The 55,718-nt window shown below is 70.6% G+C and carries 56 protein-coding genes, 1 pseudogene and 1 riboswitch (2 of these 58 cut by a window edge); of the genes and pseudogenes, 45 read left to right on the plus strand and 12 right to left on the minus strand.

Annotated elements, in window-relative coordinates:
* Window positions 1-93: the final stretch of a signal recognition particle-docking protein FtsY gene (gene ftsY, locus ACIRD8_RS20470; RefSeq protein ID WP_403993207.1), read on the plus strand. The gene continues 1,113 nt to the left of window position 1, outside the view; only the last 93 of its 1,206 coding nucleotides appear in the window; its start codon lies beyond the left edge, outside the window; the stop codon is at window positions 91-93.
* Window positions 94-170: 77 nt separating this feature from the next.
* On the opposite strand, the gene ACIRD8_RS20475 is transcribed toward ftsY, so the two are convergent.
* Complete coding sequence (locus ACIRD8_RS20475; RefSeq protein ID WP_403993210.1) at window positions 171-818, minus strand: bifunctional DNA primase/polymerase; 648 nt, start codon at window positions 816-818, stop codon at window positions 171-173.
* Between the two features lie 420 nt (window positions 819-1,238).
* Between ACIRD8_RS20475 and ACIRD8_RS20480 the strand changes: the two genes are divergently transcribed.
* The 5 genes from ACIRD8_RS20480 (at window position 1,239) to ffh (ending at window position 8,987) form a co-directional block, all read left to right on the plus strand.
* Window positions 1,239-2,714, plus strand: coding sequence for a hypothetical protein (locus ACIRD8_RS20480; RefSeq protein ID WP_403993212.1), 1,476 nt, complete (start codon window positions 1,239-1,241; stop codon window positions 2,712-2,714).
* 338 nt (window positions 2,715-3,052) lie between these two features.
* Window positions 3,053-4,405, plus strand: a complete 1,353-nt coding sequence (locus ACIRD8_RS20485; protein ID WP_403993215.1) for an ammonium transporter — start codon at window positions 3,053-3,055, stop codon at window positions 4,403-4,405.
* The gene (locus ACIRD8_RS20490) at window positions 4,402-4,740 is read left to right on the plus strand and encodes a P-II family nitrogen regulator (RefSeq protein ID WP_147971177.1); all 339 of its coding nucleotides are present in this window, start codon (window positions 4,402-4,404) and stop codon (window positions 4,738-4,740) included. The genes ACIRD8_RS20485 and ACIRD8_RS20490 overlap by 4 nt, the downstream gene beginning before the upstream one ends.
* Before the next feature lie 32 nt (window positions 4,741-4,772).
* Complete coding sequence (locus tag ACIRD8_RS20495) at window positions 4,773-7,223, plus strand: [protein-PII] uridylyltransferase (protein ID WP_403993217.1); 2,451 nt, start codon at window positions 4,773-4,775, stop codon at window positions 7,221-7,223.
* A gap of 216 nt (window positions 7,224-7,439) precedes the next feature.
* Complete coding sequence (gene ffh, locus ACIRD8_RS20500) at window positions 7,440-8,987, plus strand: signal recognition particle protein (protein WP_403993220.1); 1,548 nt, start codon at window positions 7,440-7,442, stop codon at window positions 8,985-8,987.
* A 70-nt stretch (window positions 8,988-9,057) separates the two neighbouring features.
* Here the strand turns inward: ffh and ACIRD8_RS20505 are convergent, their stop codons facing one another.
* Window positions 9,058-9,924, minus strand: a complete 867-nt coding sequence (locus ACIRD8_RS20505; RefSeq protein ID WP_403993223.1) for a methyltransferase domain-containing protein — start codon at window positions 9,922-9,924, stop codon at window positions 9,058-9,060.
* 521 nt (window positions 9,925-10,445) lie between these two features.
* Here ACIRD8_RS20505 and ACIRD8_RS20510 point away from each other — a divergent pair.
* The 17 genes from ACIRD8_RS20510 (at window position 10,446) to ACIRD8_RS20590 (ending at window position 23,250) form a co-directional block, all read left to right on the plus strand.
* Window positions 10,446-11,039 carry a hypothetical protein gene (locus ACIRD8_RS20510; RefSeq protein WP_003965961.1) on the plus strand — a complete coding sequence of 198 codons (594 nt, stop codon included), beginning with the start codon at window positions 10,446-10,448 and terminating at the stop codon, window positions 11,037-11,039.
* A gap of 155 nt (window positions 11,040-11,194) precedes the next feature.
* The gene (gene rpsP / locus ACIRD8_RS20515) at window positions 11,195-11,635 is read left to right on the plus strand and encodes a 30S ribosomal protein S16 (protein WP_099177594.1); all 441 of its coding nucleotides are present in this window, start codon (window positions 11,195-11,197) and stop codon (window positions 11,633-11,635) included.
* A gap of 2 nt (window positions 11,636-11,637) precedes the next feature.
* Window positions 11,638-11,877 (plus strand): RNA-binding protein, encoded by a 240-nt coding sequence (locus ACIRD8_RS20520; protein WP_031100565.1) that lies wholly within the window; start codon window positions 11,638-11,640, stop codon window positions 11,875-11,877.
* Between the two features lie 91 nt (window positions 11,878-11,968).
* On the plus strand, window positions 11,969-12,574 hold the full coding sequence (rimM, locus tag ACIRD8_RS20525) for a ribosome maturation factor RimM (RefSeq protein WP_403993226.1): 606 nt from the start codon (window positions 11,969-11,971) through the stop codon (window positions 12,572-12,574).
* Window positions 12,574-13,395 carry a tRNA (guanosine(37)-N1)-methyltransferase TrmD gene (trmD, locus tag ACIRD8_RS20530; protein WP_403993507.1) on the plus strand — a complete coding sequence of 274 codons (822 nt, stop codon included), beginning with the start codon at window positions 12,574-12,576 and terminating at the stop codon, window positions 13,393-13,395. Before rimM ends, trmD begins: the two co-directional genes overlap by 1 nt.
* A 124-nt stretch (window positions 13,396-13,519) precedes the next feature.
* Window positions 13,520-13,870: a 50S ribosomal protein L19 gene (gene rplS, locus ACIRD8_RS20535; RefSeq protein WP_033304056.1), complete on the plus strand. Its 351-nt coding sequence runs from the start codon at window positions 13,520-13,522 to the stop codon at window positions 13,868-13,870.
* A 45-nt stretch (window positions 13,871-13,915) separates the two neighbouring features.
* Window positions 13,916-14,689, plus strand: coding sequence for a signal peptidase I (gene lepB / locus ACIRD8_RS20540; protein WP_403993229.1), 774 nt, complete (start codon window positions 13,916-13,918; stop codon window positions 14,687-14,689).
* The gene (gene lepB, locus ACIRD8_RS20545) at window positions 14,682-15,740 is read left to right on the plus strand and encodes a signal peptidase I (protein WP_403993232.1); all 1,059 of its coding nucleotides are present in this window, start codon (window positions 14,682-14,684) and stop codon (window positions 15,738-15,740) included. The genes lepB (ACIRD8_RS20540) and lepB (ACIRD8_RS20545) overlap by 8 nt, the downstream gene beginning before the upstream one ends.
* Entirely contained in the window at window positions 15,658-16,539 is an 882-nt protein-coding gene (lepB, locus tag ACIRD8_RS20550; protein WP_403993509.1) for a signal peptidase I, read from the plus strand. Before lepB (ACIRD8_RS20545) ends, lepB (ACIRD8_RS20550) begins: the two co-directional genes overlap by 83 nt.
* A 50-nt stretch (window positions 16,540-16,589) precedes the next feature.
* Window positions 16,590-17,363, plus strand: a complete 774-nt coding sequence (lepB, locus tag ACIRD8_RS20555; RefSeq protein WP_403993235.1) for a signal peptidase I — start codon at window positions 16,590-16,592, stop codon at window positions 17,361-17,363.
* A complete protein-coding gene (locus tag ACIRD8_RS20560; RefSeq protein WP_403993238.1) occupies window positions 17,353-17,841 on the plus strand; it encodes an NUDIX hydrolase in 489 nt (162 codons plus the stop codon). The genes lepB (ACIRD8_RS20555) and ACIRD8_RS20560 overlap by 11 nt, the downstream gene beginning before the upstream one ends.
* Before the next feature lie 63 nt (window positions 17,842-17,904).
* Window positions 17,905-18,213 carry a DUF2469 domain-containing protein gene (locus tag ACIRD8_RS20565; RefSeq protein WP_003965949.1) on the plus strand — a complete coding sequence of 103 codons (309 nt, stop codon included), beginning with the start codon at window positions 17,905-17,907 and terminating at the stop codon, window positions 18,211-18,213.
* 132 nt (window positions 18,214-18,345) lie between these two features.
* Window positions 18,346-18,705 (plus strand): YraN family protein, encoded by a 360-nt coding sequence (locus ACIRD8_RS20570; RefSeq protein ID WP_403993241.1) that lies wholly within the window; start codon window positions 18,346-18,348, stop codon window positions 18,703-18,705.
* Window positions 18,705-20,327 (plus strand): YifB family Mg chelatase-like AAA ATPase, encoded by a 1,623-nt coding sequence (locus tag ACIRD8_RS20575; protein ID WP_403993244.1) that lies wholly within the window; start codon window positions 18,705-18,707, stop codon window positions 20,325-20,327. Before ACIRD8_RS20570 ends, ACIRD8_RS20575 begins: the two co-directional genes overlap by 1 nt.
* Entirely contained in the window at window positions 20,324-21,496 is a 1,173-nt protein-coding gene (dprA, locus tag ACIRD8_RS20580) for a DNA-processing protein DprA (RefSeq protein ID WP_403993247.1), read from the plus strand. Before ACIRD8_RS20575 ends, dprA begins: the two co-directional genes overlap by 4 nt.
* Before the next feature lie 262 nt (window positions 21,497-21,758).
* Complete coding sequence (whiG, locus tag ACIRD8_RS20585; RefSeq protein WP_033304072.1) at window positions 21,759-22,595, plus strand: RNA polymerase sigma factor WhiG; 837 nt, start codon at window positions 21,759-21,761, stop codon at window positions 22,593-22,595.
* A 97-nt stretch (window positions 22,596-22,692) separates the two neighbouring features.
* A complete protein-coding gene (locus ACIRD8_RS20590) occupies window positions 22,693-23,250 on the plus strand; it encodes a TetR/AcrR family transcriptional regulator (protein WP_403993512.1) in 558 nt (185 codons plus the stop codon).
* A gap of 155 nt (window positions 23,251-23,405) precedes the next feature.
* Here ACIRD8_RS20590 and ACIRD8_RS20595 read toward each other — a convergent pair.
* A pseudogene (locus ACIRD8_RS20595) lies at window positions 23,406-23,924 on the minus strand (murein hydrolase activator EnvC family protein); the annotation flags it as partial.
* Window positions 23,925-24,201: 277 nt separating this feature from the next.
* Between ACIRD8_RS20595 and rpsB the strand changes: the two are divergent.
* The 11 genes from rpsB (at window position 24,202) to ACIRD8_RS20650 (ending at window position 35,375) form a co-directional block, all read left to right on the plus strand.
* The gene (gene rpsB, locus ACIRD8_RS20600) at window positions 24,202-25,143 is read left to right on the plus strand and encodes a 30S ribosomal protein S2 (RefSeq protein ID WP_403993250.1); all 942 of its coding nucleotides are present in this window, start codon (window positions 24,202-24,204) and stop codon (window positions 25,141-25,143) included.
* Between the two features lie 101 nt (window positions 25,144-25,244).
* Complete coding sequence (tsf, locus tag ACIRD8_RS20605) at window positions 25,245-26,081, plus strand: translation elongation factor Ts (protein WP_403993253.1); 837 nt, start codon at window positions 25,245-25,247, stop codon at window positions 26,079-26,081.
* A 158-nt stretch (window positions 26,082-26,239) separates the two neighbouring features.
* A complete protein-coding gene (gene pyrH, locus ACIRD8_RS20610; protein WP_403993256.1) occupies window positions 26,240-27,016 on the plus strand; it encodes a UMP kinase in 777 nt (258 codons plus the stop codon).
* Window positions 27,017-27,131: 115 nt separating this feature from the next.
* Window positions 27,132-27,689, plus strand: coding sequence for a ribosome recycling factor (gene frr / locus ACIRD8_RS20615; RefSeq protein WP_031100531.1), 558 nt, complete (start codon window positions 27,132-27,134; stop codon window positions 27,687-27,689).
* Window positions 27,689-28,777: a phosphatidate cytidylyltransferase gene (locus ACIRD8_RS20620; RefSeq protein WP_403993259.1), complete on the plus strand. Its 1,089-nt coding sequence runs from the start codon at window positions 27,689-27,691 to the stop codon at window positions 28,775-28,777. Before frr ends, ACIRD8_RS20620 begins: the two co-directional genes overlap by 1 nt.
* A gap of 358 nt (window positions 28,778-29,135) precedes the next feature.
* The gene (locus ACIRD8_RS20625) at window positions 29,136-29,504 is read left to right on the plus strand and encodes a hypothetical protein (protein ID WP_403993262.1); all 369 of its coding nucleotides are present in this window, start codon (window positions 29,136-29,138) and stop codon (window positions 29,502-29,504) included.
* A 172-nt stretch (window positions 29,505-29,676) separates the two neighbouring features.
* Window positions 29,677-30,783, plus strand: a complete 1,107-nt coding sequence (gene rlmN / locus ACIRD8_RS20630) for a 23S rRNA (adenine(2503)-C(2))-methyltransferase RlmN (RefSeq protein ID WP_099177577.1) — start codon at window positions 29,677-29,679, stop codon at window positions 30,781-30,783.
* Between the two features lie 78 nt (window positions 30,784-30,861).
* A riboswitch (TPP riboswitch) is annotated at window positions 30,862-30,978 on the plus strand.
* A gap of 73 nt (window positions 30,979-31,051) precedes the next feature.
* Window positions 31,052-32,146 carry a thiamine ABC transporter substrate binding subunit gene (locus ACIRD8_RS20635; RefSeq protein ID WP_403993265.1) on the plus strand — a complete coding sequence of 365 codons (1,095 nt, stop codon included), beginning with the start codon at window positions 31,052-31,054 and terminating at the stop codon, window positions 32,144-32,146.
* A gap of 47 nt (window positions 32,147-32,193) precedes the next feature.
* Window positions 32,194-33,807, plus strand: a complete 1,614-nt coding sequence (locus ACIRD8_RS20640; RefSeq protein WP_403993268.1) for an ABC transporter permease — start codon at window positions 32,194-32,196, stop codon at window positions 33,805-33,807.
* 2 nt (window positions 33,808-33,809) lie between these two features.
* Window positions 33,810-34,832, plus strand: coding sequence for an ABC transporter ATP-binding protein (locus tag ACIRD8_RS20645; protein WP_403993271.1), 1,023 nt, complete (start codon window positions 33,810-33,812; stop codon window positions 34,830-34,832).
* 90 nt (window positions 34,833-34,922) lie between these two features.
* Entirely contained in the window at window positions 34,923-35,375 is a 453-nt protein-coding gene (locus ACIRD8_RS20650; protein WP_403993274.1) for an SRPBCC domain-containing protein, read from the plus strand.
* Between the two features lie 13 nt (window positions 35,376-35,388).
* Here ACIRD8_RS20650 and ACIRD8_RS20655 read toward each other — a convergent pair whose 3' ends face one another.
* From ACIRD8_RS20655 to ACIRD8_RS20675, 5 genes are all read right to left on the minus strand, one after another.
* Window positions 35,389-36,507: an LOG family protein gene (locus ACIRD8_RS20655; RefSeq protein ID WP_403993277.1), complete on the minus strand. Its 1,119-nt coding sequence runs from the start codon at window positions 36,505-36,507 to the stop codon at window positions 35,389-35,391.
* Between the two features lie 34 nt (window positions 36,508-36,541).
* Window positions 36,542-37,705 (minus strand): hypothetical protein, encoded by a 1,164-nt coding sequence (locus ACIRD8_RS20660; RefSeq protein ID WP_403993280.1) that lies wholly within the window; start codon window positions 37,703-37,705, stop codon window positions 36,542-36,544.
* Window positions 37,687-38,424, minus strand: coding sequence for an ABC transporter ATP-binding protein (locus ACIRD8_RS20665; RefSeq protein ID WP_403993283.1), 738 nt, complete (start codon window positions 38,422-38,424; stop codon window positions 37,687-37,689). Before ACIRD8_RS20665 ends, ACIRD8_RS20660 begins: the two co-directional genes overlap by 19 nt.
* A gap of 202 nt (window positions 38,425-38,626) precedes the next feature.
* Window positions 38,627-40,006, minus strand: coding sequence for an aspartate aminotransferase family protein (locus ACIRD8_RS20670; protein ID WP_393763949.1), 1,380 nt, complete (start codon window positions 40,004-40,006; stop codon window positions 38,627-38,629).
* Window positions 39,991-40,482 carry an Lrp/AsnC family transcriptional regulator gene (locus tag ACIRD8_RS20675; RefSeq protein WP_187281839.1) on the minus strand — a complete coding sequence of 164 codons (492 nt, stop codon included), beginning with the start codon at window positions 40,480-40,482 and terminating at the stop codon, window positions 39,991-39,993. Before ACIRD8_RS20675 ends, ACIRD8_RS20670 begins: the two co-directional genes overlap by 16 nt.
* Before the next feature lie 177 nt (window positions 40,483-40,659).
* On the opposite strand from ACIRD8_RS20675, the gene ACIRD8_RS20680 reads away from it, so the two are divergent.
* From ACIRD8_RS20680 to ACIRD8_RS20690, 3 genes are all read left to right on the plus strand, one after another.
* On the plus strand, window positions 40,660-42,099 hold the full coding sequence (locus ACIRD8_RS20680) for a gamma-aminobutyraldehyde dehydrogenase (RefSeq protein WP_403993286.1): 1,440 nt from the start codon (window positions 40,660-40,662) through the stop codon (window positions 42,097-42,099).
* 189 nt (window positions 42,100-42,288) lie between these two features.
* The gene (locus ACIRD8_RS20685; RefSeq protein ID WP_403993289.1) at window positions 42,289-43,452 is read left to right on the plus strand and encodes a spermidine/putrescine ABC transporter substrate-binding protein; all 1,164 of its coding nucleotides are present in this window, start codon (window positions 42,289-42,291) and stop codon (window positions 43,450-43,452) included.
* Between the two features lie 63 nt (window positions 43,453-43,515).
* Entirely contained in the window at window positions 43,516-44,022 is a 507-nt protein-coding gene (locus tag ACIRD8_RS20690) for a hypothetical protein (RefSeq protein ID WP_403993292.1), read from the plus strand.
* Between the two features lie 49 nt (window positions 44,023-44,071).
* Here the strand turns inward: ACIRD8_RS20690 and ACIRD8_RS20695 are convergent, their stop codons facing one another.
* From ACIRD8_RS20695 to ACIRD8_RS20705, 3 genes are read right to left on the minus strand one after another with little or no spacing between them, the layout of a single operon-like run.
* Complete coding sequence (locus ACIRD8_RS20695) at window positions 44,072-44,878, minus strand: SAM-dependent methyltransferase (protein WP_403993295.1); 807 nt, start codon at window positions 44,876-44,878, stop codon at window positions 44,072-44,074.
* 51 nt (window positions 44,879-44,929) lie between these two features.
* Window positions 44,930-45,634 carry a glycerophosphodiester phosphodiesterase gene (locus ACIRD8_RS20700; protein WP_403993298.1) on the minus strand — a complete coding sequence of 235 codons (705 nt, stop codon included), beginning with the start codon at window positions 45,632-45,634 and terminating at the stop codon, window positions 44,930-44,932.
* A gap of 23 nt (window positions 45,635-45,657) precedes the next feature.
* Window positions 45,658-46,692 (minus strand): adenosine deaminase, encoded by a 1,035-nt coding sequence (locus tag ACIRD8_RS20705; RefSeq protein WP_403993301.1) that lies wholly within the window; start codon window positions 46,690-46,692, stop codon window positions 45,658-45,660.
* A gap of 119 nt (window positions 46,693-46,811) precedes the next feature.
* Here ACIRD8_RS20705 and ACIRD8_RS20710 point away from each other — a divergent pair, with 119 nt between their 5' ends.
* Window positions 46,812-47,522 carry a DUF4190 domain-containing protein gene (locus ACIRD8_RS20710; protein ID WP_403993303.1) on the plus strand — a complete coding sequence of 237 codons (711 nt, stop codon included), beginning with the start codon at window positions 46,812-46,814 and terminating at the stop codon, window positions 47,520-47,522.
* A 67-nt stretch (window positions 47,523-47,589) separates the two neighbouring features.
* Here ACIRD8_RS20710 and ACIRD8_RS20715 read toward each other — a convergent pair whose 3' ends face one another.
* On the minus strand, window positions 47,590-48,129 hold the full coding sequence (locus ACIRD8_RS20715; RefSeq protein ID WP_403993515.1) for an NADAR family protein: 540 nt from the start codon (window positions 48,127-48,129) through the stop codon (window positions 47,590-47,592).
* Window positions 48,130-48,347: 218 nt separating this feature from the next.
* Between ACIRD8_RS20715 and ACIRD8_RS20720 the strand changes: the two genes are divergently transcribed.
* The 7 genes from ACIRD8_RS20720 to ACIRD8_RS20750 form a co-directional block, all read left to right on the plus strand.
* Entirely contained in the window at window positions 48,348-49,862 is a 1,515-nt protein-coding gene (locus ACIRD8_RS20720) for a gamma-aminobutyraldehyde dehydrogenase (RefSeq protein WP_403993306.1), read from the plus strand.
* 48 nt (window positions 49,863-49,910) lie between these two features.
* The gene (locus ACIRD8_RS20725) at window positions 49,911-51,158 is read left to right on the plus strand and encodes a spermidine/putrescine ABC transporter substrate-binding protein (RefSeq protein ID WP_403993309.1); all 1,248 of its coding nucleotides are present in this window, start codon (window positions 49,911-49,913) and stop codon (window positions 51,156-51,158) included.
* 51 nt (window positions 51,159-51,209) lie between these two features.
* Complete coding sequence (locus tag ACIRD8_RS20730) at window positions 51,210-52,364, plus strand: ABC transporter ATP-binding protein (protein ID WP_403993312.1); 1,155 nt, start codon at window positions 51,210-51,212, stop codon at window positions 52,362-52,364.
* A gap of 26 nt (window positions 52,365-52,390) precedes the next feature.
* Complete coding sequence (locus tag ACIRD8_RS20735) at window positions 52,391-53,305, plus strand: ABC transporter permease (protein WP_403993518.1); 915 nt, start codon at window positions 52,391-52,393, stop codon at window positions 53,303-53,305.
* A complete protein-coding gene (locus ACIRD8_RS20740; protein ID WP_403993315.1) occupies window positions 53,305-54,108 on the plus strand; it encodes an ABC transporter permease in 804 nt (267 codons plus the stop codon). Before ACIRD8_RS20735 ends, ACIRD8_RS20740 begins: the two co-directional genes overlap by 1 nt.
* A 22-nt stretch (window positions 54,109-54,130) precedes the next feature.
* Window positions 54,131-55,546: an NAD(P)/FAD-dependent oxidoreductase gene (locus ACIRD8_RS20745; protein WP_403993318.1), complete on the plus strand. Its 1,416-nt coding sequence runs from the start codon at window positions 54,131-54,133 to the stop codon at window positions 55,544-55,546.
* 131 nt (window positions 55,547-55,677) lie between these two features.
* Window positions 55,678-55,718: the 5' portion of a hypothetical protein gene (locus ACIRD8_RS20750; RefSeq protein ID WP_403993321.1), read on the plus strand. 421 nt of this gene lie beyond the right edge of the window; 41 of the gene's 462 nt are visible here — the first part of the coding sequence; the start codon lies at window positions 55,678-55,680; its stop codon lies off the right edge, out of view.

A 55,718-nucleotide genomic window follows, 5' to 3' on the forward strand; every position in this document is an offset into this window, starting at 1 on the left:
GTCCCCGTGAAGCTCATCGGCCTCGGTGAGGGGCCGGACGACCTGGCCCCGTTCGAGCCGGGCGCCTTCGTCGACGCACTGATCGGCGACTGACCGGACGTACCCCCCGTGAACGTGTGAAGGGCGGTGGACCCCGGAGGGGTTCACCGCCCTTCGGCGTTCACCAGCGTTCACCACCGGTGGCATATGTAGGCGAGGGTGCCCAGCAGCAGCCGGGCCTGCGGGGGAGCGGCGGCCGTGTCCGGCACCGGCGGGCGCAGCCAGCGGACCGGGCCGAGGCCCCCGAGGTCCGACGGGGGCGCGGTGACGTACGCACCGCGGCCCAGCGCCCGCAGGTCCAGGTCCGCGTCGTCCCAGCCCATCCTGTAGAGCAGCCCGGGCAGCCCCGCCGCGGCCCCCGGGGCGACGAAGAACTGCGTACGGCCCGTCGGCGTCACCGACACCGGCCCGAGCGGCAGCCCCATCCGCTCCATCCGCACCAGCGCGCGCCTCCCCGCGGCCTCGGCGACATCGAGGACGTCGAACGACCGGCCCACGGGGAGCAGCATCGAGGCGCCGGGCACCTCGGCCCAGGCGTCCGCCGCCATGCCGAGGGTGGCTCCCGACGGCACCTCGCGGGCGAAGTCCAGCGGGTGCGCTCCGGGGGCGGCGCACGCCGTGTCACCGCACGAGCAGGCGCCCGCCGAGGCGCGTGCGCCCGGAGCCACGGCCCAGCCCCAGAGTCCTGTGTATTCGGCCACCGCGGTCGCCCCGGCCGCACGGCCGCGGCGCCGTGTGCCGGACCGCATCTCCCGGATGCCGCCGATCGTGAAGCCCATGCCCCCTCCAACGGGTCCGACTCACCGGTGGTTACGACCGGAGTACGGGACGTCCTCCGCCGCCGCGGATCCGCCGGCGCACGGCGTGGTGTCGCAGGGGTGTACGAAGTGGACCGCGCGCCCCTGAATGCTTCACTCCGCTCGCTGCTGATCGCGGCCTGTCAAGTGAATCGCGGACTGCGCCGAACGGGTTCATCCGAAGGGGTGGCGAATGGTGGCGTTTCTGCAACGGCCCTCGCCGCAGCGGTGATCGTAGGATTACCGTGGGTACTCGAAGCTGCAATTGCATGTGCAGTTGAGTATGCCTCGGGCAAATCGCCGATCTGTTCGATGGTGCGCAAGGCCCGTACGGGCGCCACCGGGGCACGGCATTCTGATAGAGGTTCGCGCGACAGGTTTCGGCGGGATGGGGGCGTTCCAGTGAGTGGCAGCGGCGCAGGCGAGACGAATGCCGGGAAGCGCCCCAACGGGCAATTGGGATCGTGGTTCGTCCGGAGCGGCTGGTCGAAGGGCGAGCTCGCCCGCCAGGTGAACCGGCGGGCCCGCCAGCTGGGTGCCCACCACATCAGCACCGACACCTCCCGCGTGCGCCGCTGGCTCGACGGCGAACAGCCCCGCGAGCCGATCCCGCGCATCCTCTCCGAGCTCCTCTCCGAGCGATTCGGCACCGTCGTCTCCGTGGAGGACCTCGGACTGCGCGCCGCCCACCAGGCACCCTCGGTGGCGGGGGTCGACCTGCCCTGGGCGGGACCGCAGACCGTCGCCCTGCTCAGCGAGTTCTCGCGCAGCGACCTCATGCTCGCCCGGCGCGGCTTCCTCGGCAGCTCCCTCGCCCTGGCCGCCGGCCCCACCCTCATCGAGCCCATGCAGCGCTGGCTGGTGCCCGTCGCCCGCCCGGGGGAGCCGGAGCGCGAGCTGCCGACCGCGGACAGCCGCCCCTCGCGGCTCTCCGGCCCCGAGCTGGACCTGTTGGAGTCCACCACGGCGATGTTCCGTCAGTGGGACGCCCAGTGCGGCGGCGGGCTGCGCCGCAAGGCCGTCGTCGGCCAGCTCCACGAGGTCACCGACCTGCTGCAGGAGCCGCAGCCCCAGGCCACCGCCAGGCGCCTGTTCCGCTGCGCGGCCGAACTGGCCGAGCTCGCGGGCTGGATGAGCTACGACGTGGGTCTCCAGCCCACCGCCCAGAAGTACTTCGTGCTCGCCCTGCACGCCTCCAAGGAGGCCGGCGACAAGCCGCTGGGTTCGTACATCCTCTCCAGCATGAGCCGCCAGATGATCCACCTCGGCCGGCCCGACGACGCACTCGAACTCATCCATCTCGCCCAGTACGGCAGCCGCGACTGCGCCACCGCCAGGACCCAGGCCATGCTGTATGCGATGGAGGCCCGCGCCTACGCCAACATGGGCCAGCCGAGCAAGTGCAAGCGGGCGGTCCGGATGGCCGAGGACACCTTCGCCGACGCCGCCTTCGACGACGAGCCCGAGCCCGACTGGATCCGCTTCTTCTCCGAGGCCGAACTGCACGGCGAGAACTCACATTCCTACCGTGACCTCGCCTATGTCGCCGGCCGCAGCCCCACGTACGCCTCGCTCGCCGAGCCCGTGATGGCCCGCGCCGTCGAGCTCTTCGGCGAGGACGACGAGCACCAGAGGTCCTACGCGCTCAATCTGATCGGCATGGCCACCGTGCATCTGCTCAAGCGCGAGCCGGAGGAGTCGACCGTTCCGGCCATCCAGGCCCTGAGGATCGCCAAGAAGGTCAGGTCGGAGCGCGTCAACACCAGGCTCCGCAAGACCGTCGACACCGCTGCCAGGGACTTCGGTGACATTCCCGAGGTCGCCCGGCTCACCGACCTGCTCACCGAGCAGCTCCCGGAGACCGCCGAAGCGGTCTGACCGGCGCACGGACCACCGGCCACGACGGCCGCCCCGCACCACCCGACTCGGCTCCCCCATCGCCAGGTCAGCGGGCCGCCGTCGTGGCCGGTTCACGTTTCCGGGCGCGCCCGCCGCACCGTATGCGGCGCAGGCAGCATGGTAGGCAGCACACCGGGCCCGACGCTCCCGGTTCATCGGTACGTAACACGCGGAGTTCCTTCGTCACTGCGGTGAAACATCGTGCGGCATTCGTGGAAACCGCGCTGCGCGAATCTCATGGCGCATAACCGGCCCGCACCTTTTCACCGTGGTCCCGCACCCCCGCACGTGGCCGCACCGACGACGAGGAGACGCCGATGCCCCCAGGCATCACGACGCTTGCCGCAGACGCCCCCGAGCTGTCTGCCGCCAACACAGGGTTCATGCTCATCTGCTCCGCGCTGGTGATGCTCATGACCCCGGGTCTGGCCTTCTTCTACGGAGGCATGGTCCGCGTCAAGAGCACCCTGAACATGCTGATGATGAGCTTCATCAGCCTCGGGATCGTCACGATCCTGTGGGTGCTCTACGGATTCAGTCTCGCCTTCGGCACCGACGTCGGCTCCGTCATCGGCTGGAGCTCGGACTTCGTCGGCCTCAGCGGGATCGGAGTCACCGAACTCTGGGACGGCTACACCATCCCGACGTACGTCTTCGCGGTCTTCCAACTGATGTTCGCCGTGCTCACCCCGGCCCTCATCAGCGGCGCCCTCGCCGACCGCGTCAAGTTCACCTCCTGGGCCCTGTTCATCACGCTCTGGGTCACCGTCGTCTACTTCCCGGTCGCGCACTGGGTCTGGGGCGCCGGCGGCTGGCTCTACGAGCTGGGTGTCATCGACTTCGCCGGCGGTACGGCCGTCCACATCAACGCCGGTGCCGCGGCCCTCGGCGTGATCCTCGTCATCGGTAAGCGGGTCGGCTTCAAGAAGGACCCGATGCGGCCGCACAGCCTGCCGCTCGTCATGCTCGGCGCCGCGCTCCTGTGGTTCGGCTGGTTCGGCTTCAACGCCGGTTCGTGGCTCGGCAACGACGACGGCGTCGGCGCCGTCATGTTCGTCAACACGCAGGTCGCCACCGGTGCGGCGGTCCTCGGCTGGCTCGCCTACGAGAAGATCCGCCACGGCTCCTTCACCACCCTGGGTGCCGCGTCCGGCGCCGTCGCCGGCCTCGTCGCGATCACCCCCGCGGGCGGTGCGGTCAGCCCGCTCGGCGCCATCGCCGTCGGCGTGATCGCCGGTGTGCTGTGCGCGATGGCCGTCGGCCTCAAGTACAGGTTCGGCTACGACGACTCCCTGGACGTCGTCGGCGTCCACCTCGTCGGCGGTGTCATCGGCTCGCTCCTGGTCGGCTTCTTCGCCACCGGCGGCGTGCAGTCCGACGCCAAGGGCCTCTTCTACGGCGGCGGGCTCGACCAGCTCGGCAAGCAGGCCGTCGGTGTCTTCGCGGTCCTCGCGTACTCCCTGGTCGTCTCCGCCCTCCTCGCCTTCGTCCTGGACAGGACGATCGGGATGCGTGTGTCGGAGGACGACGAGATCTCCGGCATCGACCAGGTCGAGCACGCCGAGACGGCGTACGACTTCAGCGGCGCAGGCGGCGGCTCCGCGCCCCGCACCTCGGGCCCGGCCGCAGGCACCACTGCGGCACCGACGAACAAGAAGGTGGACGCATGAAGCTCATCACCGCAGTCGTGAAGCCGCACAGGCTGGACGAGATCAAGGAGGCCCTCCAGGCCTTCGGCGTCCAGGGCCTCACGGTCACGGAGGCCAGCGGTTACGGGCGTCAGCGCGGACACACCGAGGTCTACCGTGGTGCCGAGTACACCGTCGACCTCGTCCCGAAGATCCGTATCGAGGTCCTCGTCGAGGACGAGGACGCCGAGCAGCTCCTCGACGTGGTCGTCAAGGCCGCCCGGACGGGCAAGATCGGCGACGGCAAGGTCTGGAGCGTCCCGGTCGAGACCGCGATCCGCGTACGGACCGGCGAACGCGGCCCGGACGCACTCTGACCGACGGTTCCCGTGAACGGAAAGGCAGCTGGGTGACGAGCACCGAAGTGACCACCGAATCAGAGGACTCGGGACCCAGCGGCTACGCGGCGGCCCGGCTGCGTCTCCTCCAGGAGGAGACGTGGTCCGGGCCGCCGCGCCGTGCCGCCCTGGCCAGGCTCACCGACGACTGGCTCACCGGGCTGTTCGCCGCGGCCGCCGAGCGGGCCGGGGTCCGGGGCGCCGCCCTCGTCGCCGTCGGCGGATACGGCCGCGGCGAGCTCTCCCCGCGCAGCGACCTCGACCTGCTGCTCCTGCACGACGGCACCGCCGACGCCGGAGCCGTCGCCGCTCTCGCGGACGGGATCTGGTACCCCGTCTGGGACCTCGGCCTCGCCCTCGACCACTCCGTACGCACCCCCGGCGAGGCACGCAAGACCGCGGGCGAGGACCTCAAGGTCCAGCTCGGACTGCTCGACGCGCGCCCCGTGGCCGGAGACCTCGGCCTCGTCGCCGGGCTGCGGACCGCGGTCCTGGCCGACTGGCGCAACCAGGCCCCCAAACGCCTCCCCGCCCTCGACGAACTCTGCCGCGAGCGGGCCGAACGCATGGGCGAGCTCCAGTTCCTCCTGGAACCCGACCTGAAGGAGGCCCGCGGCGGTCTCCGCGACGCCACCGCCCTGCGTGCCGTCGCCGCGTCCTGGGTCGCGGACGCGCCCCGCGAAGGCCTCGCGGAGGCCCGCCGTACGCTCCTCGACGCGCGCGACGCCCTCCACCTGACCACCGGCCGGGCCACCGACCGCCTCGCCCTGCAGGAGCAGGACCAGGTCGCCGGGGCCCTCGGCCTCCTCGACGCCGACGCCCTGCTGCGCCAGGTGTACGAGGCCGCACGGACCGTCTCGTACGCCACCGACGTCACCTGGCGCGAGGTCAACCGCGTCCTGCGCGCCCGCTCCGCCCGGCCACGGCTGCGGACGATCCTCGGCGGCGCCAAGACCGCCCCGGAACGCACCCCGCTCGCCGAGGGCGTCGTCGAGGCCGACGGCGAAGTGGTCCTCGCGCGCACCGCCCGCCCCGAACGCGACCCCGTGCTCACTCTCAGGGCCGCCGCGGCGGCGGCCGAGGCCGGGCTGCCGCTCTCCCGGCACCTCGTCCGCCACCTGGGCACCGCGGCCCAGCCGCTGCCCGTGCCGTGGCCCGCCCAGGCCCGCGAGGAACTCGTCACCCTGCTCGGCGCCGGCGAATCCACCGTCGGTGTGTGGGAGGCCCTCGAATCGGAGGGCATCGTCACCCGCCTGCTGCCGGACTGGGAGCGGGTCCACTGCCGGCCGCAGCGCAACCCCGTCCACACCTGGACCGTCGACCGGCACCTCGTGGAGACGGCCGTGCGCGCCTCCCACCTGACCCGCCGCGTAGGCCGCCCCGACCTCCTCCTGATCGCCGCCCTGCTCCACGACATCGGCAAGGGCTGGCCCGGGGACCACTCCGTCGCCGGCGAGGTCATCGCCCGGGACATGGCCGCCCGCATCGGCTTCGACCAGCAGGACGTGGGCGTGGTCGCCACGCTCGTACGCCACCACCTGCTGCTCATCGAGACCGCCACCCGGCGCGACCTGGACGACCCCGCGACGGTCCGCTCCGTCGCCACGGCCGTGGGCAGCGCCTCCACCCTGGAACTCCTGCACGCCCTCACCGAGGCCGACGCGCTGGCCACCGGCCCCGCCGCCTGGAGCTCCTGGCGGGCCTCCCTCGTCGCCGACCTGGTCAAACGGGTCGCCGCGCTCCTGGCCGGTGAGGAACCCCCGGCGCCGGAGCCGCTCGCGCCCAGCGCCGAGCAGGAACGCCTCGCCGTCGAGGCACTGCGCACCGGCGAACCCGTACTGTCCCTGCACACCCGGCCCGAACCGGCCGCCGAGGACGGGGCGCCCGAACCGGTGGGCGTCGAACTCCTCATCGCGCTGCCCGACCGCCCGGGCGTCCTGCCCGCCGCGGCCGGGGTGCTCGCCCTGCACCGCCTCACCGTGCGCGCCGCCGACCTGCGTGCCGTCGAGCTCCCCACGGAGCTGGGCGAAGCGGCCGGGCTGCTGGTGCTCAGCTGGCGGGTCGCGGCCGAGTACGGCTCGCTCCCGCAGGCCGCCCGGCTGCGCGCCGATCTCGTACGCGCCCTGGACGGTTCCCTGGACATCCGGGCCAGGCTCGCCGAACGCGAGGCGGCCTATCCACGGCGGCGCGGAGTGAAGGCCCCGCCCCCCAGGGTGACCGTCGCGGCGGCGGGGTCCCGCCTGGCCACCGTGATCGAGGTCCGCGCCCAGGACGCCCCCGGACTGCTGCACCGGATCGGCCGGGCGCTGGAGCAGAGCGCGGTACGCGTGCGCAGCGCCCATGTCTCCACGCTCGGGGCGAACGCGGTGGACGCCTTCTACGTGACGGACCTCGACGGTGAACCGCTGGCTCCCGAGCGGGCCGCCGAGGTGGCCGGGCAGGTCGAGAAGGAGCTGGGCTGAGTCCTGGCCCCGGGGCCTGAGCCGAGCCCTGGCCCCGGGCCGCCCGCAGGGCCGTCCCGGGGCCGTTCGCCGGCCCGCCGGAAGGGCCTTTCGCCGGGCGGTCCGCCGGGCTGTTCGTCACGAGAAACGGGCGAGGGCTTTGCGTTCTCCGGGGTCCGGATACCCTGGAGAGCGACTGACCTGCCACGCCCCCGACCCTGAGGACCGACGAGCGCCGTGTTCGATACTCTCTCCGACCGCCTTAGCGCGACTTTCAAAAACCTCAGGGGCAAGGGCCGCTTGTCCGAGGCGGACATCGACGCCACGGCTCGCGAGATCCGTATCGCCCTGCTCGAGGCCGATGTCGCCCTCCCCGTCGTCCGCGCGTTCATCGCCAACATCAAGGAGCGGGCGCGGGGCGCCGAGGTCTCCCAGGCGCTGAACCCGGCCCAGCAGGTCGTCAAGATCGTCAACGAGGAGCTCGTCGGCATCCTCGGCGGCGAGACCCGGCGGCTCAGGTTCGCCAAGAACCCGCCCACCGTGATCATGCTCGCGGGTCTGCAGGGTGCCGGTAAGACCACCCTCGCCGGAAAGCTCGGCCTCTGGCTCAAGGGCCAGGGCCACTCCCCGCTGCTCGTCGCCTGTGACCTCCAGCGCCCCAACGCCGTCAACCAGCTGAGCGTCGTCGCCGAGCGCGCGGGTGTCGCGGTGTACGCACCGGAGCCGGGCAACGGCGTCGGCGACCCGGTCAAGGTCGCCCAGGACTCCATCGAGTTCGCCAAGGCCAAGGTCCACGACATCGTGATCGTCGACACCGCCGGCCGCCTCGGCATCGACGAGGAGCTGATGCGGCAGGCCGCGGACATCCGCGACGCCGTCAGCCCCGACGAGATCCTGTTCGTCGTCGACGCCATGATCGGCCAGGACGCGGTCAACACCGCCGAGGCCTTCCGCGACGGCGTCGGCTTCGACGGCGTGGTGCTCTCCAAGCTCGACGGTGACGCCCGCGGTGGTGCCGCCCTGTCGATCGCCCACGTCACGGGCAAGCAGATCATGTTCGCGTCGAACGGTGAGAAGCTCGACGAGTTCGACGCCTTCCACCCCGACCGCATGGCGTCCCGCATCCTCGACATGGGTGACCTGCTCACCCTGATCGAGCAGGCGGAGAAGACCTTCAGCCAGGAAGAGGCCGCCAAAATGGCCTCCAAGCTGGCGTCGAGCAAGGGCAAGGACTTCACGCTCGACGACTTCCTGGCGCAGATGGAGCAGGTCAGGAAGATGGGCTCCATCTCCAAGCTGCTCGGAATGCTGCCCGGCATGGGGCAGATCAAGGAACAGATCAACAACATCGACGAGCGCGACGTCGACCGCATGGCCGCGATCATCAAGTCGATGACCCCGAAGGAACGCGCCGAGCCGACGATCATCAACGGCTCGCGGCGGGCCCGTATCGCCAAGGGCTCCGGCTCCGAGGTCTCCGCCGTCAAGGGCCTCGTCGAGCGGTTCTTCGAGGCCCGCAAGATGATGTCGAAGATGGCCCAGGGCGGCGGCATGCCCGGGATGCCGGGCATGCCCGGCATGGGCGGCGGCCCCGGCCGTCAGAAGAAGCAGGTCAAGCAGGCCAAGGGCAAGCGCAAGAGCGGCAACCCGATGAAGCGCAAGGCCGAGGAGGAGGCCGCGGCTGCCCGTCGCGAGCAGGCGGCGCAGGGCGGCGCGTTCAACCTGCCGGCCCAGGAGGACAAGAACTTCGAGCTGCCGGACGAGTTCAAGAAGTTCATGGGCTGACCGGCCAGGGACTACGGACGAAGGGGCGCCCCGCCCGGCGGGGCGCCCCTTCGCTGTCGCGTGGAGGCCGTTACGACACGCACACCAGGTAGCGGAAGACGTTCGGCATCCACACCGTGCCGTCGGGCCGCAGATGCGGATGCAGTGCCTCCGCGACCTCCTTCTCCACCTGGGTACGGTCCGTCGCCCGTATCGCCGCATCGAACAGCCCGGTCGACAGCAGGCCGCGCACCGCGCTGTCCACATCCGCGTAACCGAACGGGCAGGACACCCGGCCCGAGCCGTCCGGCTTGAGCCCGGCCCGCGCCGCGACCTCCTCCAGGTCGTCCCGCAGCGCCGGCCGCCAGCCGCTCCCGGCGCGCGAGGTGCGCGCCGACTCCGTGAGCCGGGCCGCCACCCGCAGGACCGGGGCCGTGGCACACCGCTCGGGCGGCCCCCAGCCGGCCAGCACCACCGTGGCCCCCCGCACCGCCAGCGGCACGGCGGACGCCAGCGCGGGCGCGAGCCCCTCGGAGTCCCCGGCCGCGCATCCGATCGGCTGGAACGCGGTCAGCAGGTTGTACGGAGCCTCACCGTCCGGGGCGGCCGCCGGAATGCTGTCGACGAGCCTCGCGCGCGGATCCGTACGGCCGTGGCCCGCGTCCTGGCCCGCATCGGCGGCGAGGCGCTCACGGGCCAGGGCGAGCCGTTCGCGGTCGGTGTCGACGCCGGTGACGCGTGCCCCGCGCGAGGCCGCGATCAGCAGCGCGAGCCCGGAACCGCAGCCGAGGGAGAGCATCCGCGTACGGCCTCCGACTTCGAGGCGCTCGTACACCGCCTCGTAGAGCGGTACCAGCATGCGCTCCTGGATCTCGGCCCAGTCACGGGCGCGGGTACCGGCGTCCACCGGGGCGGACGAATCCGCGTACCTGTGGTGCCGGACGAGCGTAGGTGTCATGGAATGCGCCCCAATCCGCCGTGAGGTCGGTCGTGCCCGAGTGAGGTCCCCCATGTCTATGTGCTGTGTATGTGCGCCCACAGCCCCCGTATGTCAGAGAACTCCGCATCGGCGGTCCCGTCCAGAGGTCGGACGGGGTGGGATGGCATTGCTTGCGTGCTCCGGTCGTGCGCCCCCGGCGCCGCGTGCGCGGTGCGGGCGCCGGGAACAGCACGCCTGCTGCTCGCTTCCTCACAGTCTTACCCGACACGCGGGGCGCAGCACGTCGAGCGTCCCGGCCCGCGGTCCGCGACCGGTGTGCGGCGGTCGCTCCGTGCCGGGTACTGTCACCCGCGGGGCGCCCGTCCACGCCGGTGCGTACGCGTTGCTACGTACCACCTTGGTGCGAGCTGTGAGAATTCTCCGCTGATCTGCGCACCCGCCCTCGTCCGGACGCATCAAGGGCAACTGACTGGTACGTGCAAATTATTTGGGATGCCCCGGAATAGGAACACCGGAGCACTCAGGCTCGTTGTCACGACGTGAGCACGACACCACCTGTACTTGCCGCAGAGCTGGCACAGGCGTGGGCCGACATTCAGCGGTACCACCCCGAGCTGCCCGATCTTGCCGCGCCAGAGTCCCTGATCGGAGAGTCCTCGTCCGCCTGTGGCGCCGAGCTCTCCTTCGAACGGCTGCTCCATGAAGCAGTCCACGGCATCGCCGCGGCGAGAGGTGTCCGCGACACCTCCCGCGCCGGCCGCTACCACAACCGACGCTTCCTCGCGATCGCCGAGGAGCTGGGCCTCGATCATGCCGAGGAACCCCACCCCAGCAGCGGATTCTCGCTGGTGACGCTGAATCCCGAGGCCAAACGCAGATACCGCCCGACCACGGAGAGGCTGCAGCGGGCGCTCAAGGCGCACACCGTGGCCACCGCGGCGGACACCAAGCGCTCGTTCCGCGGTCCCGCGGCCCGGCACGGCTCCTCCGGGGGAGGGGTGCGGGTCAAGGCCGTCTGCGACTGCGGGCGCAACGTCCGTGTCGTCCCCTCGGTCCTCGCGCAGGCGCCGATCGTCTGCGGCGGCTGCGGCAAGCCCTTCCGGATCCCGGAAGCGGCGGTCGCGGTGGGGTGACCCGATGTGGTGTGGCACAATGGTCAGCTGTACTCGACAGTCGCATAGGACCCCTCTCTCCTCCGGCTGACGCGTCCATCGGGCACCCGAGTACCGCAACCCCACGTGGCATCTTTTGTGCCCAACCACGTCAGAGACCAGGAGACACCACTTCCGTGGCAGTCAAGATCAAGCTGAAGCGTCTGGGCAAGATCCGTTCGCCTCACTACCGCATCGTCGTCGCCGACTCCCGTACCCGCCGTGACGGCCGGGCCATCGAGGAGATCGGCCTGTACCACCCGGTACAGAACCCCTCCCGCATCGAGGTCAACTCGGAGCGCGCGCAGTACTGGCTGTCCGTCGGCGCCCAGCCGACCGAGCCGGTCCTCGCGATCCTGAAGCTCACCGGTGACTGGCAGGCCCACAAGGGCCTTCCGGCCCCCGCGCCGCTGCTGCAGCCGGAGCCCAAGGCTGACAAGCGCGCCCTGTTCGAGGCCCTGGCCACGGACGGCGACGAGGCCAAGGGTGAGGCCATCACCCAGAAGGCCAAGAAGTCGGACAAGAAGGCGGACGAGGCGGCTGACGCTGCCGCGTCCACCGAGTCGACCGAGGCCTGAGCATGCTCGAGGAGGCTCTTGAGCACCTCGTGAAGGGCATCGTCGACAACCCCGACGATGTGCAGGTCGCCTCGCGTGACCTGCGCCGTGGACGCGTGCTGGAGGTCCGGGTTCACCCCGACGACCTCGGCAAGGTGATCGGCCGCAACGGCCGCACCGCGCGCGCCCTGCGTACCGTCGTGGGTGCCATCGGCGGCCGTGGGATCCGTGTCGACCTCGTCGATGTGGACCACGTTCGCTGAAAGAGTTGAACACCGGCCGGGGCCGGGGAGGGCTTTCGAGCCGTCCCCGGCCTTTGTCGTCCGTACGTACACCATCACCGGGAGAAACAGCGTGCAGTTGGTAGTTGCGCGGATCGGTCGCGCCCATGGCATCAAGGGCGAGGTCACCGTCGAGGTGCGCACCGACGAGCCCGAGCTCCGGCTCGGGCCCGGGGCCGTGCTGGCCACGGAGCCGGCCCAGGCCGGGCCGCTGACGATCGAGACCGGCCGGGTGCACAGCGGCAGGCTGCTGCTGCGGTTCGAGGGCGTGCGCGACCGTACGGGCGCCGAGGCGCTGCGCAACATCCTGCTGATCGCCGAGGTCGACCCGGAGGAACTGCCCGAGGATCCCGAGGAGTTCTACGACCACCAGCTGATGGACCTCGACGTCGTCCTCGCCGACGGCACCGAGATCGGCCGGATCACCGAGATCACGCACCTGCCGTCGCAGGACCTGTTCATCGTGGAACGGCCGGACGGCAGCGAGGTGATGATCCCGTTCGTCGAGGAGATCGTCAGCGAGATCGACCTGGAGGAGCAGCGGGCCGTCATCACTCCGCCGCCGGGCCTCATCGACGAGAGCGAGGCCGTGGTCGCCTCCACGCGCGACGAGGACGGCTCCGGCGAGGACGGCTCCGAGGGCGACGCCGCGGGTGATGCGCAGAAGGGCGACGCGTGATGCGGCTCGACGTCGTCACGATCTTCCCCGAGTACCTGGAACCTCTGAACGTCTCGCTGGTCGGCAAGGCACGCGCCCGCGGCCGTCTCGACGTACACGTCCACGACCTTCGGGACTGGACGTACGACCGGCACAACACGGTGGACGACACCCCGTACGGCGGCGGCCCCGGCATGGTCATGAAGACCGAGCCCTGGGGCGAGGCCCTGGACGACGCGCTGGCCGGCGGGTACGAGGCCGGGGCACACTCCCCGGTGCTCGTGGTGCCCACGCCCAGCGGCAGGCCCTTCACCCAGGAGCTGGCCGTCGAGCTCTCGGAACGGCCGTGGCTGGTCTTCACTCCCGCCCGCTACGAGGGCATCGACCGCAGGGTGATGGACGAGTACGCGACCCGGATGCCGGTCATCGAGGTGTCCATCGGGGACTACGTCCTCGCGGGCGGAGAAGCCGCCGTCCTGGTGATCACCGAGGCCGTGGCCCGGCTGCTGCCCGGGGTGCTCGGCAACGCCGAGTCGCACCGCGACGACTCCTTCGCGCCGGGGGCGATGGCCGACCTGCTCGAGGGCCCGGTCTACACGAAGCCCCCCGAGTGGCGGGGGCACGGCATCCCCGAGGTGCTGCTCAGCGGCCATCACGGCCGGATCGCACGCTGGCGACGGGACGAGGCCTTCCGCCGCACCGCTCTGCACAGGCCCGATCTCATCGAGCGGTGCGAGGCGTCGGGCTTCGACAAGAAGGACCGCGAGATGCTCTCCATCCTCGGCTGGTCCCCGGCCCCCGACGGGCGATTTTGGCGCAGGCCCGAGGCCGTGGAAGAATAGGCTCGCTGTACGTCCGGCGTGCGCCCCTGCCACAGGGGGAAAGACGCCCGCCCGATGTGATCAGCATCCGAACTTCACTCTCTCCCGTCGATGACCTGTGGCATCGGCGAAGAAAGCAGACCACATGACTTCCCTGCTCGATGGCGTCAACGCCGCCTCGCTCCGTACCGACCTCCCGGCGTTCCGCCCCGGCGACACCGTCAACGTCCACGTGCGCGTGATCGAGGGCAACCGCTCCCGTATCCAGCAGTTCAAGGGCATCGTCATCCGTCGCCAGGGCTCGGGCATCAGCGAGACCTTCACGGTCCGCAAGGTCTCCTTCAGCGTCGGCGTCGAGCGCACCTTCCCGGTGCACAGCCCGATCTTCGAGAAGATCGAGCTCGTCACCCGCGGTGACGTCCGTCGCGCCAAGCTCTACTTCCTCCGTGAGCTCCGCGGCAAGGCCGCGAAGATCAAGGAGAAGCGCGACCGCTGATTCACCTCCGGCGTCCACAGCGCGGCCGGATAGAATTCGGCCCCGATGGACACGGAAGCACAGCACATGGAGCGCGATCGCTCCTCCGGCCCCGCAGACGGGACGGAGGAGGGGTCGCGCTTCACGCATGTCCGGAACCGGCCTGCCGCGTCGATCTCCTGGGGGCGGACAGTCTTCCTGGGCATGCTCTGCACGGTCGCTCTGCTGCTCTTCAGCGCGTTCGTACTGCAGCCCTTCCTCATCCCCAGTGGCTCGATGCAGCCCACCCTGCGGGTCGGGGACCGGGTCCTCGTCAACAAACTGGCGTACGGTTTCGGCTCGGAGCCCCGACGCGGCGACGTGGTGGTCTTCGACGGCACCGGATCCTTCGTACAGGAGACGGCGTCCGGCGGGAACGCACTCGGCGCGCTGCTGCACGGGGCGGCCGCGTCCCTGGGACTGGCCGAACCCGCCGGGTCCGACTTCGTGAAGCGGGTGGTGGGCGTGGGGGGCGACCGTGTGGTCTGCTGCGACGAGCGGGGGAGGCTCGAGGTGAACGGCGCTCCGGTGGACGAGGAGTATCTGCACCCGGGTGATCATCCGTCGGATGTCGCCTTCGACATCGTGGTGCCCGACGACAGACTGTGGGTCATGGGCGACCACCGCAGCAACTCGCGGGACTCCCGTGACCACCTGGGCGAGCCCGGGGGCGGCATGGTGCCCGTCGAGCGGGTGATCGGACGGGTCGACTGGCTCGGCTGGCCGCTCGGCAGGCTCGGTTCCCTGGAGGGCACGGACGCCTTCACCGGCATACGGCCGGCGGACGCCGACCATGGGTAACCGGGGGCGCAAGCGGGGAGCACTGGACACGGGGCCACCGCTGCCCACCGGGTCGAGGCCGACCACGAGCCGCTCACTGCCCACGCGGGCGGAGCGCCGCAAACTGGCCCGCAGGGTGAAACGCCGCAGGCGCCGGTCCGCGATCAAGGAGATACCCCTCCTCGTCCTGGTGGCGCTGCTGATCGCACTCGTCCTCAAGACCTTCCTCGTCCAGGCCTTCGTGATCCCCTCCGGGTCGATGGAGCAGACCATCCGGATCGGTGACCGGGTGCTGGTGGACAAGCTGACCCCCTGGTTCGGGTCGGAACCGCAGCGCGGCGACGTCGTCGTCTTCAAGGACCCGGGCGGCTGGCTGCAGCAGGAGACCACCTCCACCGAGGAACCGTCGGCCGGGGTCAAACAGATCAAGGAACTGCTCACCTTCATCGGACTGCTGCCCTCCGAGGACGAGCAGGACCTGATCAAGCGCGTGGTGGCCGTCGGCGGCGACACCGTGAAGTGCTGCGGCACCGACGGCAGGATCACGGTCAACGGCGTGGCGCTCGACGAGCCGTATCTGAATCCCGGCGATGTGCCGTCCACTCTCAAATTCGAGGTAAAGGTTCCTCAGGGCCGCATCTTCGTGATGGGCGACCACCGTTCGAATTCTGCGGACTCGCGATTCCACCTCGACAAGCCGGGCCAGGGCACGGTGTCCGAGGACGAGGTCGTGGGCCGGGCCGTGGTGATCGCCTGGCCGTTCGGACATTGGCGCAGGCTGGAGGAGCCCGGAACGTACGCCTCCGTGCCCGGAGGGAGCGCCGGAGCGACGGCCGGGGAGGCTCCGTCGAATAGTGTGTCCTCCCAGGATCGCAACGGAATGGTCCTGCTCCCGACCCCTGCGGAACTCCCGCTCGTTATGGGAGTGGTGGGCCTGCGCCGAATCGGGCGCGGGCGGTGGCACGGAGTGAGGAGTGGATGTGGGGGATTTGGCGGTCGGCGCACGATCCGGACACGACGAACCCGAGGACCGGCCTTCGAGCAACGGGGTCCCGGTGGAGGCGGAGAGTGACGGCGAGTCCCCGGGCGGTGGCAGTACGGCGGTGAAGAAGCCGCGCTCGTTCTGGAAGGAGCTGCCGCTCCTCATCGGCATCGCGCTCATTCTCGCGCTGCTGATCAAGACGTTCCTGGTGCAGGCGTTCTCCATCCCCTCGGACTCCATGCAGAACACCCTGCAGCGGGGTGACCGGGTGCTGGTCGACAAGCTGACGCCGTGGTTCGGCTCGGAGCCGGAGCGCGGAGAGGTCGTGGTCTTCCACGACCCGGGCGGCTGGCTGGAGGACACCGCGACGCCCGAGCCCAACGCGGTGCAGAAGTTCCTGAGCTTCATCGGGCTGATGCCGTCCGCCGAGGAGAAGGACCTGATCAAGCGGGTCATCGCCATCGGCGGCGACACCGTCGAGTGCAAGAAGAACGGGCCGGTGACGGTCAACGGCAAGGCGCTGGACGACAAGTCGTTCATCTTCGAGGGCAACAGCGCCTGCGACGACGAGCCGTTCGGGCCGATCCATGTGCCCGAGGGCCGGATCTGGGTGATGGGCGACCACCGGCAGAATTCGCTGGACTCCCGCTACCACCAGGAGCTCCCCGGTCAGGGCACGGTGTCCACGGACGAGGTGGTCGGACGGGCCGTCGTCGTGGCCTGGCCCGTCAACCGCTGGGCGACCCTGCCGGTGCCCAAGACGTTCGACCAGCCCGGGCTGAACGCGGCTGCCGCCGCGGCCGTGCCCGGTGCACTGGGTGTAGCCGGAGCGCTGCCCCTCGTGTTCTGGCGTCGCCGCAGGCTGACCCGCGGGCATACCGCCGGGTAGGGTGCCGACTCGGATCAGCGAATGTCGATCTCCGATGGGGGAGCGCTGGGATGAGTGGATCAGGACGTCACGACGGCCGCGGCCGGCTCGGCAACACGTTGTCGAACCTGGCCGTGGCCGTCGGCTGTGTGCTCTTCCTCGGCGGGTTCGCCTGGGGAGCCGTGGTGTACGCGCCGTACACCGTGCCGACCGACTCGATGACGCCGACGGTGAACGTCGGCGACCGGGTGCTCGCGGAGCGGATAGACGGTGACGACGTGCGGCGCGGTGACGTGGTCGTCTTCACCGATTCGAGCTGGGGCGACGTGCCCATGGTGAAGCGGGTCGTCGGCGTGGGCGGCGACAAGGTCGCCTGCTGCGACAAGGAAGGCCGGCTCACCGTCAACGGCAAGCCCGTCGAGGAACCGTATCTGCGGGCCGCCGGTGCCTCGTCGCTCGTGCCGGCGGACGGCAAGGCTCCGGCCTCGCCCCAGAACTTCACGGCCGATGTGCCCGACGGCCAGCTCTTCCTCCTCGGGGACGAGCGCAGCACCTCGATGGACTCCCGGGTCCATCTGGAGGACCCGGGGCAGGGTTCGGTGCCGCGCAGCGCCGTCCAGGCGCGGGTGGACGCCATCGCGTGGCCCATGAACGGCATGATCGGCCGGCCCGCCGCCTTCGCGTCCCTGCCCGGCGGAGTGTCGTCCGAGGGGCCGCTGGCGCTGCAGCTCGGCGCCCTCGTGGCGGGTGTGGTGCTCATCCTGGGCGGGGCGGCCTACGGCCCGCTGGTGGCGCGCTCCGCACGGGGGAGCAAGAGGCCGAAGGCGTCCGCCGGTGCTCACTGAGACACGCAAGGTCGCGCGCGTGGTGCTTCTGGACCCGGACGACCGGATCCTGCTGCTGCACGGCTTCGAGCCGGCGAATCCGGCCGAGAGCTGGTGGTTCACCCCGGGCGGCGGGCTGGAGGGCGACGAGACCCGCGAGGAGGCCGCCCTGCGTGAGCTCGCCGAGGAGACCGGGATCACGGATGTCTCTCTCGGTCCGCTGCTGTGGACGAGGATCTGCTCCTTCCCGTTCGACGGGCGGCGCTGGGACCAGGACGAGTGGTACTTCCTGGCCCGTACGCCGCAGACCGCGACCGACCAGAAGGGCCTCACCGAGCTGGAGCTGCGCAGTGTCGCCGGTCTGAGGTGGTGGACTTCCGCCGAACTTCTGGCCACGCGTGAGACGGTGTATCCGACCAGGCTCGCCGGGCTGCTGCGCACGCTGCTCGACGAGGGTCCCCCGAGTGTCCCGCTGGTTCTCGCCCCCGAAATCGTCTAATCGGCCAGGGGTGCGTGGGGCTGACGCACAATAGGGGGACGCACGGCTGAAGGGGAACATGCCATGAGCGCCGAGGACCTCGAGAAGTACGAGACCGAGATGGAGCTGAAGCTCTACCGGGAGTACCGCGATGTCGTCGGTCTGTTCAAATATGTGATCGAGACCGAACGGCGCTTCTACCTCACCAACGACTACGAGATGCAGGTGCACTCGGTCCAGGGCGAGGTTTTCTTCGAGGTTTCCATGGCGGACGCGTGGGTCTGGGACATGTACAGGCCTGCCCGGTTCGTCAAGCAGGTCCGGGTGCTGACGTTCAAGGACGTGAACATCGAGGAGCTCAACAAGAGCGATCTCGAACTTCCGGGCGGCTGATCCCGAGCGTGATCCCCGGTATCCCGGTTCACTCGTCCGAGTGGCCGGGATATCCACATCGGTCCGGTTGTCCACCAAGATCCAATAGATCGGGCGGAGCGCGTCACAGTCGGTGCCGGAGGTGGTGCCGATATGAACGCACGGGGGGCACTCGGGCGGTACGGCGAGGATCTGGCGGCACGGCTGCTGGTCGATGCCGGCATGGCTGTGCTGGAGCGCAACTGGCGGTGCCGCGCAGGAGAGATCGACATCGTCGCCAGGGACGGCGACGCGGTGGTCGTCTGCGAGGTGAAGACCCGCAGGGCGGGCTCCTTCGAACATCCCATGGAGGCCGTCACACCGGTCAAGGCCGACCGGCTGCGCAGGCTCGCCGAGATCTGGCTCGACCGGCACGGCGGCCCGCCGCCCGGCGGGGTCCGGATCGACCTGATCGGCGTGATCGTGCCGAGGCGCGGCGCCCCGGTCGCCGAGCACGTGCGGGGCGTGACCTGATGGGGTTCGCGCGGGCGTGCTCGGTGGCGCTGGTCGGCGTCGAGGGTGTGGTGGTGGAGGTCCAGGCCGATCTGGAGCCGGGCGTGGCGGCTTTCACGCTCGTCGGTCTGCCGGACAAGAGCCTGGTGGAGAGCCGGGACAGGGTCAGGGCCGCGGTCGTCAACTCCGGGGCGGAGTGGCCGCAGAAGAAACTCACGGTGGGGCTGTCTCCCGCTTCCGTGCCCAAGGGCGGTTCCGGTTTCGACCTCGCCGTGGCGTGCGCGGTGCTCGGCGCGGCCGAGCGGATCGACCCGGCAGCGATCGCCGACGTGGTGATGATCGGGGAGCTGGGCCTCGACGGCAGGGTGCGCCCGGTGCGCGGGGTGCTGCCCGCGGTGCTCGCGGCGGCGGAGGCGGGGTACCGGCAGGTCGTCGTACCGGAGCAGACCGCGGGGGAGGCGGCCCTCGTGCCGGGCGTCTCCGTCCTCGGCGTACGGAGCCTGCGCCAGCTGATCGCCGTCCTCGGCGACGAACCCGTTCCCGAGGAGCCGCCCGTCGACCGGGGCCGCCCGGACACGATGCTCGCCGGGCTCATGGTGCCCGGGGCGGGCCTCGGCACGGGACTGGCCCCGCTGGCCGCCGACGGCACGGCGCACCGGCCCGACCTGGCCGATGTCGCGGGACAGGGACGGGCGCGCAAGGCCCTGGAGGTGGCCGCGGCGGGGGGACACCATCTGCTGCTGTCCGGGCCGCCCGGGGCGGGGAAGACGATGCTGGCCGAGCGGCTCACGGCGATCCTGCCACCGCTCTCCCAGCAGGAATCCCTCGAAGTGACGGCCGTTCACTCGGTCGCGGGCATCCTCCCGCCGGGCGAACCCCTGATCAGCAGAGCGCCTTACTGCGCACCGCACCACTCGGCGACGATGCAGTCACTCGTGGGCGGGGGGAACGGCCTGCCGAGGCCTGGAGCGGTGTCCCTGGCGCACCGGGGCGTCCTCTTCCTCGACGAGGCCCCCGAGTTCTCCGGGCGGGCCCTCGACGCGCTGCGTCAGCCCCTGGAGTCCGGACACGTGGTGGTCGCACGCGCGGCCGGGGTCGTCCGGCTGCCCGCACGCTTCCTGATGGTCCTGGCCGCGAACCCCTGCCCGTGCGGCAGGCACACCCTGGCCGGTGCCGGCTGCGAATGCCCGCCCTCGGCGGTCCGCCGCTATCAGGCGCGGCTGTCGGGGCCGTTGCTCGACCGGGTGGATCTGCGCGTCGAGGTCGAGCCGGTCGGCAGGGCGGACCTGATGGGCAGCGGCTGCCGCGGGGAGTCCTCGGCCGTGGTGGCCGACCGGGTGCGGGAGGCCAGGGAGCGCGCCGCGGAGCGGCTCGCGGGCACCCCGTGGACCACCAACAGCGAAGTGCCCGGGCATGAGCTGCGGACCCGGCTGGTCGCGGCTCCCGGTGCCCTGATGGCGGCCGAGCGGGACATGGAGCGGGGCGTCCTCACGGCCCGTGGCCTCGACCGGGTCCTGCGCGTGGCGTGGACCGTGGCGGACCTGAGGGCCGCCGGCCGCCCGGACGCCTCGGACATCGCGGTGGCGCTGGAGCTGCGCACGGGCATCCAGCGGGGCGTCCCGATGCAGGCGGGCGCCCGGTGAACGCGCCGCCGGCCCACGGCGAGCGGGAGCGGCTGGCGCGTGCCGCCCTGACCCGGGTGTTCGAGCCCGGGGACGAGCGCGCCGGGCGCTGGATCCGTGAGGTCGGGCCCGTCGAGCTCATGCGCCGCCTCACCGGCGCGGACGGCCCGGCTCAGGTGCTCAAGGGGATGACGGCGGCCCGGCTCGCCGGGTACCGCCTGCGGGCGGCGAGCGCAGCCCCTGGGAAGGATCTGGCGGACATCGCCGCGGCAGGGGGGCGGTTCGTCTGTCCGGGGGACCGGGAGTGGCCGAGCCAGCTCGACGACCTGGGTGACGCACGGCCGATCGGGCTCTGGGTGCGCGGCCGCCCCGACCTGCGGCTCTGGGCGCTGCGCTCGGTCGCTCTGGTCGGCGCCAGGGCCTGCACGCCCTACGGGGCGCACATGGCGGCGACGCTCGCCGCGGGGCTGGCCGAGCGGGGCTGGGTCGTGGTCTCCGGCGCGGCGTTCGGGGTGGACGGCGCCGCCCATCGCGGGGCGCTGGCCGCGGGCGGGGCGACCGTGGCGGTGCTGGCCTGCGGGGTGGACGTGGCCTACCCCCGGGGACACGCCGAGCTGATCGGACGCATCGTGGAACAGGGCATGGTCCTGGGCGAGCTGCCGCCCTCGGACCACCCGACGCGCAGCAGGTTCATCCTGCGGAACAGGGTGATCGCGGCACTCACGAGAGGCACCGTGGTGGTGGAGGCCGAGTACCGCAGCGGCTCCCTGGTCACCGCGCGGAACGCGCAACGGCTGGGCCGCTTCACGATGGGGGTCCCGGGCCCCGCCACCAGTGGTCTCTCGGCAGGGGTCCATGAACTCCTGCGCGGTGAGGGCGTCCTGGTCACCGACGCCGCCGAGATCGTCGAACTCGTGGGGGAGATCGGTGATGTCGCCCCGGCCAGAAGCGGCCCCGTGCTGCCCAGGGACCTCCTCGACGCCGCCACCGCACGGGTGCTGGAGGCGCTGCCGGGGAAGGGCGCCATGGACGGGCGCGACGTGGCCCGGAGCGCCGGAGCTTCGACGGACGAAGCTCTCGGGCGCTTGTACGAACTCCACTCACTGGGGTTCGTCGAACGCGAGGGCGACAGATGGCGGTTGACGCCGGGACCCACTCGCAATGGGGACGCGCGGCGAGGCGGTACTTGACCCGGAGCATTCGGGTGAAAAGGTGATGCAGATGACCTCGGCAGTACCCGGTCAGGCCTTCGGGGGGCGGTGCGAGCGGTGACGGACCTCGCCGTCGGACCCGTCGGACGGCGGGAGAACGACGAGAGATTCGGAACGCAATCGCACCGTACGGTTCCCTTGTCCTGCGCGCACCGCAACACTTCAGTCACGCTACGCTCACAAGGATTCCGCCCCAGAGACACGTCCCAGTACTTCACAGCAGAACGGCTCAAGGCACCACATGCCCCAGCACACCTCCGGGTCTGACCGCGCGGCAGTACCACCGGCTGCGCGTGGCACTGTGCGTCCTCCCGCGCCCTCCTCGCTCGACGAGTTGTGGCGTTCGTACAAGACCACCGGCGACGAGAGGCTGAGGGAGCAGCTGATCCTGCACTACTCCCCCCTGGTGAAGTACGTCGCCGGCCGGGTCAGCGTGGGGCTGCCGTCCAACGTGGAGCAGGCGGACTTCGTCTCGTCCGGAGTCTTCGGGCTGATCGACGCCATCGAGAAGTTCGACATCGAGCGGGCCATCAAGTTCGAGACCTACGCGATCACCAGGATCCGCGGCGCGATGATCGACGAACTCCGGGCGCTGGACTGGATTCCGCGGTCCGTGCGGCAGAAGGCGCGCAACGTCGAGCGCGCCTACGCCACCCTGGAGGCGCAGCTGCGGCGTACGCCGTCGGAGGCCGAGGTGGCCGCGGAGATGGGCGTCGCCCTGGAGGAACTGCACGCGGTTTTCAGCCAGTTGTCGCTCGCCAACGTGGTGGCGCTGGAGGAGCTTCTGCATGTCGGCGGCGAGGGCGGCGACCGGCTGAGCCTGATGGACACCCTCGAGGACACCGCGGCCGACAATCCGGTCGAGGTCGCCGAGGACCGCGAGCTCAGACGGCTGCTCGCCCGCGCCATCAACACCCTCCCCGAGCGGGAGAAGACCGTGGTCACGCTCTACTACTACGAAGGCCTCACCCTCGCCGAGATCGGCAACGTCCTCGGGGTCACCGAGAGCAGGGTGAGCCAGATCCACACAAAGTCGGTGCTGCAGCTCCGGGCGAAACTGGCCGACGCCGGACGCTGAGCCGGAGCGGCTTCGGCCACCCGGTCCCGGACGCGGACCCCCCGTCCGACCGGCACCGCCGTAGAGTGGAGGCGTGCCCAGGATTCGAGCGGCCTCCGTGGCCGAGCACCGGACCATGCAGCGCGGCGCCCTCCTGGACGCCGCACGCTCCTTGCTGTCCGAGGGCGGTACGGAGGCGCTGACCTTCCCCGCCCTCGCTGAGCGCACCGGCCTCGCCAGGTCCTCCGTCTACGAGTACTTCCGCTCCCGCGCGGCCGTGGTCGAGGAGCTCTGCGCCGTCGACTTCCCCGTCTGGGCCGCCGAGGTCGAGAACGCGATGGAAGGCGCCGGCACACCCGAGGCGAAGATCGAGGCCTATGTGCGACGGCAGCTCGACCTGGTCGGGGACCGGCGGCACCGCGCGGTCGTGGCGATCTCCGCGAGCGAGCTGGACGCCGGTGCCCGGGAGAAGATCCGCGCCGCGCACGGCGGCCTGATCGCCATGATCGTCGAGGCGCTCGCCGACCTGGGCCACACCGAGCCGAGGCTCGCGGCCATGCTTCTGCAGGGCTCCGTCGACGCCGCCGTGCGCAGGATCGAGCTGGGCGCGGCGGAGGAACCCGGCATCGTGGCGGACACGGCCGTGGCCATGGTCCTGCGCGGCGTACGGGGCTGAGCGGACCGTCCGCCCGCCGGCGGGAGCGGCACGCCGAAGACCGGCAGCAGCCTGGAGGGTCCCCGTCGCAGCAGTGACGGAGGAAGCAGCGACAGCGGATCAAGGTAGACGTCCCCGCGCCGCAGGCCCCAGTGCAGACAGCCGGAGGCGCAGTGGGAAGGCTCCGGCCCGATCACCCCCACCACCTGCCCGGCCACCACCTCGTCGCCCGCGGAGACCCGCGCCCGCACCGGTTCGTACGTGAAGCGCAGCGGCGGTTCCCCGCTCCCGGCCACGTCGACGGAGACCACACCGCGCCCCGCCACCGGCCCCGCGAAGGCGACCCGCCCCGGGGCGGCCGCCAGCACCGGGGTTCCCGGCGGGGCGGCGAGGTCGACCCCGCGGTGGCCCGGCCCGTAAGGACCGGCGGGTGGCTCCCAGCCCCGTACGACCAGGGGCCGGCCCGCCAGCGGCCAGACCCGTTCGTCGCCAGGCGGCGCTCCCGTCGCGGCCCTTGCGGAGGCGGGCCACAGCAGGACCAGCAGGACCGCCGTCAGGGCGGCGAGGGTGACGGCCACCGACGCCGCCCGCCGCCCGTACGACGGCGGCGCGGCCGGTGACGGCCCCGGCCCCGGCGGTTCAGCCCGGGCGGCGTCACGGGGCCGTAGAGGGGTTCTTCCAGGTGAGCGGCGCATGACGCAACGATCTCCCGGAGACACGCTCCGTGGGGATCACCGCCCGGATCTGTGGATGACCGACGGGTTGTGGACATCGCCGTCACCCTGCACCCGACGGGTCCCGTACACTTCTTCTGGCGATCCGGGTCACCGGGTCGACTTCGCACGCCCCGCCACCTCCCTCTCTGCGGACGGTGGCCGCGCTCCTCGGTCCCTTGTGGCACGGCGCGTCGGGGCGTCAGGCGCGACAGCAATCCTGCGGTCGCGACAACCGAGCACCTCAAGGAGTACGGCCATGGCCGTCGTCACGATGCGGGAGCTGCTGGAAAGCGGCGTCCACTTCGGTCACCAGACCCGTCGCTGGAACCCGAAGATGAAGCGCTTCATCTTCACCGAGCGCAACGGCATCTACATCATCGACCTGCTCCAGTCGCTGTCGTACATCGACCGCGCCTACGAGTTCGTCAAGGAGACCGTCGCCCACGGCGGCTCCATCATGTTCGTCGGTACCAAGAAGCAGGCGCAGGAGGCCATCGCCGAGCAGGCGACGCGCGTCGGCATGCCCTACGTCAACCAGCGTTGGCTCGGCGGCATGCTCACCAACTTCTCCACCGTCTACAAGCGCCTTCAGCGTCTGAAGGAGCTCGAGCTCATCGACTTCGAGGACGTGGCCGCCTCCGGCCTCACCAAGAAGGAGCTCCTGGTCCTCTCCCGCGAGAAGGCCAAGCTGGAGAAGACCCTCGGTGGTATCCGCGAGATGCAGAAGGTGCCGAGCGCCGTCTGGATCGTCGACACCAAGAAGGAGCACATCGCCGTCGGTGAGGCGCGCAAGCTCCACATCCCGGTCGTCGCGATCCTCGACACCAACTGCGACCCCGACGAGGTCGACTACAAGATTCCGGGCAACGACGACGCGATCCGCTCCGTCACCCTGCTCACCCGCGTGATCGCCGACGCCGTCGCCGAGGGCCTCATCGCCCGCTCCGGTGCCGCCACCGGTGACTCGAAGCCGGGCGAGAAGGCCGCCGGCGAGCCCCTCGCCGAGTGGGAGCGCGACCTGCTCGCGGGCGACAAGAAGGCCGACGCCGAGGCCGAGGTCCAGTCCTCCGCCGAGACCGAGAAGGCCGCCGACGCCGAGCCGGCCGCCGCCGCCGACGAGCAGGCTGCCGAGCAGACCGAGGCTCCCGCCGCGGAGGCCCCGGCCGCCGAGGCCCCGGCCACGGACGAGCAGGCCTGACACCCGTCAGTCACGGCTGAATGACGGCGGGGGCCGGTGCACTGGCACCGCCCCCGCCGTTCACCCGTAGATCTTTCAGACTTCGAGAGAGAAACAGACTCATGGCGAACTACACCGCCGCTGACGTCAAGAAGCTCCGCGAGCTCACCGGCGCCGGCATGATGGACTGCAAGAAGGCGCTCGACGAGGCCGACGGCAACGTCGACGCCGCCGTCGAGGCACTCCGCATCAAGGGCCAGAAGGGCGTCGCCAAGCGCGAGGGCCGTTCCGCCGAGAACGGCGCCGTCGTCTCCCTCGTCTCCGAGGACAAGACGTCCGGCGTCCTGGTCGAGCTGAAGTGCGAGACGGACTTCGTCGCCAAGGGTGACAAGTTCCAGGCCGTCGCCAACACGCTCGCCGCCCACGTCGCCGCGACCTCCCCGGCCGACATCGAGGCGCTCCTCTCCTCCGAGATCGAGCCCGGCAAGACCGTCCAGGCGTACGTGGACGAGGCCAACGCCAACCTCGGCGAGAAGATCGTCCTGGACCGCTTCGCGCAGTTCACCGGTGACTTCGTCTCCGTCTACATGCACCGCACCATGCCCGACCTGCCCCCGCAGATCGGTGTCATGGTCGAGCTGGACAAGGCCGACGCCGAGCTGGCCAAGGGCATCGCGCAGCACATCGCCGCGTTCGCCCCGAAGTACCTCGCCCGCGAGGACGTCCCCGCCGAGGTCGTCGAGGCCGAGCGCCGCGTCGCCGAGGAGACCACGCGCGCCGAGGGCAAGCCCGAGGCCGCGCTCCCGAAGATCGTCGAGGGTCGCGTCAACGGCTTCTTCAAGGAGGCCACCCTCCTCGGCCAGCCGTACGCGCTGGACAACAAGAAGTCCGTCCAGAAGGTTCTGGACGAAGCCGGTGTCACCCTGAAGCGCTTCACGCGTATCAAGGTCGGCATCTGAGTCCGTCCGCGAACAACGGCGGACCCCGATAGGGTCTGGTGCAGTCGTAGGCCGCACTCAGCCGGACGACCGCAGATCTGACGAGGAGGCCATTGCCGCTGAGGGACAACAGACCCACCGGCAATGGCCTTCTTCGTATGTGCACGAGGAGAATCTCCATGAACAAGGGCGCGGACGCCACACAGGGTGACCACAAGCGCGACGACGCCACGATTTCCGGCCGCTTCATGCTGAAGCTCTCCGGCGAGGCATTCGCCGGTGGCGGAGGCCTCGGGGTCGACCCCGACGTCGTGCACGCCATCGCCCGCGAGATCGCCGCGGTCGTACGCGACGGAGCGGAGATCGCGGTCGTCATCGGCGGCGGCAACTTCTTCCGTGGCGCCGAGCTCCAGCAGCGCGGGATGGACCGGGCGCGGTCCGACTACATGGGCATGCTCGGCACCGTCATGAACTGCCTGGCGCTGCAGGACTTCCTGGAGAAGGAAGGCATCGACTCGCGCGTCCAGACCGCCATCACCATGGGCCAGGTCGCGGAGCCGTACATCCCGCTCCGTGCCGTGCGGCACCTGGAGAAGGGGCGCGTCGTGATCTTCGGTGCCGGTATGGGCATGCCGTACTTCTCCACCGACACGACCGCTGCCCAGCGCGCCCTGGAGATCGACGCCGAGGCGCTGCTGATGGGGAAGAACGGCGTGGACGGGGTCTACGACTCCGACCCGAAGACCAACCCCGACGCGGTGAAGTTCGACGCCTTGGAGTACGGCGAGGTGATCTCCCGAGACCTCAAGATCGCCGACGCCACCGCCATCACGCTCTGCCGTGACAACCAGCTCCCGATCCTCGTCTTCGAGCTGACCACGGAGGGCAATATCGCCCGCGCCGTGAAGGGTGAGAAGATCGGCACGCTGGTGAGCGACCGGAGCACCCGGGCCTGACGGCCCAGAAGATGGACAACGGCCTGCCGGTCGGACACCGTGCAGGTGAGGACGCGACGCAGGATCCGCAGGACCCGACGATGCAGGGTCCGCTCAAGACACGCAGGAGCACGTGGTGATCGAAGAAATCCTCCTCGAGGCCGAGGAGAAGATGGAGAAGGCCGTCGTGGTCGCGAAAGAGGACTTCGCCGCGATCCGTACCGGCCGTGCGCACCCGGCGATGTTCAACAAGATCGTCGCCGACTACTACGGCGCGCTGACCCCGATCAACCAGCTCGCCTCGTTCTCGGTTCCCGAGCCGCGGATGGCCGTGGTGACCCCGTTCGACAAGACCGCACTGCGCAACATCGAGCAGGCGATCCGCGACTCCGACCTCGGCGTCAACCCGAGCAACGACGGCAACATCATCCGCGTGACGTTCCCCGAGCTCACGCAGGACCGCCGCAAGGAGTACATCAAGGTCGCCAAGACCAAGGCCGAGGACTCCAAGATCTCGATCCGCTCCATCCGCCGCAAGGCCAAGGAGTCCCTCGACAAGCTCGTCAAGGACAAGGAGTCCGGCGAGGACGAGGTCCGCCGCGCCGAGAAGGAGCTCGACGACACCACCGCGAAGTACGTCGCGCAGGTGGACGAGCTGCTCAAGCACAAGGAAGCCGAGCTGCTCGAAGTCTGATGAACGACTCTTCCTGGGGCGCCCCGCAGGGAGCCGGTCACTGGGGCGCGCCCGAGATGGGGGGCGCTCCGGCGGGTCCTGCATACGATGTGCACGGCGCCCAGCAGACTCGGCCCATGCCCATCGTGCCGGACGTTCCCGACGCAGGTAGAGACGCTGACGACCGCGATGACCGGAACGGGGACGCCGCGCGCGTCAGCGGCCCCCTGTTCCGTGACGAGAAGCCGCAGGAGCCCATGTCCACCCCGCTGCCGTCCCCGCCGCCGCCCAAGAAGCGCGCGGGGCGTGACCTGCGCGCCGCCATAGGGGTCGGTGTCGGTCTCGGTGCCCTCGTCGTCGGTTCCCTGTTCATCGTGAAGGCCGTCTTCGTCGGCGTGGTCGTGCTGGCGGTGGTGGTCGGCCTCTGGGAGCTCACCTCCCGCCTCAAGGAGCGCAAGGGCATCAACGCCCCCCTCGTCCCGCTCGCCGTCGGCGGTGCCGCGATGGTGGTCGCCGGTTACGTGCGGGAGGCGGAGGGTGCCTGGGTCGCCATGGCGCTCACGGCCCTCGCGGTGCTCGTGTGGCGGATGACGGAGCCCCCCGAGGGCTACCTCAAGGACGTCACGGCGGGTGTCTTCGCCGTGTTCTACGTGCCGTTCCTGGCGACGTTCGTCGCGATGATGCTCACCGCGGACGACGGCGCCTGGCGGGTGCTGACCTTCCTCCTGCTGACCGTGGTCAGCGACACCGGGGCGTACGCCGTCGGCTGGCGCTTCGGTACGCACAAGCTGGCACCCCGCATCAGCCCCGGGAAGACCCGCGAGGGTCTCTTCGGAGCCGTCGGCTTCGCGATGGTGGCCGGCGCCCTGTGCATGGAGTTCCTGATCGACGACGGGAGCTGGTGGCAGGGCCTGCTGATGGGCCTCGCCGTCGCCGCCAGCGCCACGCTGGGGGACCTCGGCGAGTCCATGATCAAGCGGGACCTGGGGATCAAGGACATGGGCACGCTGCTGCCCGGCCACGGCGGCATCATGGACCGGCTCGACTCGCTGCTGCCGAGCGCCCCGGTCGTATGGCTGCTGCTGGTGCTGTTCGTGGGATCCGGCTGAGCCGGCCGGAGACTTCGCGCGTCGCGCGGTTTCACCGAGGGGGCCCGCCGTCCACACCCGGACGGCGGGCCCCCTCGCGTGCCGGAGGGGCGGAGCCACGGCCCGGGTGACCGCTTTCGGGCCGGGGCCGTGGGCCGGCCCCGGCGGGGTACCCGGGAGGGGCAGACATACCCCGTCACTCCGAGGAGGCTGGTGGCCGTGCGCGCGTGGAAACTCTGGCTGGACCGAAGTCTCACCGCGCAAGCGGTGCTGATCTTCGTCGTGGGGCTGGGAGGCAACGCACTGTTACGCAGGGACGGGCAAGTCGGCTGGTGGGTGATCCAGACAGCGATCTTCACCGCCGTCGCCCATCGGCATCGTGGCCGCTCAGCGCCGCAGGGTCGGTCGAGCGGCCGGTGTCGGCCCCCGGGGGATCGCCGAGCTCAACCGCCAGATCCGGCACGGCGAGGTGCCGAGCGATCCCGAGAAGCGGGCGACCATGCAGAAACTGGTCGCCGAGCAGCTGGGAAAGATGGAGCGGGGCGGCCGCTGGCTGCCGTACTGGCTGGCCGGCATGGGCCTGATCGCGGCGGGCGTGCTCGCGCTCGGAATCGTCACCGGCTCCCCGGTCGTCCCGCTGGTCTTCGCGGTCGGCGTGGCCGTGTTCTGCGTCTGGGTCCTCTGGATGCGCCGCCGCGCCCTGGAGCGCCACCGGCACATGAGGTCCGCCCTGCAGAACCACGGCTGACAGGGGTACGCCGCGCGGGGCGGCCACCGTGGTCTCGGTCACGGTTCCCGCGCGGCCGGGCCGTGCGGAGGCCTGCCGACCACGGACGACGCCGGGGTCGCGCCCCCCTGCGTGCCGCCCGGTCCCTCGGCGGACCTGAGGACCGCGGCGTGTCTGCGACACTGGATGAACCATGCCTAAGCCCGGAGAACTCACTTTCGTCGCGCCCCGTGGAGCCAAGCGGCCGCCGCGGCACCTCGCCGACCTCACCCCCGACGAGCGCAAGGAAGCAGTCGCCGCGACCGGCGAGAAGCCCTTCCGTGCCAAGCAGCTGTCGCAGCACTACTTCACGCGGTACGCGCACGACCCGGCGGAGTGGACCAACATCCCGTCCGCGTCGCGGGAGAAGCTCGCCGAGGCGATGTTCCCCGACCTGATGTCGGTGATGCGCCACATCAGCTGTGACGACGACACCACCCGCAAGACGCTCTGGAAGCTGCACGACGGCACGCTCGTAGAGTCCGTCCTCATGCGGTACCCGGACCGGGTGACCATGTGCATCTCGTCCCAGGCGGGCTGCGGGATGAACTGCCCGTTCTGCGCCACCGGTCAGGCGGGGCTCGACCGCAATCTGTCGACCGCCGAGATCGTGCACCAGATCGTGGACGGCATGCGGGCCCTGCGCGACGGGGAGGTCCCGGGCGGGCCCGCGCGGCTGTCCAACATCGTCTTCATGGGCATGGGCGAGCCGCTGGCCAACTACAAGCGCGTGGTCGGGGCGATCCGCCGGCTGACGGACCCCGAGCCGGACGGCCTGGGGCTCTCTCAGCGCGGGATCACCGTGTCCACGGTCGGCCTGGTGCCGGCGATGCTGCGCTTCGCCGACGAGGGCTTCAAGTGCCGCCTCGCGGTGTCGCTGCACGCCCCGGACGACGAGCTGCGCGACACGCTCGTGCCCGTGAACACCCGCTGGAAGGTCCGTGAGGTCCTGGACGCCGCGTGGGAGTACGCGGAGAAGTCGGGCCGCCGCATCTCCATCGAGTACGCGCTCATCCGCGACATCAACGACCAGGCCTGGCGGGGCGACCGGCTCGGCCGGCTGCTCAAGGGCAAGCGGGTGCACGTCAACCTCATCCCGTTGAACCCGACCCCGGGCTCCAAGTGGACCGCCTCGCGGCCCGAGGACGAGAAGGCCTTCGTCGAGGCGATCGCCGCCCACGGCGTGCCGGTCACCGTCCGGGACACCCGTGGCCAGGAGATCGACGGGGCCTGCGGGCAGCTGGCGGCCTCCGAGCGCTGAGAGGGTCCCGGCGTACGGGCGTGATCCGGCCGGTCCGGCGTGATCCGGCCGGTGTAGCCTGGCCGGGAAATCAACTTCATATTCCGACAGGGGAGCGCCACAGCGCTGAGAGTGCGGCACCGAGGACAGGTCGGCCGCAGACCCTCTGAACCTCGCCCGGGTCATTCCGGGTAGGAAGTTCGGACCTTACTCAAGCTGTTGCGCCCTGCCCGCTCACCGAGCGGGCAGGGCCGCGTCTCTTCCTGGTCACCTCCAGGAGGAATTCATCATGAACACGACGACGAAGTACGCGGCGACGGCGCTCGCCGCCGCGCTGGGCGTCACCGCGCTCGCGGGCTGCGGCGGCTCCGACGGCAAGGCATCCGGCGACTCGGGGGCCGGCTCCAAGACCGTCACGCTCGTCAGCCACGACTCGTTCAACGCCTCGGACGCCGTCCTCAAGGCGTTCACGAAGCAGACCGGCTACAAGGTCAAGGTCCTCAAGAGCGGTGACGCCGGAGCGGCGCTCAACCAGGAGATCCTGACCAAGGGCTCCCCGCGCGGCGACGTGTTCTTCGGCGCCGACAACACCCTGCTCTCCCGCGCCCTCGACAACGGCCTGTTCACGCCGTACGAGGCGAAGGGCCTGGACCGGGTCGCGGCCGACACCCAGCTCGACAAGGACAAGCACCGGGTCACGCCCGTCGACACCGGTGACATCTGCGTCAACTACGACAAGAAGTACTTCGCCGACAAGAAGCTCGCCCCGCCGAAGACCTTCGACGACCTGCTGAAGCCCGCGTACAAGAACCTCCTCGTCACGGAGAACGCCGCGACCTCGTCGCCCGGCCTCGGCTTCCTCCTCGGCACCGTCGCCACCCAGGGCGAGACCGGCTACCAGGACTACTGGAAGAAGCTGAAGAGCAACGGCGTCAAGGTCGTCGACGGGTGGGAGCAGGCCTACAACGAGGAGTTCTCCGGCTCCGCGGGCGGCAAGAAGGCCAACGCCGACCGGCCGCTCGTCGTCTCGTACGCCTCCAGCCCGCCCGTCGAGGTGCTGTACGCCGATCCGCAGCCGAAGGAGGCCCCGACCGGTGTCGCCACCGGCACCTGCTTCCGGCAGATCGAGTTCGCCGGCCTGCTGGACGGCGCGAAGAACGAGGCCGGCGGCAAGGCTCTGCTGGACTTCCTGATCAGCAAGCAGTTCCAGGAGGACATGCCGCTGAACATGTTCGTGAACCCGGTGGTGAAGGACGCGGAACTGCCGGAGCTCTTCACGAAGTTCGGCGCGGTCGTCGACAAGCCGGCGACCGTGGCGCCGGAGAAGATCGCCAAGAACCGTGAGCAGTGGGTCCAGTCGTGGTCCTCGCTCGTCGTGAAGTAGCCGCCGCGAGGCCTCCGCGCCGGGGGAACGCGGTGCGGCTCGGCCTCATGGCCGTGCCCGTCGCGTTCTTCGCGCTGTTCTTCGCCTACCCGGTCGTCGCGATCGTCGGCCGGGGGCTGAAGGCGGACGGCTACTGGCAGTTCGGCCGGATCGGCACGGTGCTGAGCCGGCCGGACATCCTCGACGTCCTCTGGTTCACCACCTGGCAGGCCCTCGCCTCGACCGTGCTCACCCTGCTGATCGCGCTGCCCGGCGCCTATGTCTTCGCACGCTTCGACTTCCCCGGCAAGCAGCTGCTGCGGGCCGTCGTGACCGTGCCGTTCGTCCTGCCGACCGTCGTGGTGGGTACGGCGTTCCTGGCGCTGCTGGGGCGCGGCGGGTTCCTCGACGAGCTCTGGGGGATCCGGCTCGACACCACGGTGTGGGCGATCCTGCTCGCTCATGTCTTCTTCAACTACGCGGTCGTCGTACGGACCGTCGGCGGCCTGTGGTCCCAGCTCGACCCCCGTCAGGAGGAGGCCGCCCGGGTGCTCGGGGCCGGCCGCCTCGCCGCCTGGCGGCGTGTGACCCTGCCCGCGCTGGCCCCGGCCGTCGCCGCCGCGGCGCTGATGGTCTTCCTCTTCACCTTCACTTCCTTCGGGGTCGTCCAGATCCTCGGCGGTCCCGCCTACTCCACGCTGGAGGTGGAGATCTACCGGCAGACCGCGCAGCTGCTCGACCTGCCGACGGCCGCCGTGCTGACCCTGGTGCAGTTCGCTGCGGTCGGAGGGATCCTCGCCGTCCACGCCTGGACCGTACGGCGCCGGGAGACCGCGCTGAAGCTCGTCGACCCGGCACAGACCGCCCGGGCGCCCCGAGGAGCCGGACAGCGGGCGCTGCTCGGCGGCGTACTGCTGACCGTCCTGCTGCTGATCGTCGTGCCGCTCGGCGTACTGGTGGAACGCTCCCTGGACACCTCGGGCGGCTACGGCTTCGGCTTCTACCGCGCGTTGCAGTCGGCCGACGCGAGCGGCTCCACCTTCCTGGTGCCGCCGATCGACGCCATCGGGAACTCCCTGCGTTACGCACTGGTCGCGACCCTCATCGCCCTCGTGATCGGCGGCCTCGCGGCCGCCGCGCTGACCCGGCGGGCGGGCAGGCTGGTGCGGGGCTTCGACGCCCTGTTGATGCTGCCGCTCGGCGTCTCGGCGGTCACCGTCGGCTTCGGCTTCCTCATCACGCTCGACAAGCCGCCGCTCGATCTGCGTACGTCCTGGATCCTGGTGCCGCTCGCGCAGGCGCTGGTGGGCGTCCCCTTCGTCGTAAGGACCATGCTGCCCGTCCTGCGCGCGGTGGACGAGCGGCTGCGGGAGGCGGCCGCGGTGCTCGGCGCGTCGCCGCTGCGGGCCTGGCGGGAGGTCGACCTCCCGCTGGTGCGGCGGGCGGTGCTGGTGGCCGCAGGGTTCGCCTTCGCCGTATCGCTCGGTGAGTTCGGCGCGACGGTGTTCATCGCACGCCCGGACAACCCCACCCTGCCGGTCGCCGTCGCCAGGCTCCTGGGGCGTTCCGGAGAGCTCAACTACGGCCAGGCGATGGCCCTCAGCACGATCCTGATGCTCGTCTGCGCGGTGTCGCTGCTCGTGCTCGAACGTATCCGCACCGACCGATCCGGGGAGTTCTAGAGATGCTGGCAGTGGAGTCGGCGACGGTCCGGTTCGGGAAGCGGACCGCGCTGGACGCGGTGGACCTGGAGGTCGCGGACCACGAGATCGTCTGCGTGCTGGGTCCGAGCGGCAGCGGCAAGTCGACGCTGCTGCGGGCCGTGGCCGGGCTGCAGCACCTGGACGCAGGGCGGGTCCTCCTGGACGGCATCGACCAGGCGCCGCTGCCCGTGCACCGGCGCGGGCTCGGCCTGATGTTTCAGGACCACCAGCTCTTCCCGCACCGGGACGTCGCCGCCAACGTCGCCTTCGGACTGAGGATGCACGGCGTCCCCCGCGCCGAGCGCGACCGCAGGGCGGACGAACTCCTGGACCTGGTCGGCCTCCCCGGGGCGGGCCGGCGGGCCGTCGCGGCGCTGTCCGGCGGCGAACAGCAGCGGGTCGCACTCGCCCGGGCCCTGGCGCCCCGCCCCAAGCTGCTGATGCTGGACGAACCGCTGGGCCAGCTCGACCGGAGCCTGCGCGAACGGCTCGTCGTCGAACTGCGCACCCTCTTCGGCCGGCTGGGCACGACGGTGCTCGCCGTCACCCACGACCAGGGCGAGGCCTTCGCGCTTGCCGACCGGGTCGTCGTCATGCGGGACGGCCGGATCGCCCAGGCCGGTACCCCGCTGGAGGTCTGGCAGCGTCCCGCGTCGGCGTTCGTCGCCCGCTTCCTCGGCTTCGACAACCTGGTGGACGCGACGGTCACGGGTACGGCGGCCGACACCGTCTGGGGCAAGGTCCCGGTGCCCGAGGACTCGCCCCAGGGCGAGTGCGAGCTGCTCGTGCGGCCGGGCGGCGTCCGGATCGGCGGCCCGAAGGACGGCCTGCGCTGCACCGTGGGCGTACGCACCTTCCGCGGCCACCACGTCACCGCCATCCTGCACCCCGGCGACGGGCCGCCCCTGGAGGCGGAGTGCGGACTGCGGGACACCCCGGAGGAGGGGACCGTCGTGGGCGTTGCCTTCGACCCGGCGGAGACGGTGGTCCTTCCCCCGGTCTAGCGCCGGGCCCGGGAGCGGACGTACGACCGGCTGGCAGGGTCTCCCGGGGCGTGGTCCCCTGGACGGAAACGTCCGGAAGGGGCGGAAGCCATGAACGGGTCGGCTCGCGAGGGCATCGACATCACCCGCGTCGTCGCGGCACCGCGCGAGAGGGTCTTCGAAGCCTGGACGGACCCCGAGGACTTCGCCGCCTGGTACGGCGGCGACGCGGACGTGCCGCTCGACCGGGTATCGATGGATGTCACGCCGGGCGGTGAGTGGAGCCTGGTCATCGTGGTGCCCGGTGCGGAGATGCCCTTCCACGGCGTCTACCGGGAGGTCACCGCCCCCGAGCGGCTCGTCTTCACACTGAGGGACCGCAGCGCGCCCGCGGACATCGAGGGCGAGACCGTCACGGTCACCCTCACCGAGAAGAGCCGGAAGTCCACCGAGATGGTCTTCCGGCAGCGGGGCGGCAACCTCACGCCCGAGCAGTACGCGGCGGCCGAGGACGGCTGGGAGGCGTTCTTCGACGCCCTCGACGCCCGCCTCGCCGCTCACTGAGCCCTCCGGCAGGTCAGCCCGTCAGCCGGGCGAGCGCGCCGGCCGCCTCCTCCACCGTGTCGACGAGCGCGATACGGGACTCCATCGCCCGGTCCGCCGCGAGCGCACTCAGCAGCGGCCAGGCGGGCAGCTTCTCCGTCCAGTGCGCGCGGTTCACCAGCACCATCGGGGTGGGCGCGGAACGCGACTCGTAGTAGTTCGGGGTCGCGTTGTCGAAGATCTCCTGCACGGTCCCGGCGGCCCCGGGCAGGAAGATCACACCGGCAGTCGAGCGGGCCAGCAGCCCGTCCTCGCGGACGGCGTTCGCGAAGTACTTGGCGATGTGGTCCGCGAAGGCGTTCGGCGGCTCATGGCCGTAGAACCACGTGGGGACGGCGACCGAGGACCCCCCGTCGGGCCAGCGCTCCCGCACCGCGAAGGCGGCCTGCGCCCAGTCGGTGACCGACGGGTCGAACGACGGTGCGGCGGCGAGGAGTTCGCAGGCCTTGAGCAGCATGGCGTCGGAGTGCGGAGCCGCGTAGGCGCCGAGGTTGGCCGCCTCCATGGCGCCGGGGCCGCCGCCCGTCGCCACGGTCAGACCGCCGCGCGCCAGCTCCCTGCCGAGCGTGGCGGCGCCGAGGTACGCCTCGGAGCCGCGGGCCATCGCGTGGCCGCCCATCACGCCCACCACACGGGCCCCGACGAGGTGTTCGTCCAGCGCGTCGGAGACCGCGTCGTCGTGGAGCGCCCGCAGCATCGAGGCGAAGACGTCGCCGTTCGCCTGGGTCAGCTGGAACCAGCCGTACGCCCGCGCGTCCGGGGTCGCCCCGTAACCGCCCTCCGCCAGGCCCTCGTACAGGGCGTCGGGAGTGTAGAGCAGCCCCCGGTACGGGTCGAAGGGGAGGCCGGGCACCGGCGGGAAGACGAAGGCCCCGTCCGCGCGTATCTTCGCCTCGGCACGGGGCTCCATGCGGCAGCCGAGGAAGACGGCGCCCCGGGTGCCGGTCGTGAGCAGTGCGTCGCCCCGGTCCGTCAGGTCGACGGACTGGACGCGGTGACCGGCCAGGGTTCCGGCCGCGACCGCCTGGTCGAATGCGGTGAGCGTCTCGATCTCGACGCCGGGTGCGTACGTGTTCTCGTCCGGGTTCTCCACGCCGCCATGCTACGGACCGCCCCGGCGGCGGGTGTCACCCCGTCAGAGGCAGTGCCGCAAGCTCCGCGATCGCCCAGGTCAGCGGGGCGAAGACGGCCAGCAGCACCAGTGCCCGCAGGGCGGCGGCGGTGCGGAGCGCGGAGGCCGGGGCGCCGAGCCGCAGCAGGGTTCTTGCCGTACGGGCCCGGGCCTGCCTGGCCTCCAGTGCGGTGGTCAGCAGTGTCGCCGTGGTGCAGCCGAGGACGAGCACGGCACCGAGGGCGGTGAGCGGGCCGAAGGGGCGGGGCCCGCCGGTGTACAGCACGGAGGCCGCGATCACCCCGGACAGCACCGCGCAGACGATGCCCAGCGGCCGGCCGATCCGGCACGCCTCGTCCATCAGGACCCGGCCGGCCAGCAGCCGTACGGCTCCCGGGCGCACCGCCTGGAGCAGCCGTCCGCACAGATGCGTGAGGCCGGGCCCCGCCATGGCCAGGCCGATCGCGGTGAGGGTCCAGCCCACGAGCACGGCCGCGGGCGTGGCGTCGAGCCGGCCCGGCAGCGGGAAGGGACTGCCCGCCGAGCCCCGGCTCGCGTACGCCTCGACCGCGAGCCCGGCCGCGGTCAGCGCGACCCCCCAGGGCAGCCCTTTCGGTACGGGGGCGGGCGCCAGGTCGTCCTCGGCCTCCTGGGCGTCGGACGGCGCGACCGGCCTGGAGCGCAGCGCGAGCCCGCCGGCCGCGGACGAGGCCAGCGGCACCAGGGCCAGCAGCGTGAGGGCCGCGGCGAGCGGCAGCGGAGTGCCCGCGCCCAGGAACTCGGCCGCACCGCCGTCGAACGGCAGGCCGGTCAGATCGCCGCGCAGATGCAGGAAGAAGAGCAGGGCCACCACCGAGCCGAGGGTGGTGGAGACCGCCGTGGAGATCGCCGCCAGCAGGGAGAGACGGGCAGGTCCGAGTCCGGCGGCGAAGAGCCCGGGCCGCGGGCGGGTGCTCGGATCCGTGCGTGCGACCGCCACCGCCAACTGGACGGTCGCGGCGAGCGGAACCGCGCACCACAGCAGCCGCAGCACGGAGGCCGACGCGTGCGCCGGGTGCCCGGCGGCGTACCCCAGGGTGCACAGGAGCAGGAAGCCCACCCCCGCCGACGCGGCGGCCAGGAGCAGACGCCGCATCAGGACCAGGGGGTGCGAGCCGCGGGTCAGACGGAGAGCGAGCACGCCGACCGGCCTTCCGTGTCGGGCGCGGCGGGCAGGGAGACGGTGGTGACGCGGCGGCCGTCCAGCAGGCTGACCACACGGTCGGCGAGCTGGGCGACCTCCGCGTCATGGGTGGCGAGAACGACGGTGATCCCGTGGGACCGCGCAGCCGTGGTGAGCGTGCGCAGGAGCTGTGCGCGCTCGGCGTGGTGCAGCGACGCGGTCGGCTCGTCCGCGAAGATCACGGACGGCGACGCGGCCAGCGCACGGGCCACGGAGATCCGCTGGCGCTGCGACTGGAGGAGGGTGTGCGGGCGCTTCCTGGCGAGCGGCCCGATGTCCAGGCGCTCCAGCCACTCGGTGGCCGCCTTCTTCGCCGTCCGGTGCGAGACACCCCGCAGAAGCAGCGGCAGGGCGGCGTTCTCCCAGGTGCTGAGCTCGGGCACGAGCTGCGGCTCGGCCGCGATCCAGCCGAATCTGTCGCGGCGGAGCTGCTCGCGCAGCCGCGGGCCCATGGTGTGCACGGGCACGCTGTTGAACCAGACCTCACCCTGCTGGGGCACCAGCTGGCCGGAGAGGCAGTGCAGCAGCGTCGTCTTCCCGGACCCGCGGGGCCCGGTCACGGCGAGGACCTCGCCGTCGCGGACACCGAGGGAGACACCTCCGAGCCCCGGCGATCCGTTGTGGGAGTGGTGCAGGGAACGTGCCCAGATCACATCGTTGTCGGGCGGGGCCACCATGGCGTACACCTCGGTTCGGATCAGTTCTCCTGTCCCCCGTACGGGGGAACGCATACAACGAAAAAATGGCCGATCGGTCACTCGGCACGCTAGGCAGCCGGACCGGGGTGTCGGGACAGCACACGGCCCGGATGCGCCCCTTCTCACTCGAACGGGTGCATCCGGGCCGTGTAGACCATATGAAATGACTTTCGGGGTTCGGTCAGAGCTTCGTCCAGGCCTCCGTCAGGACGCCGCGCAGAATGCCCTCGATCTCGTCGAAGGTCGACTGGTCGGAGATCAGCGGGGGCGCGAGCTGGACGACCGGGTCGCCGCGGTCGTCGGCCCGGCAGTAGAGGCCGTTCTCGTACAGCGCCTTGGAGAGGAAGCCGTACAGGACGCGCTCGGTCTCCTCGTCGGTGAACGTCTCCTTGGTGGCCTTGTCCTTCACCAGCTCGATGCCGTAGAAGAAGCCGTTGCCGCGGACGTCGCCGACGATCGGCAGGTCGTGCAGCTTCTGCAGCGTCGTCAGGAACGCGTTCTCGTTGTCCAGGACGTGCTGGTTGAGGCCCTCGCGCTCGAAGATGTCGAGGTTGGCGAGACCGACCGCGGCGGAGACCGGGTGGCCGCCGAAGGTGTAGCCGTGCAGGAAGGTGTTGTCGCCCTCGTAGAACGGCTCGGCCAGCCGGTCGGAGATGATGCAGGCGCCGATGGGGGAGTAGCCCGAGGTCATGCCCTTGGCGCAGGTGATCATGTCCGGTACGTAACCGAACTTGTCGCAGGCGAACATCGTGCCGAGGCGGCCGAAGGCGCAGATGACCTCGTCGGAGACGAGCAGCACGTCGTACTGGTCGCAGATCTCGCGCACGCGCTGGAAGTAGCCGGGCGGGGGCGGGAAGCAGCCGCCCGCGTTCTGCACGGGCTCCAGGAAGACCGCGGCGACGGTGTCCGGGCCCTCGAAGAGGATCTGCTGCTCGATCTGGTCGGCGGCCCAGCGGCCGAAGGCCTCCGGGTCGTCGCCGAAGAGCGGCGCGCGGTAGATGTTGGTGTTCGGCACCTTGTGCGCGCCGGGGACCAGCGGCTCGAACGGAGCCTTGAGCGCGGGCAGACCGGTGATCGACAGGGCGCCCTGCGGGGTGCCGTGATAGGCGACGGCACGCGAGATGACCTTGTACTTGGTCGGCTTGCCCTTGAGCTTGAAGTACTGCTTGGCCAGCTTCCAGGCCGTCTCCACGGCCTCGCCGCCGCCGGTGGTGAAGAAGACCTTGTTGAGGTCGCCCGGAGCGTGGTGCGCGAGCCGCTCGGCGAGCTCGACGGCCTTGGGGTGCGCGTAGGACCACACCGGGAAGAAGGCGAGCTCCTGCGCCTGCTTGTACGCCGTTTCGGCGAGCTCGTGACGGCCGTGCCCGGCGTTGACGACGAACAGGCCGGAGAGGCCGTCGAGGTAGCGCTTGCCCTTGTCGTCGTAGATGTAGGTGCCCTCGCCACGCACGATGGTGGGAACGGGCGCGTTCTCGTAGTCCGACATGCGGGTGAAGTGCATCCACAGGTGGTCGTACGCGGTTCGGCTGAGGTCCTTGCTCACGGCTATCGGGTTCCCCACATATAGGTCTGCTTCTTGAGCTTGAGGTAGACGAAGCTCTCGGTGGAGCGCACTCCGGGTATGGCCCGGATGCGTTTGTTGATCGTCTCCAGCAGGTGGTCGTCGTCCTCGCAGACGATCTCCACCATGAGGTCGAAGGAGCCCGCGGTCATCACCACGTACTCGCACTCGGCCATGGCCGACAGGGCCTCGGCCACGGGGTCGAGGTCGCCCTCGACGTTGATGCCGACCATCGCCTGCCGCCGCAGCCCCACGGTGAGCGGGTCCGTGACGGCGACGATCTGCATCACGCCCTGGTCGAGCAGCTTCTGGACGCGCTGGCGTACGGCGGCTTCGGAGAGGCCCACGGCCTTGCCGATCGCGGCGTACGGCCTGCGTCCGTCCTCCTGGAGCTGCTCGATGATTGCGAGGGAGACGGCATCGACCGCTGGTGACGATCCGTTCCCGGTCCTGGAGTCTGCGCTGCGACTGGCCACACCTCCACTCTGCACCGCGCCTCGCCCGTCTGGCAACCCTGAATCGATGAAATTCGTTGTCTGAGAGTCCGAATCTCACTGAATCCGAAGTTGACGGCGGGTGGGTATGTCGAAAGCGTCACCCAACGGTCTAGTCTGGAAGTCTCACCCATCGGACAGCCGACAGGAGGGGTGGTTGTGACCACCGAGGTGCGCCGTCTGCGCAACTACATCAACGGAGAGTTCCGGGACGCCGCGGACGGGCGGACCATCGATGTGGTCAACCCGGTGACGGAAGAGGTCTACGCGACCTCGCCGCTCTCCGGAGGGGCCGACGTCGATGCCGCCATGGAGGCCGCGGCCGCGGCCTTCCCCGCCTGGCGCGACGTGACGCCCGCCGAGCGCCAGAAGGCACTGCTGAAGATCGCGGACGCGTTCGAGGAGCGGGCCGAGGACCTGATCGCGGCGGAGTCCGAGAACACCGGCAAGCCGCTGGGGCTCACCCGCACCGAAGAGATCCCGCCGATGGTGGACCAGATCCGCTTCTTCGCGGGCGCCGCCCGGCTGCTCGAAGGCCGTTCGGCCGGGGAGTACATGGAGGGCCTCACCTCCATCGTCCGTCGCGAGCCGGTGGGCGTCTGCGCCCAGGTCGCGCCGTGGAACTACCCGATGATGATGGCCGTGTGGAAGTTCGCCCCGGCGCTCGCCGCGGGCAACACCGTCGTCATCAAGCCGTCCGACACCACTCCGGCGTCGACCGTGCTCATCGCCGAGATCATCGGGCAGATCCTGCCCAAGGGCGTCTTCAACGTCATCTGCGGCGACCGGGAGACCGGCCGCGCGATGGTGGAGCACCCGACCCCGGCGATGGCCTCCATCACCGGTTCGGTGCGGGCCGGCATGCAGGTCGCCGAGTCCGCCGCCAAGGACGTCAAGCGGGTCCACCTGGAGCTCGGTGGCAAGGCCCCCGTCGTCGTGTTCGAGGACACCGACATCGCCAAGGCCGTCGAGGGCATCTCGGTGGCGGGCTACTTCAACGCCGGCCAGGACTGTACGGCCGCGACCCGCGTCCTGGTCCACGAGTCCGTCCACGACGAGTTCGTCTCGGCGCTCGCCAAGGCGGCGGCCGACACGAAGACCGGCCTGCCGGACGACGAGGACGTGCTGTACGGCCCGCTCAACAACGCCAACCAGCTGGCGCAGGTCAGCGGGTTCATCGAGCGGCTGCCCGCGCACGCCAAGGTCGATGCGGGCGGCCACCGGGTCGGCGACAAGGGCTACTTCTACGCCCCGACCGTCGTCTCCGGCCTGCGCCAGGACGACGAGATCGTCCAGCACGAGGTCTTCGGGCCCGTGATCACCGTCCAGTCCTTCACGGACGAGGCCCAGGCCGTCGAGTACGCCAACGGCGTGGAGTACGCCCTGGCCTCCTCGGTGTGGACCAAGGACCACTCCCGCGCGATGCGGATGTCCAAGAAGCTCGACTTCGGCTGCGTGTGGATCAACACCCACATCCCGCTCGTCGCCGAGATGCCGCACGGCGGCTTCAAGAAGTCCGGCTACGGCAAGGACCTCTCCGCGTACGGCTTCGAGGACTACACCCGGATCAAGCACGTCATGACGTCGCTCGACGACTGACCTGCGCGCAGCGGCGGTCACGGCCCCGGGTTCGCCCGGGGCCGTTCCGCGTCCTGAGCGCCGTCCGCCCGTGTCCCCGCCATGGACATGGTGTGCGGACCCGGGCGTTCCCGCTGGACGGTTGGTCCATTGCCCGCCGCGGCAGCGGAACGACATGCTGCGCGGGTGCGCTCGATCACGGACCACCTCATGTCCCGTCGTTCCCTGCTGCGCGTCCTCGGCGCCGGATCGGCCGGTGCCGCTCTGGCCGGCTGCGGCGTGCCCGCCGCCTATGTGGAGCCCGGTGACCGCTCGGGCCCCGACCGCTCGGACCGCGACCACTCGCTGCACTTCGCCAACTGGCCCCTCTACATCGACACCGACGACGAGAGCGAGTCGAAGCGGCCCACCCTCGACGCGTTCTCGCGGCGGACCGGGATCTCCGTCACGTACACCGAGGAGATCAACGACAACGACGAGTTCTTCGGGAAGATCAGCCCGGCGCTGATGAACCACCAGTCGACCGGCCGGGACCTCGTGGTCATCAGCGACTGGATGGCCGCCCGGTTCGTACGGCTCGGCTGGGTGCAGGAGATGGACCGGTCGCGGCAGCCCAATGTCGCGGCCCACCTGGACCCGCAGCTGCGTTCGCCCGCGTTCGACGAGGGGAGGCTGCACAGCGTGCCCTGGCAGTCCGGGATCACCGGCATCGCGTACAACAGGGCGAAGCTGGGCCGGGAGATCCGGCACACGAGCGAGCTGTGGGCCGACGACCTGCGGGGCAGGGTGACCCTGCTGTCGGGGCTCGACGAGGCCTTCGCCCTGCTGATGCAGGGCAACGGGGCCGACATCACCCGCTGGACCGCCGACGACTTCCACGAGATGTGCGAGCAGGTGGCCCGGCGCGTGAGGTCCCGCCACATCCGCCGCTTCACCGGCAACGACTACATCAAGGATCTGGCCAACGGCGATGTGCTCGCCTGCCAGGCCTACTCCGGGGACGTCATCCAGCTCCAGGCCGACAACCCGGGCATCGAGTTCGTGGTTCCCGAGGAAGGCGCCGAGCTCTGGTCGGAGTCGCTCATGGTTCCCAACCTCGCGGGCCACAAGCGCAATGCGGAGAAGCTCGTCGACTACTACTACGAGCCGGCGGTGGCCGCGGAGCTGGCCGGCTGGGTCAACTACGTCTGCCCGGTGCCCGCAGCCCGCGAGATCCTGGCCTCCTCCAAGGACGAGGAGACCGCCGCGCTGGCCGATGACCCCCTGATCTTCCCGGACGACGCGATGCGCCGACGCCTCGCCATCGCCCGGGACATCACCTCCGAGGAGCGCACCGGGTTCGCGAAGAAGTGGAACTCCATCGTCGGCCTCTGAGCCCCCGCCGGACAGGGCACCCCTGCTTTTTGAACGCGTTCATGAAGGGCGTACGCTGCGGCCATGAGCGAGCGAGCCCTGTTGCGGCGCATACGCGTGTGGTTGGTCGTCTTCATCGTCTGTCTGGTGCTCAGCGGGCTCACCGCCTTCCCGCTGGTCACCGAACTCCACTGGGCCGAGGACCTGTTGACCTCCTCCGCCTCTCCCGTCCCCGAGCACTTCCCGGCCCTGACGGAGTGGATCACCCGGGTCCGGAGCGGTCTCGACGAGGCCGATGCCTCCTATCCCTTCGTGCTGTACGGCACCGACTGGCTGGCCTTCGCGCACCTCGTCATCGCGGTCGCCTTCTACGGGCCCTACCGCGACCCGGTCCGCAACATCTGGGTCATCGAGTTCGGGATGATCGCCTGCGCCGGGATCATCCCGCTCGCCCTGATCTGCGGCCCGATCCGCGACATCCCCTTCTGGTGGACCGTCATCGACATGTCCTTCGGGGTCTTCGGCGTCATCCCGCTGCTGGTTGTCCACCGCATGATCAAGCGCCTGGAGGGAGCTGCCGTGACGGCGTGACCCTCGGCCGTACGCGGGAACCCTCGCGTCCCGGGCCAGGATCTCCGCATCAGGGCTTCCGGCCCACCGCGCCGAACTGGGCGACCTCGGGTGTCTGCGCCGTGGCGCCCGCCCGCCAGCGTGAGCAGGACACGATGCCCGGCTCCAGGATGTCGAGGCCGTCGAGGAAGGAAGCGAACTCGTAGCGGCTGCGGGCGGTGATCGGCGGGGTGGCGTTCTCGTTCCAGAAGCGCATCGCGGCCTCGTTGCCCTCGCCGCCCAGCTCCAGCGTGGGATGGGTGAGCACCAGATGGCTGCCGGACGGCAGGGCGTCCATCAGCGTCCTCACGATGCCCCGCGCCTCGCCCGTGTCCAGGACGAAGTTGAGGATGCCCAGCATCATCACCGCGACCGGGCGCCGGAGGTCCAGGGTGTGCCCGGCGGCACGCAGGATCCGTTCCGGGTCCCGGGCGTCCGCGTCGACGTACTCCGTGGCGCCCTCGGGCGAGCTGCTGAGGAGGGTGCGTGCGTGCGCCAGGACGATCGGGTCGTTGTCGACGTAGACGACGCGTGCGTCGGGCGCGGTGTGCTGGGCCACCTCGTGGGTGTTGTCCACGGTCGGCAGCCCGGTGCCTATGTCCAGGAACTGGCCGACCCCCACGTCGCCGGCCAGATGACGCACCACCCGGCCCAGGAACGCCCGGTCGGCGCGGGCCACTTCACCGATGCTCGGATACAGGCCGGTGACCCGGTCGCCCACCACGCGGTCCACGGGGTAGTTGTCGCGGCCGCCGAGCCAGTGGTTCCACACCCGGGCGTTGTGGGCGATGTCGGCACGGACACGGGAGGGCGCGGTGCGGGGGCCGGGCTCGGTCACGTCTGCTCCAGGGATCACGGACGGTACGGACCGCCCATGATGCCGGACCGATCAAGAAGCGCCAGGGGGTGAGGAGTTCGCCAACTGGGCCCGGAGTGCGTCGATCCGGTTGGTGGTGATCGAGTCGGCGCCGTACGCGATCAGCCGCCGCATGGTGCGCCGGGTGTCCGCCGTCCAGGCGGAGACCAGCAGCCCGTCGGCGTGGGCACGGTCGGTCAGCTCGCGGCTGAGCAGCCCGAAACGGTAGTTCAGCCAGCGGGGCCGCACCGCTTCGAGCAGGACGGGGCGCGGAGGTGCGAGCGTCGTCCAGGTCAGCGCGATCTCGGCGGACGGATCGGCCGCGCGCACCTTCAGCATCGCGTGCGTGTCCGCGCAGTAGTACGCGCGCTCGGCCGCCCCGCACTCCCGCACCACGCCCACGGTCTCCCGTACGGTCGTGTCGGTCGCGCCGGGCAGGTCGATCATGACCCGCCGGCCGCCGGCGGCGGACAGCGCCTCACGCAGGGTGGGCACACCGCCGCCGGTCCGCTCCGTCAACTCCGCGTGGTCCAGCCGGTCGAGGCGGACGTCGTGGCCCCACAGGCGCTCCAGCGTGGAGTCGTGGAGCAGCACGGGCACCCCGTCCCGGGTGAGCCGGACATCGATCTCGACCGCGTCCGCCCCCCGGTCCACGGCGGAGCGGATCGAGGGGAGTGTGTTCTCGCGGGCACGGTAGGGATCGCCGCGGTGTGCCACGGCGGTGACAGTGGTGGTCATGGGCCCATTGTGACCGGCCGGGGTCACCGGCCAGGGGCCGCCAGCCAGTTCGTCGTGTACGTGTCGATCTCGGCGGCCAGCGTCCGCTTGCCGGCCGGGTCCAGGAACGAGGCCTCCACGGCGTTCTTCGCCAGATCGGCCACTCCGCGCTCGTCGAGACCGAGCAGCCGGGCCGCCACCCCGTACTCGTTGTTGAGGTCGGTGCCGAACATGGGCGGGTCGTCGCTGTTGACCGTGACGAGGACGCCTGCCTCGACCATCTCCTTTATCGGGTGCCGGTCGAGGTCCGCGACCGCCCGGGTGGCGATGTTCGACGTGGGGCAGACCTCCAGCGCGATCCGGTGCTCGGCGAGATGGGCCAGCAGCTCCGGGTCCTGGGTGGAGCTGGTGCCGTGGCCGATGCGCTCCGCGCGCAGCGAGGTGAGCGCGTCCCAGACGGTCCCCGGGCCGGTGGTCTCCCCGGCGTGCGGGACGGAGTGCAGGCCCGCGGCGATCGCGCGGTCGAAGTACGGCTTGAACTGCGGACGCTCCACGCCGACCTCGGGCCCGCCCAGACCGAAGGAGACGAGCCCCTCGGGCCGCAGGTCGACGGCGAGCCGGGTGGTCTCCTCGGCGGCCTCCAGACCGGCCTCGCCCGGGATGTCGAAGCACCAGCGCAGGACGGTGCCCAGCTCGGCCTCCGCCGCCTTGCGGGCGTCCTCGATGGCCTCCATGAAGCCCTGCTCCGGGATCCCCCGGCGGGTCGAGCTGAACGGGGTCACGGTCAGCTCCGCGTACCGGATGTTCTGCCGTGCCATGTCCCGGGCGATCTCGAAGGTCAGCAGCCGGACGTCCTCGGGGGTGCGGATCAGGTCCACCACCGAGAGGTAGACGTCGATGAAGTGCCCGAAGTCGGTGAAGGTGAAGAAGTCCGACAGCGCCTCCGGATCCGTGGGGACCTTGGAGTCGGGGTGGTGAGCCGCGAGTTCGGCCACGATGCGCGGGGAGGCCGAACCCACGTGGTGGACGTGGAGCTCGGCCTTGGGCAGCCCCGCGATGAAGGGGTGCAGATCGTTCATCGGATACTCCCGGATCTCTGGTCTTCGGCCGGGTGCACCGGCTGCACGGATCATCGTAGGCGGGGCTCTGCGGCCCGATGCAGGGCCGTAGCATGGCGTGACCACGATGGGGGAGGCCCATGTCAGACAACACACAGCAGCCCGGGGGCGAGGGCGCGCGGCGCGATCCCTGGGCTCCGCCGGACAACAGGGTCGAGCTGGGCAAGCAGCCCGCGGACGCGGTCCCGCCCGCCGTGCACGACCAGCCCACGGTCACGTCCATGCCGAACGCCGACGCGGGCACCGGGCCCATACCCGGCCCGGCCGGATCCTTCGGCCCCCAGCAGCCCCCCGTACCCGCGCCGCCGGTCGGGCCCAACGGGCCGGGGAATCCAGGGCAGTACGGCTACCCGGCCGCCCCCGCGGCGCCCTCGGCGGCGTACGGCTATCCGGCCGCTCCTCCCGCCCCCTCGGCCTCGTACGGCTACCCGGGATACCCCGGCTACGGGGGCCAGCAGTCCTGGGGTCCGGCGCCCGCGAACGGGCTCGGTACCGCGGCGATGGTCCTCGGCATCATCGCGGTGGCCGGCTTCTGCATGTGGGGACTCGGCATCATCCTGGGCATCCTCGCCCTGATCTTCGGCATCATCGGCCGCGGCCGCGCCAAGCGGGGCGAGGCGACCAACGGGGGCATGGCACTCGCCGGAATCATCCTGGGATCGGTCTCGATCGCCATCAGCGCGGTCTTCCTCGGATTCCTGATCTGGGCCGTCGCCAACGACGAATCGGGCAGTAGCTACGACTACGAGGACCCGTACGCCTCGTCGCTGGTCGTCGGCACCTCACGCTGACCCGCGGTGAGCGGCCGCCCGTGGCCGGGCCTGGGCGATGGCGCCCCGGGCCCGGCCACGCGCCGTGTCATCCCGCGCGCAACCGTGTGCGCGCGTCCATGAGCGCGAAGCCCAGCAGATTCAGCCCTCGCCAGGAAGCCGGGTCCGCGGTCCGCGGATCGTCCTTGGCGAGTCCGATGCCCCATATCCGGTCCACCGGGCTGGCCTCGACGAGCACGCGCTCCCCGGTGTTCAGCAAGTAGGCCCGCAGCGCCGGGTCCTGGCCGAACTTGTGCACGCTGCCCTCGACGACCAGGGCGAACCGCTCCCGCGCCCAGACGGCGTCGTCGAACCCCTTGACCAGCCGGCCCACCTTCTTCGCCGCCGCGGGACTGCCCGCCGCCACGGCCAGCGCCTCCGCCTCCGCGTCCCCGAACAGCCGCGCCTTGCCGGCCATCATCCAGTGCTCGGCCGACGCGTAGGTCACCGGACCGACCGTGAACGGCGCCGGCCACCACTGGGAGAGGCAGCTCTCCCCGAGCCTGCCGTCCGAACGGGGCCGGTGCCCCCAGAACGGCAGGTACTTCACGTTCTCCCCGCGTGCCGTGCGCGCCAGGAGGCCGTCCATGTGTTCCTGTCCCATGGCAGCCGAGTCTGACATCCGCCACTGACAGCCAGTACAGGGTTTTCCGCACGCACGAGACACATCGTCGACAGATTCCGTCGCGTAACCAAAAGGAAACAACGGAATCACTTGTTGGTAGAGGTCTGCTCTGTCAGGATCGGCACTCAATTCGACAAGAAGCTACGCCGCCCCTGGTCACGGGGGCAGCGGAGGAGAACGTCATGGGCAACGGTTTCCAGGTGCAGGACCGCTTCGCCGGGGGAGCGCAGTACATCGGCGGGCGCCTGCGCCCCGGCACATCGGGGCGCCAACAGGACGTGGTCGACCCGGCCACGGGCCGCACGGTCCTCCGCTACGAGCTGGCGGGCACCGACGACGTCGATGCCGCCGTGGCCGCCGCACGCGAGGCGTTCCCCGGCTGGTCGGGACTCACCCCTGCCGAACGGTCGGAGGCGCTGCACCGCTTCGCCGCCGTACTCGCCGGCCAGGCCGAGGACCTCGCGTACGCCGAATCCCTCCAGTGCGGCAAGCCGCTCAAGCTCTCCACCGAGTTCGACGTCCCCGGCACGGTCGACAACGCCTCGTTCTTCGCCGGGGCCGCCCGTCACCTCGAAGGGAAGGCGGCCGCCGAGTACAGCGGCGACCACACCTCCTACGTACGCCGTGAGGCGCTCGGTGTCATCGGCTCGATCGCGCCCTGGAACTACCCGCTCCAGATGGCCGCCTGGAAGATCCTCCCGGCGGTCGCGGCCGGCAACACCATCGTGCTGAAGCCCGCCGAGATCACGCCGCTGACCTCGCTGATGTTCGCGCAGGCCGCCACGGAGGCCGGCATCCCCGACGGTGTGATCAACATCGTCTCCGGCGCCGGACGGGACGCGGGCGAGCACCTCGTGAGCCACCCCGACGTCGTGATGACCTCCTTCACCGGCTCCACCGCCGTCGGCAAGCGGGTCGCCGAGCTCGCCACCTCCACCGTCAAGCGGCTCCACCTGGAGCTGGGCGGCAAGGCGCCCTTCCTCGTATTCGACGACGCCGACCTCGACGCCGCGGTCCACGGAGCGGTCGCCGGCTCCCTCATCAACACCGGCCAGGACTGCACGGCCGCCACCCGCGCCTATGTCCAGCGCCCCCTGTACGACGCGTTCGTGAGCGGCGTCGCCGCCCTGATGGAGAGCGTGCGGCTCGGTGACCCCTTCGACCCCTCGACCGACCTGGGTCCGCTGATCAGCCATCAGCAGCGTGACCGGGTCGCCGGATTCGTCGACCGGGCCCGCGCCTATGCCACCGTCGTCACCGGCGGCGAGGCCCCCGGAGGCGCGCTCTCCGACGGCGCCTACTACCGGCCGACCCTGATCACGGGCGCCGCCCAGGACAGCGAGATCGTCAGCGCGGAGATCTTCGGCCCCGTCCTGGTCGTGCTGCCCTTCGACACCGACGACGAGGGAATCCGCCTCGCCAACGACACCCCGTACGGACTGGCCGCCTCCGCCTGGAGCACCGGTCTGTACCGGGCCAACCGCGCCACCCGTGAGTTCAGGGCGGGCTGCGTCTGGATCAACGACCACATCCCGATCATCAGCGAGATGCCGCACGGCGGATACAAGGCCAGCGGCTTCGGCAAGGACATGTCGTCGTACTCCTTCGAGGAGTACACACAGGTCAAGCACGTCATGTACGACAACACCGCGGTGGCCAGGAAGGACTGGCACCGCACCGTCTTCGCGGACCGATAGCAGCGGCCGCCGGCCGGCGGCCCCACCCACCCGGAAGGGCACACGCGTATGGAGCAGTACGAGCCCGAACGCCTCTCCGCGCCACAGCTGGCCGCCGTGCGGCGCAGCCTCACGAGCGGCAGGGGCGCCCTCACCCGCCGCTCGCTTCTCCGGGCGGGGGGCATGGGAGCCCTCGCGCTCGGCGGCCTCGGGTCGCTGAGCGCGTGCGGCATCCCGCCCGCCGCGCGGGCGGGGGACGCCTCGGCCTCGGACGACCACTCGGCGGCGGAGAAGCAGGTCAACTTCTCCAACTGGACCGAGTACATGGACGTCAGCGAGGACGAGAAGAGCCGTCCGACCCTGGACGCGTTCACGAAACGTACCGGGATCAAGGTCAAGTACACCGAGGACATCAACGACAACGTCGAGTTCTTCGGGAAGATCAAGCCGCAGCTCGCGGCGGGTCAGGACACCGGCCGCGACCTCATCATCGTGACGGACTGGCTGGCCGCGCGCATCATCCGGCTCGGCTGGGCGCAGAAGCTCGACCACGCCAACCTCCCGCACGCCTTCGCGAACCTGTCGGCCCAGTTCCGTACGCCCGACTGGGACCCGGGACGCGCGTACTCCTATCCGTGGACCGGTATCCCGACCGTCATCGCCTACAACGAGAAGGCGACCGGCGGCCGGAAGGTCGACTCCGTCACCCAGCTCCTCGACGACCCGAAGCTCAAGGGCAAGGTGTCGTTCCTCTCCGAGATGCGCGACTCGGTCGGCATGACGCTTCTTGACATGGGCAAGGACCCCGGGACGTTCACCGACGCCGACTTCGACGCGGCGATCGGCCGGATGCAGAAGGGCGTCGACACCAAGCAGATACGCCGCTTCACCGGCAACGACTACACCGCGGACCTGAGCAAGGGCGACATCGCGGCCTGTGTGGCCTGGGCGGGCGACATCATCCAGCTCCAGGCCGACAACCCTGCGATCAAGTTCTCGATCCCGTCCGCCGGATACATCACGTCGAGCGACAACATGCTCGTCCCGGCAGGTGCACGGCACAAGACGAACGCCGAGAAGCTCATGGACTACTACTACGAGCTCCCGGTCGCGGCCCAGCTCGCCGCCTACATCAACTACGTCTGTCCGGTGGACGGGGTCGCGGGTGAACTCGCGAAGATCGACGAGTCGATGGCGTCCAACACGCTGATCCTCCCCGACAAGGCGATGGCCGCGAAGTCGCGGGCCTTCCGCTCCCTCAAGCCCGACGAGGAGACGGCGTACGAGGAGAAGTTCGCCAAGCTCATCGGCGCCTGACCGGCCCGTCCCCCTCCCGATCTCCCCCGACACCACTTGGGACCGCGACCCATGACACAGCAGCAGACAGAGGGCGGCGACGTCCGTCTCACCGGGATCAGCAAGACCTACGGCTCCTTCACCGCAGTGCACCCCCTCGACCTGACCGTCCCGCAGGGCTCCTTCTTCGCGCTGCTCGGCGCGTCCGGCTGCGGCAAGACCACCACCCTGCGCATGATCGCGGGCCTGGAGGACGCCACCACCGGCACCGTCTCGCTCGGCGGCCGCGACATCACGGACCTGCCCCCGTACAAGCGGCCCGTCAACACCGTCTTCCAGAGCTACGCGCTCTTCCCGCACCTCGACGTCAGCGAGAACATCGCCTTCGGACTGCGCCGCCGCGGCATCAAGTCCGTGAAGAAGCAGGTCGGCGAGATGCTGGACCTCGTCCAGCTCGGTGACTTCGCCCGGCGCAAGCCCCACCAGCTCTCCGGCGGCCAGCAGCAGCGCGTCGCCGTGGCCCGCGCGCTCATCAACCACCCCCAGGTCCTCCTCCTCGACGAGCCGCTGGGCGCCCTCGACCTCAAGCTGCGCCGCCAGATGCAGCTCGAACTCAAGCGGATCCAGACCGAGGTCGGCATCACGTTCATCCATGTCACCCACGACCAGGAGGAGGCCATGACCATGGCCGACACCGTCGCGGTGATGAACGGCGGCCGGGTCGAACAGCTCGGCGCCCCCGCCGACCTGTACGAGAACCCTCGGACCACCTTCGTGGCGAACTTCCTCGGCACCTCCAACCTCATCGAGGGGGAGATCGTCTCCACGGGTACGGACGTCGTCGTCTCGGCCGGCGGCGGGAAGCTCAGGCTGCCCGGTGAGCGGTGTCCGTCCCCGGCGGAGAGCGGGGGCAAGCTGCTCGTGGGCGTCCGCCCCGAGAAGATATCCCTCACCCACACCGACGACGCCGCCGCGATACCCGGCGGCCGCAATCGGGTCACCGGCCGCATCACCGACTCCAGCTTCATCGGTGTCTCCACGCAGTACGTCGTCGAGAGCCCCGCCGGAACAGCCCTCCAGGTCTACGAGCAGAACATCGAGCGCGACAGCCGGCTCGTACCCGGCGCCGACGTGGTCCTGCACTGGAACCCCGAGCACACCTTCGGACTCGACGCCGCCCAGTCCATCGACGCCGGCGTCGCGGAAGGCATGGAGGACGCGGCGTGAGCGCGACCGAGTCCGGTGGGGGCGGTGTGAGCGTGACCGAGTCGCACTCCGCCGAGCCCGAGGTCCGCAAGCCGTCCACCCGCAGGCGGCTCGTCCCCTACTGGCTGCTGCTCCCCGGCATCCTGTGGCTGCTCGTCTTCTTCGCGCTGCCGATGGTCTACCAGGCGTCGACCTCGGTGCAGACCGGTTCCCTGGAGAAGGGCTTCGAGGTCACCTGGCACTTCCGGACGTACTGGGACGCCCTCGCCGACTACTACCCGCAGTTCATCCGGTCCCTGCTGTACGCGGGCACCGCCACCCTGCTGTGCCTACTGCTCGGCTACCCGCTCGCCTATCTGATCGCCTTCAAGGCGGGCCGCTGGCGGAACCTGGTGCTCGTGCTGGTGATCGCACCGTTCTTCACCAGCTTCCTGATCCGGACGCTGGCCTGGAAGACGATCCTCGCGGACGGCGGCGCGGTCGTCGACGTGCTGAACACCCTGCACGTCCTGGACGTCACCTCCTGGCTCGGCTGGACCGAGAACAACCGGGTCCTGGCCACCCCCATGGCCGTCGTCTGCGGTCTGACGTACAACTTCCTGCCGTTCATGATCCTTCCGCTCTACACCTCGCTGGAGCGGATCGACGGCCGGCTGCACGAGGCCGCGGGCGATCTGTACGCCACACCCGCCACCACCTTCCGCAAGGTGACCCTGCCGCTGTCCATGCCCGGGGTCGTCTCCGGCACCCTGCTGACGTTCATCCCGGCCAGCGGCGACTACGTCAACGCGGAACTCCTCGGCTCCACCGACACCAAGATGGTCGGCAGCGTCATCCAGACCCAGTTCCTGCGGGTCCTGGACTACCCGACGGCCGCCGCGCTCTCGTTCATCCTCATGGCGGTCGTCCTGCTCGTGGTCACCGTCTACATCCGCCGCTCCGGGACGGAGGACCTGGTCTGATGTCCGTACTCCGTACGCTCCGACGGAACCTGGTCGTGATCGCGGGTCTGCTGACCCTCGCCTACATGATCCTGCCGAACGCCGTCGTGATGGTCTTCTCCTTCAACCGGCCCAAGGGGCGTTTCAACAACGCCTGGCAGGAGTTCTCGCTCGACGCCTGGAAGGACCCCTGCGGCGTCGCCGACCTCTGCGGTTCGCTCTCGCTCTCGCTGCGGATCGCCGTCTGGGCGACCGTCGGCGCGACCGTGCTCGGCACGATGATCGCCTTCGCGCTGGTGCGCTACCGCTTCCGGGCCCGCGGCGCGATCAACTCGCTGATCTTCCTGCCGATGGCGATGCCCGAGGTGGTCATGGCGGCCTCGCTGCTCACGCTCTTCCTCAACATGGGCGCTCAACTCGGCTTCTGGACCGTCCTGATCGCCCACATCATGTTCTGCCTCAGCTTCGTGGTGACCGCGGTCAAGGCGCGCGTGATGTCGATGGATCCCAGGCTGGAGGAGGCCGCCCGCGACCTGTACGCGGGGCCCGTCCAGACCTTCGTCCGGGTGACGCTCCCCATCGCCGCACCCGGAATAGCCGCGGGAGCACTCCTCGCATTCGCGCTCTCCTTCGACGACTTCATCATCACCAATTTCAACGCGGGTTCCACGGTGACGTTCCCCATGTTCGTCTGGGGATCGGCGCAGCGTGGAACACCCGTACAGATCAACGTGATAGGCACGGCCATGTTCGTCATCGCCGTCACGGTGGTTCTCGCCGGTCAGATCGTTGCCAACCGGCGTAAGAGCAACGCGGTAAAGTAGAAATTCGAAGGAGTTGGAAACCATGGCCCCGGATGCCATGCGTACGGCCGCACAATCACTCTCCGACGCGCGACCCCTGGCCTATTGGCTCGACGATCCGGGAAGGCCCGGGGCCCTCGCCGCACTGACCGGTGACGAACGGTGCGACCTCCTGGTCGTCGGCGGCGGCTACAGCGGCCTGTGGACCGCGCTGATCGCCAAGGAACGCGATCCCGGGCGCGATGTCGTCCTCATCGAGGGCCACGAGGTGGGCTGGGCCGCCTCGGGCCGCAACGGCGGATTCTGCGCGGCCTCACTGACCCATGGCCTGGCCAACGGCCTGGAGCGCTGGCCGGACGAGATCGGGAAGCTGGAGGAGCTGGGCGCACGGAACCTCGACGCCATCGAGGCGGCCGTCGCCCGCTACTCCCTTGACTGCGACTTCGAGCGCACCGGCGAGATCGACGTGGCCACACAGCCCCACCAGCTGGACGAGCTGCGGGAATGGCACCGCAGGACCGAGGACCTCGGCCTCGGCGGGCTGGAATTCCTGGACCGGGACCGGATGCGCGCGGAAGTCGACTCACCGACATTCCTGGGCGGCCTGCTGGACCGGCGCGGCGTCGCCATGCTGCACCCGGCGAGGCTCGCCTGGGGTCTCAAGGAGGCGTGCCTCGGCCTCGGCGTACGGATCTACGAGAACACCCGGGGCCTCGAACTCGCCCGCTCGGGCGCGGGCACGGCCGTGCGCACCCCGTACGGCAGGGTGTTCGCCCGTGACGTCGCCCTCGGCACGAACATCTTCCCGTCGCTGGTGAGGCGGGTGCGCCCGTACACGGTCCCGGTGTACGACTACGCGCTGATGACGGAGCCCCTGAGCGCGGACCAGCTCGCCTCGGTCGGCTGGAAGAACCGCCAGGGACTGGGGGACAGTGCCAATCAGTTCCACTATTTCCGGCTCTCCGCTGACAACCGGATCCTGTGGGGCGGATACGACGCCGTATATCCGTACGGAGGCCGGCTGAATTCCGCGCTGGACCAGCGGCCGGAGACGTTCCTCAAACTCGCCGGGCAGTTCTTCGAATGCTTTCCCCAGCTCTCCGGTGTGCGTTTCAGTCACGCCTGGGGCGGTGCGATCGACACGTGTTCCCGGTTCTCCGCCTTCTTCGGTACGGCCCACCGCGGCCGGGTCGCGTACGCCGCCGGATACACCGGTCTCGGCGTCGGGGCCACGCGCTTCGGCGCGGAGGTCATGCTCGACCTGCTCGGGGGCCGGGAGACGGAGCGGACCGCGCTCGGCATGGTCCGCACCAAGCCGATGCCCTTCCCGCCCGAGCCGTTCGCCTGGACGGGGATCGAGCTCACCAAGAGGTCGCTCGCCCGGGCGGACAGCCATGGCGGACACCGCAATCTGTGGCTGCGGACCATGGACCGGCTGGGGCTCGGCTTCGACAGCTGAGCACGGCAGGGTGACCCAGATCACTGCCGCTCGATGGCCGAACCCGCGTCATGATCCGGGTCCCGCGCCCTCTCCTCCGTACACGCACCGGCAGGACCCTGCCGGTGCCCACGGGGAGAGGGAGGCAGTCCATGACCCGCACGGGGGCGGAAGCCGCGGTCGCTTGGCTCGC

The sequence above is a fragment of the Streptomyces sp. NPDC102451 genome, assembly GCF_044765485.1.
Taxonomy (GTDB): domain Bacteria; phylum Actinomycetota; class Actinomycetes; order Streptomycetales; family Streptomycetaceae; genus Streptomyces.

Bases quoted from the DNA above. Each gene is read 5' to 3' on its own strand.
- ACIRD8_RS20475 (WP_403993210.1), bottom strand. From the start codon at position 818: ATGGGCTTCACGATCGGCGGCATCCGGGAGATGCGGTCCGGCACACGG.
- ACIRD8_RS20485 (WP_403993215.1), top strand. From the start codon at position 3,053: ATGCCCCCAGGCATCACGACGCTTGCCGCAGACGCCCCCGAGCTGTCT.
- ACIRD8_RS20490 (WP_147971177.1), top strand. From the start codon at position 4,402: ATGAAGCTCATCACCGCAGTCGTGAAGCCGCACAGGCTGGACGAGATC.
- ACIRD8_RS20505 (WP_403993223.1), bottom strand. From the start codon at position 9,924: ATGACACCTACGCTCGTCCGGCACCACAGGTACGCGGATTCGTCCGCC.
- ACIRD8_RS20520 (WP_031100565.1), top strand. From the start codon at position 11,638: ATGCTCGAGGAGGCTCTTGAGCACCTCGTGAAGGGCATCGTCGACAAC.
- trmD (WP_403993507.1), top strand. From the start codon at position 12,574: ATGCGGCTCGACGTCGTCACGATCTTCCCCGAGTACCTGGAACCTCTG.
- rplS (WP_033304056.1), top strand. From the start codon at position 13,520: ATGACTTCCCTGCTCGATGGCGTCAACGCCGCCTCGCTCCGTACCGAC.
- lepB (WP_403993229.1), top strand. From the start codon at position 13,916: ATGGACACGGAAGCACAGCACATGGAGCGCGATCGCTCCTCCGGCCCC.
- lepB (WP_403993232.1), top strand. From the start codon at position 14,682: ATGGGTAACCGGGGGCGCAAGCGGGGAGCACTGGACACGGGGCCACCG.
- lepB (WP_403993235.1), top strand. From the start codon at position 16,590: ATGAGTGGATCAGGACGTCACGACGGCCGCGGCCGGCTCGGCAACACG.
- ACIRD8_RS20565 (WP_003965949.1), top strand. From the start codon at position 17,905: ATGAGCGCCGAGGACCTCGAGAAGTACGAGACCGAGATGGAGCTGAAG.
- ACIRD8_RS20570 (WP_403993241.1), top strand. From the start codon at position 18,346: ATGAACGCACGGGGGGCACTCGGGCGGTACGGCGAGGATCTGGCGGCA.
- ACIRD8_RS20575 (WP_403993244.1), top strand. From the start codon at position 18,705: ATGGGGTTCGCGCGGGCGTGCTCGGTGGCGCTGGTCGGCGTCGAGGGT.
- whiG (WP_033304072.1), top strand. From the start codon at position 21,759: ATGCCCCAGCACACCTCCGGGTCTGACCGCGCGGCAGTACCACCGGCT.
- rpsB (WP_403993250.1), top strand. From the start codon at position 24,202: ATGGCCGTCGTCACGATGCGGGAGCTGCTGGAAAGCGGCGTCCACTTC.
- tsf (WP_403993253.1), top strand. From the start codon at position 25,245: ATGGCGAACTACACCGCCGCTGACGTCAAGAAGCTCCGCGAGCTCACC.
- pyrH (WP_403993256.1), top strand. From the start codon at position 26,240: ATGAACAAGGGCGCGGACGCCACACAGGGTGACCACAAGCGCGACGAC.
- ACIRD8_RS20620 (WP_403993259.1), top strand. From the start codon at position 27,689: ATGAACGACTCTTCCTGGGGCGCCCCGCAGGGAGCCGGTCACTGGGGC.
- rlmN (WP_099177577.1), top strand. From the start codon at position 29,677: ATGCCTAAGCCCGGAGAACTCACTTTCGTCGCGCCCCGTGGAGCCAAG.
- ACIRD8_RS20635 (WP_403993265.1), top strand. From the start codon at position 31,052: ATGAACACGACGACGAAGTACGCGGCGACGGCGCTCGCCGCCGCGCTG.
- ACIRD8_RS20640 (WP_403993268.1), top strand. From the start codon at position 32,194: ATGGCCGTGCCCGTCGCGTTCTTCGCGCTGTTCTTCGCCTACCCGGTC.
- ACIRD8_RS20645 (WP_403993271.1), top strand. From the start codon at position 33,810: ATGCTGGCAGTGGAGTCGGCGACGGTCCGGTTCGGGAAGCGGACCGCG.
- ACIRD8_RS20650 (WP_403993274.1), top strand. From the start codon at position 34,923: ATGAACGGGTCGGCTCGCGAGGGCATCGACATCACCCGCGTCGTCGCG.
- ACIRD8_RS20665 (WP_403993283.1), bottom strand. From the start codon at position 38,424: ATGGTGGCCCCGCCCGACAACGATGTGATCTGGGCACGTTCCCTGCAC.
- ACIRD8_RS20685 (WP_403993289.1), top strand. From the start codon at position 42,289: ATGTCCCGTCGTTCCCTGCTGCGCGTCCTCGGCGCCGGATCGGCCGGT.
- ACIRD8_RS20690 (WP_403993292.1), top strand. From the start codon at position 43,516: ATGAGCGAGCGAGCCCTGTTGCGGCGCATACGCGTGTGGTTGGTCGTC.
- ACIRD8_RS20700 (WP_403993298.1), bottom strand. From the start codon at position 45,634: ATGACCACCACTGTCACCGCCGTGGCACACCGCGGCGATCCCTACCGT.
- ACIRD8_RS20705 (WP_403993301.1), bottom strand. From the start codon at position 46,692: ATGAACGATCTGCACCCCTTCATCGCGGGGCTGCCCAAGGCCGAGCTC.
- ACIRD8_RS20710 (WP_403993303.1), top strand. From the start codon at position 46,812: ATGTCAGACAACACACAGCAGCCCGGGGGCGAGGGCGCGCGGCGCGAT.
- ACIRD8_RS20715 (WP_403993515.1), bottom strand. From the start codon at position 48,129: ATGGACGGCCTCCTGGCGCGCACGGCACGCGGGGAGAACGTGAAGTAC.
- ACIRD8_RS20720 (WP_403993306.1), top strand. From the start codon at position 48,348: ATGGGCAACGGTTTCCAGGTGCAGGACCGCTTCGCCGGGGGAGCGCAG.
- ACIRD8_RS20725 (WP_403993309.1), top strand. From the start codon at position 49,911: ATGGAGCAGTACGAGCCCGAACGCCTCTCCGCGCCACAGCTGGCCGCC.
- ACIRD8_RS20730 (WP_403993312.1), top strand. From the start codon at position 51,210: ATGACACAGCAGCAGACAGAGGGCGGCGACGTCCGTCTCACCGGGATC.
- ACIRD8_RS20740 (WP_403993315.1), top strand. From the start codon at position 53,305: ATGTCCGTACTCCGTACGCTCCGACGGAACCTGGTCGTGATCGCGGGT.
- ACIRD8_RS20745 (WP_403993318.1), top strand. From the start codon at position 54,131: ATGGCCCCGGATGCCATGCGTACGGCCGCACAATCACTCTCCGACGCG.